Below are 55,732 nucleotides of genomic sequence, written 5' to 3' on the forward strand. Positions count from 1 at the left end.
GTCCCCCTCGTAACTCCCGTGCGGATGAACCCCGCTGAGGACCTTCATCAGGGTCGACTTGCCCGCGCCGTTCTCGCCGCAGATGGCGTGCACCTCGCCCTCGGCGACGGTCAGTGAGACGTCGGAGAGGGCTCGGACGCCGGGAAACGTCTTGACGATCGAGCGCATCTCCAGCACCGGGGTGTGTGTCCCGGCCACCGCTGCGCCGTTCCCGGGCACCGCTGTGCCTGGCCCGGGCACCTGCCTGCCGCCGGTCACTTCAGATCACTCGCCTTGATGTACCCCGAATCCACCAGCTCGGCGCGGTAGTTGGACTTGTCGACGCTCACCGGCTTGAGGAGGTAGGCAGGGACGACCTTCTTCCCGTTGTTGTAGGTGGTGACGTCGTTCACCTGCGGCTTCTTCTTGTTGAGCATGGCGTCGGCCATCTGCACGGCCTGTTTGGCGAGCGCCCTGGTGTTCTTGTAGACGGTCTGGGTCTGCTGGCCCGCGATGATCGACTTCACCGATGCCACCTCGGCGTCCGACCCGGTGACCACCGGGTACGGCTTGGCGGGTGTCCCGTATCCGTCCGACTTCAGCGAGGACAGGACGCCGATGGATATCCCGTCGTACGGCGAGAGGACCGCGTCGACCCGTGCGGACGAGTACGACTTGGTGAGCAGGTCGTCCATCCGCTTCTGGGCGGTGGCACCGTCCCACCGCAGGGTGGTCAGCTGGTCGAGCCTGGTCTGTCCGCTCCGCACGACGAGTTGCTTCTTGTCGATGAACGGCTTGAGGGTCTTCATCGAGCCGTCGAAGAAGTAGCGGGTGTTGTTGTCGTCGGGCGAGCCGGCGAACAGCTCGATGTTGAAGGGGCCCTTCTTGCCGTTCCTGAGGCCCAGTTTGTCGATGAGGTAGTTGGCCTGGAGCACGCCCACCTTCTCGTTGTCGAAGGAGGCGTAGTAGTCGACGTTCGGGGTGCCGAGGATCAGCCGGTCGTAGGAGATCACCCTGATGTGCTGGTCGGCGGCCTGCTGGAGGACGTCGGTGAGCGCCTTGCCGTCGATGGCCGCGATCACCAGCACGTCCGCACCCTTGGTGATCATGTTCTCGATCTGTGACACCTGGTGGTCGACGTCGTCCTCGCCGTACTGGAGATCCGTCTTGTAGCCCAGGGCCTTGAACTGCTTGACCATGTTGCTGCCGTCGGCGATCCAGCGCTCGGACGACTTGGTGGGCATGGCGATACCGATGGTGGAGCCCTTGCCGCCGCTCTTGGTCTCCTTGCTGCCGCCGTCGCTGCTCTGCCCGCAGGCGGTGAGAGCGAGGGCCAGGGATCCGGCGACGAGGGTGAACGCGGCACGGCGGGTGTGGCGCATGGCGGTCATCAGTCCTTCTCGGGGGAGGGATTCGCGGGGGAGGGGTGCTTGGCGGAGGGATTCTCGGGGGCGGGCGCGGCGGCCGGTGGTGACGGGACGGTGAAACGGCTGAGGGGCCCCGGCAGCCGCGAGCCGAGCGGCGACATACCGCCGTCGGCGCCGTGCCTTGCCAGCAGATCGAGGGCGAGCCTGCCGCGCCTGACCCGCTCACGGGCGGTGTTGAGGGTGTGGTCGCGCAGCTGGGCGCCGTACGGGTAGATACCGGGTGACTTCGACAGGCCGAACTTCAGATAGATCGGGGCGCCGCGCCGGATCAGCTCGGCCGCCTCGTACATCCGGACGTAGCCGCCCAGGTCGTCGGGTGCCTCGATGTAGAGGTCCATCGGGGCGGCGCAGACCCGCCGGATCTCGGTGAAGTGGGCCAGGGTGAGGTCGGAGGGGATGTTGACGGAGTCGGCGCCCAGCTGCTCGAACACCGCGTACGAAGCAGGGTTCACCGGGCCGATCAGCGCCGAGACCTTGAAGGTGGTGTCGGCGGGGAGCACGCCCGCGGTACGGAGCCTGTGCAGCGACCAGAGCACCCCCTCGTCGGCGACGAGCAGGCATTTCACGCCCAGTTCGGTGGCGCGCACGGCGTCTTCGAGCGACCCGGCGACGGCGTCGTGGCCCCGGGCCCGGAGCCCGGCGCCGCCCGACTCCGTCCGGGTGGCGGCGCCGATGTCCCAGGTGCCGCGCGGCCCGGTGAACAGACACAGCTCGACGGAGCGCTCCGCGCAGGCGGCCACCATCTCGCCGATCTCGGAGTCCGTGAGCATCCAGACACCGCTGCCCTGGCTGATGCGGTGGACCGGCACGCCCAGCCTGGCGGACTCGTCGAGTACGACACCGAGCGCCTCCGGGCCCTCGACGGACGGGACTTCGGTGCGCCAGGAGCCGCCGTCGGGGAAGCGGCGCGGTGAGGCGTCGGCCGGATCGGCCGCGGGCGCGGCGAGGCCGAGCGCGGTGAGCGCCCGTTCGCCGGGGCGGCGGGGGACAGGGGCTGATACGTCGGTCACAGGCGGGTTCCTCGCATACTGGGGGCCGGGTCCGATGGGGGTGGGCACCGGCAGAGTTCGTTCGATATACCGAACGTCGTTCGGATTGCTGGGCGTGGGAAGACCGGGCAGGGCCCGCTGCCGCGGACCGGCTCGGCTCATGGGCGCAGCAGCACCTTCCCGGTCTCCGGGCCGCCGCCTCCGACGAGTGCGACGGCTTCGGCGTACCGTTCCAGCGGGAATTCATGGGTGATCAGCGGTCCCGGATCGAGGATCCCCGCGGTGAACGCCCGTACGGCGAAGGACCAGGCGGCGGACGGCGCGCCGAAGACGCTCCGCACGGTGAGCTGGCTGACCGCCAGATGCACCGGGTCGATTCCGGTGGCGCCCGGGGCGAACATCCCGGTGAGTACCACCCGGCCGCCGCGCCGTGCGAGGAGACAGGAGTCGGCGGCGGTGGTGGGCGCCCCCGCGGTCTCCACCACCAGGTCGTAACTGCCGCGCACGGACACCGATTCGGCCGGGGTGCACACCTCGCTCGCTCCGAGATCCGCTGCCTGGCGGGCCCGTCCGGTGCGCGGGTCGATGACGGTGAGTACGGCGGGGGAGGCCGCGGCGATGAGCTGTACGGCGAGCAGTCCGAGGGTGCCGGCGCCGACGACGGCGATCCGCTCACCGGGCTCCGGCCGCCCGGCCCGTACCGCAGCGGCCACCACGGCGGCCGGTTCGAGCAGCGCTGCGGCGCGCAGGTCCGCACCGTCCGCGAGCGGATGCAACAGCCGGGCGGGGACGAGGAGATGGTCGGCGAACGCCCCGGGGCAGGTGAAGCCGGTCTCCTCGTACCCGGCGTCGCAGAGCGAGGTCTCGCCGGCCCGGCAGCGTTCGCACGTCCCGCACGCCCGGAAGCCCTCGGCCACCGCGGGGCGCCCGGTGAGGGCGGGGTCCACCCCTTCGCCCACCGCATCGACGGTCCCCGACCACTCATGTCCTGGCGTGACCGGGTAGCGGACGTAGGCCGGGTCGCGCCGGCCGTCGTACACCTCGCGGTCGCTCATGCAGATCCCGGCGGCCGCCACCTGGATCCGGACCTCGCCCGGCCCGGGTTCCGGCCGGTCGCCGCTCACCAGCCGGACCACACCCGGGGCGTCGACCACGACGGCACGGCTGCCGCCGCTCATCCGGCAGCCCCGGGCGAGCGCTTCTCCCAGCCGTCGGCCCACAGGTCGAACCTGGCCTGCTGCTGCGGGAATTCGGCGGCCGCGTCCACATCCAGCTCGACACCCAGGCCGGGCGCGTCCGGCAGTTCGAAGTAGCCGTCCACGACCTGTGGCGCTCCCTTCACGACCGCCTTGATGCCGGCGTCCGCGAAGTCGTTGAAGTGTTCGAGGATCTTGAAGTTCGGTGTGCAGCCCGCAACTTGGAGCGTCGCCGCGGTCAGCACCGAGCCGCCCACGTTGTGCGGGGCGACCAGCACGTAGTGCGTCTCGGCCGTCGCGGCGAGCTTGCGGGTCTCCAGGATCCCGCCGATGTGGCCGACGTCCGGCTGGATGATGTCCGCCGCCTGCGAGGCGAAGAGTTCCCGGAACTCGGTCCGGTCGTGGATGCGTTCGCCGGTCGCTACGGGGATGTCCACCTTCGCCGCGACCTTCTCCAGCGCCCTGAGGTTCTCCGGCGGGACCGGTTCCTCCAGCCACGCGGGCCTGAACGGCGCGAGATCACGGGCGAGCCGGACCGCGGTGGACGGGGAGAACCGTCCGTGCATCTCCAGCATCAGCTCCGTCTCCGGGCCGATCGCGTCCCGCACCGCCTCGATCAGCGACACCGAGTAGTTCGTCTGCGCCTGGTCCAGCTCGTAGTGCCCGGTCCCGAACGGGTCGATCTTCAGCGCGCGGTAGCCCCGCTCCACCACCCCGAGGGCGGCCTCGTGGTAGGCCTCGGGGGTGCGCTCGGTGGTGTACCAGCCGTTCGCGTACGCCTTCACCCGGTCGGTGACCCGGCCGCCGAGCAACTGCCAGACGGGGACGCCCAGCGCCTTGCCCTTGATGTCCCAGCAGGCCATCTCGACGACGGCGATACCGGACATGACGATCTCGCCCGCCCGCCCGTAGTCGCCGTACTTCATCCGCCGGACCAGGTCTTCGAGCGCGAAGGGGTCCGAGCCCTCGATGTGGTTGGCCGCCGCCTCCCGCAGATAGCCGACGAGCGCGTCGGTGCGCCCGAGCATCCTGGTCTCGCCGACACCGGTGAGGCCCTCGTCGGTGTGGACCTGCACATAGGTGAGGTTGCGCCAGGGAGTCCCGACGACATGGGTGCTGATTCCGGTGATGCGCACGGCAGTTGCCCCCGACGTGTTCGATATTTCGTCACTCGTTCGAAATCCTGGCGTGACCGTAATGGTGTGACGCGCGCAACGTCAATGGGCCTGCGCCAACAGGTCGGTTCCGGCCGGCCGGGGCGGGGCCGGGCGCTGGGGGACCCGGCCGCCGCGGCCCCCGATAGGCTGCGGCGCATGGGTGATCTCGGGGCGGGTTTCGGATATCTGGTGAAGGGCCAGCGCTGGGTCGGCGGGCGCGGCAGGCAGTACGGATTCGGGCTGCTGCCGGGGCTGATCACGCTCGTCCTGTATGTGGCGGCGCTGGTCGCGCTCGCGTTCTGGGCGGATGACGCCGTCGCCTGGGCGACACCGTTCGCCGACACCTGGAGCACGCCCTGGCCGGGGCTCCTCCGGGGCTTTCTGACCGTACTGCTCTGGGCGCTGGCCCTGCTGCTCGCCGTCGTCTCGTTCACCGCCGTGACCCTGCTGGTCGGCCAGCCCTTCTACGAGGCGCTCTCCGAGCGGGTCGACGCGTCGGAGGGTGCCGATGTCCCCGGATCCGGCCTCCCGCTCTGGCGCGAACTGTGGATCTCCGCGCGCGACAGCGTCCGGATCCTGGTGCGGGTGGCGTTCTACGGCCTCCTGCTCTTCGCCGCCGGTTTCCTCCCGGTGGTCGGCCAGACCGTCGTCCCGGCGATCGGCTTCTGTGTCTCCGGCTTCTTCCTGGCCGAGGAGCTGACGGCGGTGGCGCTGCAACGCCGCGGTATGGAATTCCGGGAGCGGCTGGCCCTGCTGAAGAGCCGCCGCCTGCTCACCCTCGGCTTCGGGGTCCCGCTGACGCTCTGCTTCCTGGTGCCGCTGGTCGCGGTCTTCCTCATGCCGGGCGCGGTGGCGGGGGCGACGCTGATGGCACGCGATCTGACGGGGGAGACGGCGCCGGAGCCGGATGCCGTACGGGAGCCGGATGCCGTACGGGAGCCCGATGCCGTGCCGGAGCCGGACGCCGGCGGTGCGGTCGGGCCGGGAGGCGCGCCCGGGGGTGCGGTCGGGCCGGGAGGTGCGCCCGCGCCCGCCACGCCCCCGCACGCCCCTTCCCGTACCTGGTAGCGCCGGGCAGCGGCCCGCGCGGCGTCACTCGGCCGCACCACCGCCGAGCAGCGTCGTGAAGGCCCGGAAGGCGGTGGGCATGTCCACCGATTCCGGGTCGAGCAGCCACTGGTACTGCAGGCCGTCCATCACCGCCACCAGCAGCGGTGCCACTTCCTCCGGCGTCAGCCCGCCCGGCAGCCGGTCCCCGAACTCGCCGCGCAGGGTGGCCGCCATCGACCCCCGCACCTGCACATAGCGGCGGGTGAAGAACTCCCGCGCCGGATGCCCGTCCGTGACGCTCTCGCCCAGCAGTGCGGCGAAGGTCTGCACGATCCCCGGCCGCATCGCGTTGTACTCCACCAGCGAGCCGAGCAGTTCGAGCGGCCAAGCCTCGGCGGAGCGCGCCGAAGCGCCCGGATCCCAGCGGTCGCGCGCTTCCAGTACGGCGACGAGCAGCGCGTCCTTGCTCGGGAAGTAGTGCAGCAGCCCCTGCTGGGTGAGGCCCACGCGCTCGGCGACCGCCCCCAGGGTCGTGCCCCGGTAGCCGCGCTCCGCGATGACCTCAAGGGCCGCACGGAGGATCTCCGCCCGGCGCCCCTCGCCTCTGGCGCTCCCCATCCCCGGCTCCTTTCCCCGTACGCGTTCTCCGAGGACCGTACGACATCGCACATCACGAAGAGATAACGAAACCTACCGATCTACCGGTATGAGCGTCAGGATGGACACATCACGCGCCGGCCCGCGGTACTTCAGCACTCCAGCACCTCAGAACTTCAGGGCTCAGCACGGCAGGGCTCCGGCGCTCCAGGGCTTCGGTACTTCACCACTCAACGCGGAGGTACGACGGTGGCAGCCACCCCCATCAACGACGCGGACCAGGTCCGCGAAGCCGCGGTCGAGGCCGCGCTCGGTGCGCTCGATCTCGACACCAAGGCCCGGCTGCTCTCCGGGCAGGACTTCTGGTCCCTCCCGGCGATCCCGGAGATCGGACTGCGGTCCCTCGTCATGTCGGACGGCCCGATCGGGGTCCGCGGTGTGCGCTGGACCGCCGACGACCCGTCCATCGCCCTGCCGTCGCCGACCGCCCTCGCCGCCACCTGGGACCCCGAACTCGCCCGCAGGGCCGGGGTGCTCCTCGCCCAGGAAGCGCGGCGCAAGGGGGTGCACGTCCTGCTCGCGCCGACCGTCAACCTGCACCGTTCGCCGCTCGGCGGGCGGCACTTCGAGTGCTACTCCGAAGACCCGTACCTCACCGGCGAGATCGGCACCGGTTACGTCCGCGGCGTGCAGAGCGGCGGTGTCGGCACCACCGTCAAGCACTTCGTCGGCAACGACGCGGAGACCGACCGCTTCACCGTCGACAACCTCATCGCCCCGCGCCCGCTGCGCGAGCTGTACCTGGCGCCGTTCGAGGCCATCGTCAGGAACGCCCACCCCTGGGGCATCATGACGGCCTACAACAGGGTCAACGGCACGACGATGACCGAGCACCGCTACCTCGTCAACGAAGTCCTGCGCGGTGAATGGCACTTCGACGGGTTCAACGTCTCGGACTGGACGGCCGCGCGTTCCACCGCGGGCGACATCCTCGGCGGCCTCGACGTCGCGATGCCGGGCCCTGTCACCCCGTACGGCGAGCCACTGGCCGCCGCCGTCCGGGCCGGCGAGGTCCCCGCGAGCGCGGTCGACGGCGCGGTACGGAACGTCCTGCGGCTCGCCGCCCGGGTCGGCATCCTCGACGGCGCGCCGCCGGTCGTCACCGAGCTTCCGCCGGAGACCGACGGGCGTGAGCTGTCCCGCGAGATCGCCCGCCGCGCCTTCGTCCTCGTACGGAACGAGCGCGGCGCGCTGCCGGTCGACGCGTCGAAGACCCGCAAGGTCGCGCTCATCGGCGCCGCCGCCCGCGACGCCCGCATCCTCGGCGGGGGCTCGGCCACCGTCTTCCCGACCCGGGTGGTCTCCCCGCTCGACGGGCTGACGGCCGCGCTCCCCGAGGGCGCTGTCAGTTACGCGCTGGGCGCCGACCCGAGCGGTCAACTGGCCGATGCGGGGCAGGGGTTCGCCCTGCACGCGGTCTGCCGCGACAAGACGGGCCGGACCATCGGCACCGCGTCGGTGCCCGGCGGACGCGTCCAGTGGGTGGGCAGTGACCTGCCCGACGGGGTGACCCACGAGACGCTGCACACCATCGAGGTCAAGGGCACGTTCACGCCCAGGGAGAGCGGCGAGCACACCTTCGGGAGCCGGGGGCTCGGCGGCTTCCGGCTCACCGTGGACGAGCGGGTCCTCTTCGACGGGGACGAGCTGCCGGGCGACGACCCCGATCCGTTCGCCGCGGTCTTCGGCGCCCCCGCCGAGCGCGGCACCGCCACCCTCACCGCCGGTGAACCGGTCACGATCAGCTTCGAGTACACCGTCTTCAAGAGCCCCGGAGCCCGGCTCCAGGCCATCGGCTTCTCCCTCATGCAGCGCGACCCGCAGCGCGACCCCGACGAGCTGATCGCCGAGGCCGTGGCCGCCGCACGCGACGCGGACACCGCCGTCGTGGTCGTCGCCACCACCGAACAGGTCGAGTCCGAGGGCTTCGACCGCAAGGACCTCCGGCTCCCCGGCCGCCAGGACGACCTGGTGCACGCCGTGGCGGCCGCCAACCCGAACACGGTCGTGGTCGTCAACGCGGGCTCCCCGGTGGAACTGCCCTGGCGCGAGGACGTGGCGGCGGTGCTGCTCAGCTGGTTCCCTGGCCAGGAGGGCGGCGCGGCGCTCGCCGACGTACTCCTCGGAACGGCGGAGCCGGGCGGGCGCCTGCCCACCACCTGGCCGGCGGCCCTGGAGGACGCCCCGGTCCGCAGGGTCGAACCGGACGGCGGCGAACTCCCCTACGAGGAAGGCGTGTTCATCGGATACCGGGCCTGGGACCGGGCCGGTGTCACGCCCGCCTACCCTTTCGGCCACGGCCTGGGCTACACGGAGTGGAGCTACGAGTCCCTCCAGGCGACCACCGCGACCGCCACCGTCCGGATCCGCAACACCGGCACCCGCACCGGCCGCGAAACGGTCCAGGTCTACGCCGCCCCGGCCGACCCCGGAACGGACCGGGCCGCCCGGCAGCTGGCCGGTTTCGCCACCGTGGAAGCGGCGCCGGGGGAGACGGTGGAGGTGGCCGTCGCGCTCTCCCCGAGGGCCTTCGAGACCTGGGACGAGACGGCCGACGCCTGGGCGCGCCGCCCCGGAACGTACGAGATCCGGACCGGCCGCTCCCTCACGGACACCAGGCTGACCGCCACGGCCACGCACTGACGGACGGACGCGCTCCGCCGCGCCGGGGGAGCGCCGTACGCCTGCCTACCGCACCGAGAACGCGTACGCCGTCTCGGAAACGAACACGTCGTCCGGCCGGAGCACCGCACCGGGGAACTCCGGCCGGTTCGGCGTGTCGGGGAAGCGCTGGGTCTCCAGCGCGATCCCGGCGCCCGGCCCGAACGGCCCGTCGTCGATGTGGTCACCGGTGTAGAGCTGCAGCCCCGGCTCGCTGGTCGTGATCGTCAGCACCCGCCCGGACGCCGGGTCGGACAGCTCGGCCGCCTCCGGCCCGTCCAGCACGTAGTTGTGGTCGTAGCCGGGGCCCACCTTCCGGGCCTGCCGGAAGTCGAAGCGCGTCCCGGCCACCGGCGCCAGCTCGCCGGTCGGGATCAGCTCCGCGTCCACGGGCGTCACCCGCGAGGCCCCGATCCGCAGTTCGTGCCCGGCCGCGCTGCCGGAGCCCGCACCGGCCAGGTTCCAGTACGAGTGGTTGGTCAGGCTCACCACGGTCGGCGCGTCCGTCGTCGCCTCGTACGAGATTCGCAGCGCACCGCTCTCCGCCAGGCGGTACGTCACGGAGACGGCCAGCCGCCCCGGGAAGCCCTCCTCGCCGTCCGGGCTCACCCGGGAGAGCCGCACCCCGTGATCGGTCGCCTCGGCGTCCCACACCCGCTTGTCGAAGCCCCGGTCGCCGCCGTGCAGGCTGTGCGGCGGATTGTTGCGGGGCAGCCGGTACGTCCGACCGTCGAGTTCGAAGACGCCGCCCGCGATGCGGTTCGCGTACCGCCCGACCAGCGCCCCGAAGTACGGCCCGGGGGAGGCCAGATATCCGGCCAGGTCCGGGAAGCCCAGCGCCACACCGGTCACCGCGCCCGCCCGGTCGGGCACCTCGGCGGACTGCACGATCCCGCCGTAGGTGAGCACGCGCACCCGAGTGCCGCCACGCTCCAGGGTCCACCGGTGGACTGAGGTGCCGTCAGGGAGACGGCCGAAGGGCTCCGGCTGCGCGCTGCTCATGCCCGGACCCTACGCCGGGGGCCGCGCGGCCGTGACGTTGCGGTACGCGATCTCCGCCAGCCGCTCCTGCCCGTTCCTGCCGGGGTGGAACCAGTCCCAGGGGCTCAGCTGCGCCCCGGTGAACCGGTATCCGAAGACCGCCCCGCCGTCGTAACGGCAGTGCGTGTCCGTGGCGCACACGTCCTTGAGGACGGTGTTGTACGCGACGACCCGCGCCTGTACGGCGTCGCGCCGCTTCACCGCCGCCGGGCCCATCGCGTCGGCGTCCCGCAGCATCGAGGCGCAGATCCCCAGCTTCCAGATCTGTTTGCCCAGCGGATTGCCGCGCCCCTGCGACCACAGCCGCTTCAGGTCCGGCACGCTCGACACATAGACCTCGCTCTTGGGCAGCGCCTTGCGCAATCGTTTCAGCGACGTCGTGAACGAGGTCCGGAATTCATCCACCGGTGTCATGTGCGAAACCGAGTCCCGGCAAGCGTCATTGGCACCTGCCATGATCGTCACCAGCTCGGGCCGGTGCGCCGCCGCGGCGTCGATCTGGGCCGGCACATCGGCCATCCGGGCCCCGGTCCTGGCGTCGTTCCAGCCCTTCTTCACCCCGAGCCGGGAGACCAGACTGTGCACCCGGGCGTCCGAACCGGTCGCCCAGGAGACCTTGGGACAGTCGGAGAGCACCGAACAGGCGTCGAAGCCACGGGTGATGGAATCGCCCACGGCAGCGACCGAACCGGGCGACCTGTCCCAGGCCGGGGCGGGTGTCGCACCGCGGTGCGCCTGCGCATGTTTCGCGCCACTGTCGGAAGAGTCACAGCCGGCCAGCGCGCCGAGCGGGAGGACGAGCACCGCAGTCAGCGCCGCGACAGCGGTGCGGCCGTGGCGGCTCCGGGCGGATTCCGGCTTCCTCTGCACCCTCTGGACCCTCCAAGTGGCTGACGCACGCGTCCTGCCGAGTGAAAGCTGTGTGTTCAACGGGGCTGGGACCGACCGTACGTCACACGAGGCAGGCCGCCGCGCGGTAGTTTTTCCCCGTCGAACCAGTGGCAACTTCGCCACCCGCGGCTCCGGTAAATTACATCACGTCACATACTGTCCCATTTCAGGAGATTAACTCCCGATGCTGTTTACTGTTGTACCCCGGGGCAGAACGGGCGAGAGGCCGCTGGGGAAGGCGAACCTCGAACCGCACTGGAGGTCCCGGTGACGACACGTGGAGTTCTGTACCTGCACTCCGCACCGCGCGCGCTGTGCCCGCACGTCGAGTGGGCCGTGGCGGGTGTTCTCGGTGCGCGGGTCAACCTCGACTGGATCAGGCAGCCCGCCTCCCCCGGCACCTGGAGATCCGAGTTCTCCTGGAAGGGCGGCACGGGCACCGCGTCGCAACTCGCCTCCGCGCTGCGTGGCTGGAATCTGCTGCGCTTCGAAGTGACGTCGGAGCCCTGCCCGTCGGCCGAGGGAGAGCGCTACAGCGCCACGCCCGAGCTGGGCATCTTCCACGCCGTCACCGGAATCCACGGCGACATCCTGATCCCCGAGGACCGGCTGCGGGCCGCACTGGCCCGTTCGCTGGGCGGCGAGAGCGATCTGGAGGCCGAGATCGCACGACTGCTCGGCAAGCCGTGGGACGACGAACTGGAGCCCTTCAGATACGCGGGCGAGGGCGCGCCGGTGCGCTGGCTGCACCAGGTCGTGTAGCGCCCGCTCCGGACGGAAGGCCCTGATCCGCTTTACGGTGGGGCCATGGCTGACAACACCTCAGTAGCTGTCCTCGGTACGGGGATCATGGGCGCCGCGATGGCCCGCAACCTCTGCCACGCCGGGCTCGACGTCCGCGTCTGGAACCGGACCCGCTCCAAGGCCGAGCCCCTCGCCGACGTGGGCGCCCGCGTCACCGGCACACCGGGTGAGGCCGTCGAGGGCGCGGACGTGATCATCACCATGGTGTACGACGGCCCGGCGGCCCTCGAAGCGATGACCGCGGCCGGACCCTCGCTGAGCGCCGGGGCGGTCTGGTTGCAGTCCACCACCGCCGGCACCGAGGGGCTCCTCCCGCTCGCCGCGCTGGCCAGGCAGCACGGGCTGGTCTTCGTGGACGCTCCGGTACTCGGCACCAAGGCCCCGGCGGAGAGCGGGCAGCTCACGGTCCTGGTGGCCGGCCCCGACTCCGTACGCGACGATGTGGCACCCGTCCTGGACGCCATCGGCTCCCGTACGGTCTGGGTCGGGAACGACGGCACGACGGGAGCGGCCACCCGCCTCAAACTGGTCTGCAACAGCTGGGTGCTGACCCTCACCCACGGCACGGCCGAAGCACTCGCGCTGGCGGCCGGCCTCGGCGTGGACCCCGCCGGTTTCCTGGCCGCGGTCGGCGGCGGCTCGCTCGACTGCGGCTATCTGCACCTCAAGGCACAGACGATCCTCACCGAGGACTACACCCCGAGCTTCTCGGTCACCACCGCGGCGAAGGACGCCCGGCTGATCGTCGAGGCGGGACGTGCGGCGGGTGTGCGGCTGGACGTGGCCGCCGCGGGCGCCGAACGGTTCCGCAGGGCCGGGGCGCTGGGGCACGGCGACGACGACATGGCCGCGTCGTACTTCGCGAGCTTCGAGGCCTGAGGCGGAGCCCGCACCGCGCAAACCCGCACCACACAGGCCCGTCCCTCCCGGACGGGGGAGGGGCGGGCCCGCGTGGTGTGTGCGGAGTGCTGCGCGCCGGTGATCAGACCGAGCGGAACGCCAGCATCACATTGTGACCGCCGAACCCGAACGAGTTGTTGACCGCGGAGATCGGACCCTGCGGCAGCGTCCGCGGCTTGTCCCGCACGATGTCCGCGTCGACCTCCTCGTCGAGGTCGACGATGTTGATGGTCGGCGGAGCGGTGCGGTGGTACAGCGCGAGCACCGTGGCGACGGTCTCGATACCGCCGGCGCCGCCGAGCAGATGCCCGGTCATCGACTTCGTCGCGGAGATCGCGACGTGGTCGAGGTCGTCGCCCAGCACCTGGCGGAGCGCCTTGATCTCGGCGACGTCACCCTGGGGGGTCGACGTGGCGTGCGCGTTGACGTGCACGACCTCCGAGGGCTTCAGGTCGGTGGTCTCCAGCATGTGCCGCAGCGCCGCGGCGATACCGCGGCCCGTCGGCTCCGGCTGCGCGATGTGGTGGGCGTCCGACGACAGGCCCTGGCCCACGAGCTCGCAGTAGACCCTGGCGCCGCGCGCGGCGGCGTGCTCGGCCGACTCCAGGACCACGATGCCTGCGCCCTCGCCGAGTACGAAGCCGTCGCGGCCCTTGTCGTACGGGCGGGAGGCACCCTCGGGGTCGTCGTTGTTCTTGGACATCGCCATCATGTTGGCGAAGGCCGCGATGGGCAGCGGGTGGATGGTCGCCTCGGTGCCACCGGCGACGACGACGTCGGCACGGCCGGAGCGGATCATCTCGGCCGCGTAGCCGACCGCCTCGGCGCCGGACGCGCACGCGCTGACCAGCGCGTGGACACCCGCCTGTGCGCCGAGTTCGAGCCCGACGTTGGCGGACGGGCCGTTCGGCATGAGCATGGGGACGGTGTGCGGGGAGACGCGGCGTACGCCCTTCTCCTTGAGCACGTCGTACTGGTCGAGCAGGGTGGTGATGCCACCGATACCGGAGGCGACGACCGCGCCGAGGCGCTCGGGGCGGATGGCGTCGTCCTCGCCGGCCTTCGCGGTGAAGCCCGCGTCGGACCAGGCCTCACGGGCCGCGATCACCGCGAACTGGGCCGAGCGGTCCAGCTTGCGGGCGAGGGGGCGCGCAAGGACCTCGCTCGGGTCGACAGCCACCGGGGCGGCGATGCGGACCGGGAGCTCGGCGAAGCGCTCGCCGGTGAGCGGCTTGACACCGGAACGGCCTGCGAGCAGACCGTCCCAGGTCGATGCGCTGTCGCCACCCAGCGGTGTGGTTGCGCCGATACCGGTGACGACCACGGTGCGATTGGTCGGGCTCACTGGAATTTCTTCTCCACGTGTAGAGGGATCTGAATCACGGCGCCACCGCCGGGTGGCGTCAGCCGCGGGCCTGGGTCAGGCCTGGTGCTTCGAGATGTAATCGGCAGCGTCGCCGACGGTCTTGAGGTTCTTGACGTCGTCGTCCGGGATCTTCACGTCGAAGCGCTCTTCGGCGGCGACGACGACCTCGACCATGGACAGCGAGTCGACGTCCAGGTCATCGGTGAAGGACTTGTCCAGCTGGACGTCCTCGACCGGGATACCGGCGATCTCGTTGACGATCTCGGCGAGACCGGTGACGATCTCTTCCTGGGTGGCGGCCATGTTGGCGCTCCTTCGATGTGTAGCGGTGTGTGTCGGGGACTGCTCGGGGTGTTCGAACGAACCGGATTCCTCCGGAAAGCCCTAGGGGAGGGTAACGACAGTCGCGGCGTAGACGAGACCCGCCCCGAAGCCGATGACCAGCGCGGTGTCGCCGCTCTTCGCCTGACCGGTCGCCAGGAGCCGCTCCATCGCGAGCGGAATCGAGGCTGCGGAGGTGTTGCCGGTGGTCTCCACGTCACGGGCGACCATGACGTGCTCCGGCAGCTTGAGGGTCTTCACCATCGAGTCGATGATCCGCATGTTGGCCTGGTGCGGGATGAAGACGTCCAGGTCGGCCGCCTCGATACCGGCCGCGTCCAGGGCCTGCTGAGCGACCTTCGCCATCTCGAACACGGCCCAGCGGAAGACCGCCTGGCCCTCCTGCGTGATCGCGGGGAACTTCGCGCGGCCCTTGCCGTCGCGGTAGTCCGACCACGGCACGGTCTGCTTGATCGTCTCGGACTTGTCGCCCTCCGAGCCCCATACCGTGGGGCCTATGTGCGGCTCCTGGGACGGGCCGACCACGACCGCGCCCGCGCCGTCGCCGAAGAGGAAGGCCGTCGCGCGGTCCTCCAGGTCGGTGAGGTCGCTGAGCCGCTCGACGCCGATGACGAGCACGTACTCGGCGGAACCCTCGACGATCATGCCCTTGGCGAGCGTCAGCCCGTAGCCGAAGCCGGCGCAGCCCGCCGAGATGTCGAAGGCGGGCGCCTTGTCGGTGCCGAGCTTGTGGGCGATCTCGGTCGCGATGGCCGGGGTCTGCGAGAAGTGCGAGACCGTCGACACGACCACGGCGCCGATCCGGTCGGCGGTGATCCCGGCGTCGGCGATGGCCTTGCCGGAGGCCTCGATGGACATCGCGGCCACGGTCTCCTCGTCGGACGCCCAGTGGCGGGTCGCGATGCCGGAGCGGGAGCGGATCCACTCGTCGGAGGAGTCGATCGTCTCCAGGATCACCTCGTTGGGCACGACCCGGGTCGGACGGTAGCCGCCGACGCCCATGATCCGTGCGTACGGGGCGCCCTTGCTGGGCTTGATCTTCGCCATGCTCTCTCGGGCTCCTTAGGCCCCCGCCGCGTCAGCGGCAGGTGATTGGGTCTCGGCGATGAGGGCGCGAGCCGCGTCGAGGTCGTCGGGTGTCTTGAGCGCCAGCGTCCGCACGCCGGGCATGGCGCGCTTGGCGATGCCCACCAGCGTGCCGCCGGGGCAGACCTCGATGAGCGCGGTCGCGCCCAGCCTCTGAGCGGTCTCCATGCACAGATCCCAGCGGACCGGGTTCGAGACCTGGTTGACCAGCCGGGCCACGACGTCGGGGCCGGTCGTGACCACCTCGCCGTCGGCGTTCGAGAGGTACGGGACGACCGGGTCGGCGACGACCAGGTCCTGCGCCGCCTTGCCGAGTCCGGCGACCGCCGGAGCCATGTGGTGCGTGTGGAAGGCACCGGCCACCTTGAGCGGCATGACCCTGCGGACCCCGTCGGGCTTGTCGTCGACGAGCGCAGCGATCTGCTCCGCGGTGCCCGCGGCGACGATCTGTCCCGCGCCGTTCACGTTCGCCGGGGTCAGCCCGAGCTTCTCCAGGTGCGGGAGCACGACGTCCGGGTCGCCACCGAGCAGCGCGGCCATGCCGGTCTCCGTGACGGCCGCGGCCTCGGCCATGGCCAGTCCGCGGGTCCGTACGAAACCGAGGGCCGCGGCGTCGTCGAGGACGCCCGCGAAAGCAGCGGCCGTGATCTCGCCGACGCTGTGTCCTGCGACGGCACCGGGCACGAAGTCGCCCAGCGCGGAAGCGGACAGCAGACCGGCCGCGACCAGCAGCGGCTGGGCCACCGCCGTGTCGCGGATGGCGTCGGCGTCGGCCTTCGTGCCGTAGTGGGCAAGGTCGAGCCCGATGGCGTCCGACCACGCGGCGACGCGGTCGGCGGCACCGGGAAGTTCGAGCCAGGGAGTCAGGAAGCCGGGCGTCTGAGCGCCTTGGCCGGGAGCGACGAGTACGAGCACCCTCACACTCTCTCTTGTGGACGGCTCCGGACGCCCGTGGGGACAGGGACGAAGAACCGTCGGGGTAATTGTTGGTGTCCGACAAAAGTCTAGAGCTGCGTATCCCCGTCGGCCAGGCGCCCCAGGATCAGAGCGATGCGCAGAGTGAATGCGGAGCGCACGTCGGAGGGTGACCAGCCGGTGACGTCGGTCACACGTCGGAGCCGGTAACGAACGGTGTTGGGGTGCACGAAGAGCATCCTGGCCGCGCCTTCCAGGCTGCTCGCCTGTTCCAGGTAGACACTCAGCGTTTCGAGGAGGGCCGAACCCGCCTCCTCCAGAGGTCTGTAGATCTCCTCCACCAACTGCTCACGAGCCGAGGGGTCCGACGCGATGGCGCGTTCCGGCAGCAGATCGTCGGCGAGCACCGGGCGCGGCGCGTCCTGCCAGGCGTAACCGGCCTTGAGCCCGGCGGCCGCGGCCTGCGCGGACCGGGTGGCCGCGAGCAGGTCGGGCACGATCGGCCCGGCGACCACGGGACCCGCCGCGTACGGGCCGATCAGGGCCTTGGCGACCTGGAGCGGATTGTCGTTGCCGCCCGCGATGACGACGAGCCGGTTGCCGAGGACACCGGTCAGCACCTGCACCTTGGCGTGGCGCGCGGCGCGGCGGATCGCCTCGACGGTCAGTTCGCTGTCGCCCTCCGGCGCGGTGCCGAGGATCACACAGACATGGTCGGGCGAGTTCCAGCCGAGCGCGGCGGCGCGGGAGACCGCGCCCTCGTCGGCCTCGCCCGACAGCACCGCGTTGACCACCAGGGACTCCAGCCGGGCGTCCCAGGCCCCGCGGGCCTCGGCGGCCTGCGCGTACACCTGGGCGGTCGCGAAGGCGATCTCCCGGGCGTAGACCAGCAGCGCCTCGCGGAGGATCGACTCGTCGCCGGGGGCGGCGACTTCCTCGATCGCGGTCTCCATGACCTCGATCGTGGTGCGCACCATCTCGACCGTCTGCCGCAGCGTGATGGCCCGGGTCAGCTCGCGCGGGGCGGTGCCGAAGACGTCGGTGGAGATCGCCTGGGGGGCCTCGGGGTGCCGGAACCACTCGGTGAACGCCGCGATGCCTGCCTGGGCGACCAGACCGATCCAGGACCGGTTCTCCGGTGGCATCGCCCGGTACCACGGCAACGTCTCGTCCATCCGGGCGATGGCGTTCGCCGAGAGCCGGCCGGAGGCCTGCTCCAGCCGCTTCAGCGTCGCGGCATGAGGATGTGCGGGAGGGGGTCCGGGTTGCGCGGAATCGGGTCGGGGCACGTGGACAAGACTGCCTTATCGGGACCCGGGTGTGGCGTGGCGGGGCTACGGTGGTCGGCGTGATGGATGTACGGCGCTCCGGCGAGCGCTACCGCGGAGGCGACCCGGAGGCCGGTATCGACTCCCACCACGCCTTCTCGTTCGGCACCTTCTACGACCCGGACAACCTGCGTTTCGGGCCGGTTCTGGCCTGCAACGAGGAGCGGCTCGCGCCCGGAGCGGGCTTCGGTGAACACCCGCACAGCCACACCGAGATCGTCACCTGGGTGGTCGACGGCGAGCTCACCCACCGTGACTCGACCGGCGGCGCCACGGTCGTAAGGGCCGGGGACGTCCAGCACCTCTCGTCGGCCGGCGGGGTGCGCCACGAGGAGCGCAACGAGGGCGGGGACCCGCTGGTCTTCGTACAGATGTGGCTGGCACCCCTGGAGCCGGGCGGCGAGCCCTCGTACGAGACCGTGCGCGGCATCGTGGACGCCACGCCCTACGCGGTCCCGGCAGCGGGCGCGCTGCTCTCCGTCCGCAGGCCGTCCCCCGGCGAGCGCGTGGCGGTGCCGGACGCGCCGGGGGTGTACCTGCATGTCGTACGGGGGGAAGTGCGGCTGGGTGATACGGAGTTGGTGCCGGGAGATTCGGTGCGGATCACCGGGGAGCGGGGCCTCGACCTGGTGGCGGACACCGCGGCCGAGGTGCTGCTCTGGGAGCTGGAGACGGTCTGAGGGGTGTCCCGTAACGATCTCCGACTCGTTACGCGGCAGGTTCGGCGATCAGCGCGGTGGCGACGCGCCGGAAGCCCAGGCGGGCATAGAGCCGGGCGACGTCATCGTCGCCTGCCGACAAGAACACGGTCTCCGCTCCTCGCGATCGGGCGTCGGCCACCAGCGCCGCGGTGACCGCGGCTGCGAGACCACGACGGCGCGCGGTGGGCAGTGTCCCGACACCGACGATCTCGCTGACCGATCCGACTGGCTGGTGCTGACCCGCGCACAACGCCGTGCTGCCTTCCACCGCCGCGGCAACCGAAGTCAGACCCGCGTCGATCCGGGTCACCACGCGTTCCACCGACCCGTCACCCGCTCGGGCACGCACGGCCTCCGCCAGCTCGGGGACTCCCGCCGAGCCCAGATCGGTTCCGGGCTCCGCGAAAGCAAGATGCGGCACGGCCAGCGCGCTCGCCAGCGCCGGATCGTCCGGGCCCATGGTCCGCACCCGTATTCCGCCGGACGGCGCGTCCGCAGCGGGCACCGGGGCGCCCGGGTCAAGCACCATCAAGGGGTGCTCGTGAACCACAAGTCCCGAGTCCTCGACCGGGGCCCGCAGCCCGGGTGTGGTCTCGGCGATCCACTCAAGACTCTCCGCGATCCCGAGTTCACGCTGCCGGGCGCGGACCCGATCGACAGCGGCCACGCTCACCGAACTGCCTGCTCGGAGCCGGTGGCATGATCGGCGCGTGATCAGTGAACCTGGCCGACCCGGTGCGATGAGGCATGTCCTGTTCGATGTTGATGGCACCTTGATCGATGCCGTGGACAACCAGCGCCTGGTCTGGCGAACGTGGGCGGAGCGCTACGGGCTGGACCCCGATGAGGTCTACCGGGTGGCGCTGCGGACGAGGCCGATGGAGACCTTCGCGCAGGTCGCTCCTGACCAGGACCCTCGGAACTGCCTGGCCGCTCTGCACGAGTTGGAGGACGAGGACGTCCGCTCCGGCACCTATACAGCCTTCGCCGGCGCCTCGGAGGTGCTGACTGCTCTGGCACCCGGCACCTGGGCGTTGGTGACTTCGAACTATGAGCACCGGGTGCGTGGACGTTTTGCACGGACGGGCTTGCCGGTCCCGGAGGTTGTCGTGGATGCGGCCGCTGTGGAGGAAGGCAAGCCGTCGCCGGTGCCGTATCTCCGGGCCGCCGCGCGACTTGGCGCTCAACCGGAGAACTGTCTGGTCATCGAGGACGCCCCCTCCGGGGTGCAGTCCGGGCTGCGTGCCGGGATGACGGTGTGGGGCGTCAACACCCCCGCGATGGTGGACGGCGTGCACCGTCACTTCGGCAGTCTGCGCGAAGCGGTCCGCGACATCCTCGCCTTCGCGTCCGGTCCTGCCTCCCACGGGCACGGAGGCTGATGCGCCGGCAGATCAGCGTGCGCCGCGAACGCACGTGCCGGGGGCCGCCGGAGGCGTGCGGGTCGAGGTCGCGGACGGATGGCCCCAACTGCCCAGCGCGGCCGTCGGCGATGAACTCGACGAGGGCGGGCGGGGGTTGGTCCTGGTCGACGCCCTCACCGACAGCTGGGGCGTGGAGCCGCGTCGCGACGGGTGTGGCAAGACGGTGTGGTTCGAGTGCCTGACCGCGAAGGCGGCAGATACGCCGGCGCGGGGGATGGCCAGGGCGTGACGTGTTACCGGGCGGAGTTGACCTCGGAACGGATCTCGTATTCGAAACCCCAGTCGTTCGGGTTCTGGAGGCCGTATCCGGCAGCACGCCCTTGAACCCCGGGTCGACCACCGAGGACACGCCGTCCGGCATCAAACGGCTAAGCCGACACCTCGCCGATTGCGCAGGTAAATCGACCGCGGATTTCCCGCTGTCATCCCGCTTCCCGAACAACACCGCAGACATATTCGGTCACCCTGGTTTCTGTGGTGCGCCTTCTGCCCTGCCCATCAATACGTTGAGTTGAATATGACTCCATTCGGCCACCCGGCCGAAAAGTGGTGGCGCTCAAGCTCTGCCCATTGATTCAAGGGGCAGAGGTAATCCGCGGGTCGTGTTTGTCGACCGTGTGCCGGGGAAGATTGCCATAGTCGTCATGAGGTTTGATCTACGTCGCTCCAGGCCGGGCTGGAGACCGAAAACCGTGGCCAGCGCTGCGCCTATCGCCCAATGTTTCCAGGTATTCCGCCAACCCATAACCATGCATGGGTCGAATCCCTGTTTCGAAAAGTGTAAGAAATCGAGGGTGGGTAACTTGATTTCGTGTGGGCGCGGCCAGATTCCACTGATTCCGTTGTCAAGGCGGGAAGGTGAAACCGTGACCGGGTTCAAGCTTAGTAAGCAGCTCCATTTCTCGGCCGTCCACCGTTTCTCCGATCTGCCCGAGGGGCGTCAGTGCGGCCGAATGACCGAGCCGTCAATCTCTCAGTGAGGTTCACTTGCACACACACCACGACACCCGTCCCGATGCGTCCTGCCTGGATGCGTCTCAGGTGATCACCCACCCGTTCTGCGCCCCGGGCGACGGCATGCCGACCGAGTACCGCGGCCCCCACAGCCTCAGCCATCGCGGCTGGCTGGACTTCACCAGGCGGCTGGAGCGGCGCGAGGAGATCGCCGCCGCCTGCGCCGCCGTCGCCGGTAACAAGCGCGTACTCGATGTGGGAGGCGGCACGGGCGATCTCACCCGGGCCGTCGCCCGGCAGCTCGGGCACTGCACGACGGTCGAACCACATCTTCAGCGGGCGGAGACACTGCACGAGCGCACCGGGGCGGACGGCGGCGGGACGATCGAGATCCTGCCCGGAGCCGCCGAGTCCCTCCCGTTCGCCGACGCGTCGTTCGACGCGGTGATCGCCACCTGGGTCCTTCCGTATGTAGAGGATCTTGAACGGTCGGTGCGCGAGATGGCGCGGGTCTGCGACCGTTCCCAACCGGAGGCGAAGATCGTCCTGCTGGGCGGCGCCGCCGACAACGAGCTGGTGAGCATCCTCAACGAGACCTGCGTACCGGTGGCCGGGGAACCGCAGGACCACCAGGGGTACTTGCTGGGCTGTGCCGCCCGGGTACTCAGCAGGCATGGCTTCGGCTGCTTCTCCCTGGGGCGCACGGAGGCGGCCGTCCATTTCCCCGAGCAGCGCGTCGAGGACCGTGTCGAGGCCGCTGCGGAGACTCTGGTCAACTTCTGGTACGAGGACCATCCGAAGGCCGCCGAGATGCGTGAGGCCGTCGCTCCGGCGATCTACCGGCACTTCACGCACCGGCCGCACGCCATCGGGGACCAGGGCCTTGTGCTCATTGCCCGCCCGAAGTGCCGGGCGGACGCCGAATGAACATCGCTTTCGTCCTCCTGACCCACGAGCCCGACGAACCCGCCGGGATCGAACGGGCTCTGGCGTCACTCGCCGATGGGCTCAGAGAACTCGGCCACCGGGTCCTGTTCGTGGCCGCCGGCCCCCCGTCCGTGTCGGACGGCCCCGACCTCGTGCGCCTGAAGACGCTCACGCTGCCGCGGCCCATGCTCGTCGACCAGGTGCTGTCTCTCCTGCCCAGTCCGCTTCCCGTCCGGCGAGAGGTCGAGAGCGTGCTGCGTGAGCAGGACATCGATCTCGTCTGCTGGGCGGACGCGGTCGCGGGCCTCGGCTGCCTCAGCCCCGCTCCGCCAGAGGTCCGTACAGCGCTGATGGTCCATTTCATGCGGACCGACGATTCGATGAAGCAGAGTCTGGGACACAAGCCCGGGGTCGTCCTGCCGGTGAGCGACTACCTCACCCGCGCCTCGGCTCGCGCCGGTGTGGACACCACCGGCTGGCGGGCCCTCCCGAACGCCGTCCCGGCCCGGAGCGACCCGCCGTCTCCTGACGTACGGGAACAGCTTCGCCGTACCGGCCCGGTGCGAACGCTGGCCAGGGCCGACCCGCAGAAAGGCATCGCCCAACTGCTGGACGCCTTCCCGGAGGAGGGGATCGGCCGTCCGGTACAGATCATCCTGGCGACGGCACGGTTCGAGTTCTGGCCGGGCATGCAGGAAGACGTGCTCGATGAGTGCCGACGCCTGGCCGGTCGCCTCCCCGACGTCGAGATCCTTCCTCAGATCCCGTGGCAGGACGTGCAGGGGTTCCTGGCCGAAGCCTCCATCGCGCTGGCGCCGTCCGTCGAGCCGGAGACCTTCGGCAATGTTGCCGCTGAGGCGCTCTCGGTCGGTACGCCGGTCGTGGGATACGCACTGGGCCACCTTCCCGCCCTGGTCGGTGAGGCCGGCCGCATGGTGGACCTGGGCGACGGGCCCGGCCGGTTGTGGGCACAGGTGAGGGACCTGGTCAACGACGCTCCCGCCTACCACGCGCTGTCCCGGCAGGCCGTGTTGCAGGCCGCGGACCTCATGCCCGTTGCCGTCGCAGGAACCTTCCTGGCCCTGACGGCACCGACCGCCCCATGACCGGCCCACAGAGCACTGACACTTCCCCGCACGCCATCGACCTGTCCCGCCGCGGGGCAGAGACACATCGGAGGAACGGACATGAGCCAGACTCCTGCGAGTACCGACCCGTTCACCGCTGTCATCGTCCTGTCGGGAGGCATGGACTCGACGACCCTGACGGCGCATTACGCGGCACTGGGCTACCAGTTGATCGCCGTGACGGCCGACTATGGGCAGCGCCACCGACAGGAGATCGAATCCGCCCGCGCGGTCGCGAACCACTACGGCGCCGACCACCATGTGGTCGATCTGCGCGGCTACGGGGCACTGCTGCACGGGTCGGCTCTCACCGACGCCGACGTGGAAGTGCCTGACGGTCACTACGCCGAGGACTCCATGCGCTCGACGGTGGTGCCCAACCGAAACGCCGTCCTGGCCAACGTCGCCGTAGGAGTGGGTGTGGCCAACAGGGCGGCCACCGTTGCCCTGGGCATGCACGCAGGCGACCACTTCGTCTATCCGGACTGCCGACCGGCCTTCGTCGATGCCTTGCGCAGCCTGGTGGACGTGGCCAACGAAGGGTTCCCGACGCCGCGGGTCGAGGCGCCCTTCCTCACCTGGTCCAAGGCGGACATCGCAACGCACGGGGCCCGCCTGAACGCGCCGCTGGACCTGAGCTGGTCCTGCTACAAAGGCGGTGAAACACACTGCGGTACGTGCGGCACCTGCTACGAGCGGCGTGAAGCATTCCGCGACGCCGGAGTGGAGGACCCGACCGCATATGTGGACAGCGTGACCGAATTCACGGCGCCACGCTCCTGAGCGCAGCCGGGGGCGACCGGTCACCGCCCGGAGTTGACCTCCGCCAGCACCGACTCGGTGAACGGCGGCCACGCCTCGATCGCCCACGGTCCGAAGGCCCGGTCGGTCAGTGCCACGCAGGCGGCCCCCGCCTCCGGGTCCACCCAGAGGAACGTACCCGACTGGCCGAAGTGGCCGAAGGTGCGCGGCGACGACGAACTGCCCGTCCAGTGCGGGGACTTGGCGTCCCGGATCTCGAAGCCGAGGCCCCAGTCGTTCGGGTTCTGCAGGCCGTAGCCGGGCAGCACGCCCTTGAGCCCCGGGTGGACCACCGCGGTGGCTTCGGCGACGGTGCGCGGGTCGAGCAGCCGGGGCGACTGGAGCTCGGCGGCGAACCTGGCCAGGTCGTCGGCGCTGGACACAACGTCCTTCGCGGGGGAGCCGTCCAGCGAGGTGGCCGCCATCCCGAGCGGTTCGAGCACCCCCTCGCGGAGGTAATCGGCGAACGGGATGCCGGTGGCCGCGGCGATGTGGTCGCCCAGCGCCTCGAACCCCGCGTTGGAGTAGATGCGGCGCTCACCGGGGGCCGCCATCACCCGGTTCTCGTCGAAGGCGAGACCGCTGGTGTGGGCGAGCAGATGCCGGACCGTGGACCCGGGAGGACCCGCGGGCTCGTCCAGCTCGACCGCACCCTCCTCGTACGCCATGAGCGCGGCGTACGCGGCGAGCGGCTTGGTGACCGAGGCGAGCGGGAAGCGCCGCGCGGTCGGGCCGACGGTACCGGCGACGCTGCCGTCCGCTCGTACGACGGCGGCGGCCACCGTGGGTACCGGCCAGTTCTCGGTCATCGCCAGGCTCTTCATGAGGGACGAGCTTAGGGCCTTACGTTTGGATCATGCCGGGCTCGCGGGGTCTGGCACGCACATCTGCCGCGTTGTCGTCAATCAACAACTCCCCCAGCCTCCGGCCGGGGGGACCCCCACCGCGTTGCCTCAATCCTCCGCCTTGCAGCTGCGCTCGGCATCCAAAAGATCAATGAGAGAGCCGAGACGGAGTGAGCGAAGCGAACGCAGTGCACCAGACCCCGCTCCCTGATCCGGCCTGATCCAAACGAAAGGCCCTCACTACAGCGTCAGACGCATCGCCGGATCGGGGGTCCTGACGAATCCGAGCGAGGCGTAGAGAGGCTCGCCGTCGGCCGACGCCCGCAGGTCGACCTTGGGCACACCCCGCTCCCGGAACCAGCCGAGCAGCGCCTCCATGCAGGCGCGCGAGTACCCTCGGCGGCGCATGTCCGGATCGGTCGCGACGCTGAAGACGTAACCGCTCGTGCCGTGCGGGTTGCCGGGGCCGCCGAGCCGGTACTCGACCGTGCCGACCACGCAAGCGGCGAGCCCGCCGTCCGGCCGGTCGACGACGAACGCGGTGAGATCGGACTCCGGGTCCTTGAGCTTCCCGCGCAGCGTCTCGACGGCGGCCGGCTGCCAGCTGATGTCCGGGTGCGGTTTCCCGGACATGGAGTCCTGCATCAGCTTGCGCAGGCGTACGAGTTCGACGGCGTCATCGGGAATCGCGCGGCGGGCGGTGCTCATGATCCTGGAGGCTACGGGAGCCGTCTGTGAAGTTCCGCTCGATTTCGCTTGCTTGGAGTGCGCTCCAAGGATCTAGCGTTGGTGCTGTCGCGAGGATGAAGGAGCTGGGACCGCATGACTGTGACCGAGACCGTGCCCGCGTCGGAGACCGTGGACCTCTGCGCTGCACCGCCCACCGCGGGCAGGCTGCCCGACGGACAGGACCAGTACACGATCAGCCAGGTCGTCGCGTTCACCGGTCTCACAGCGCACACTCTGCGCTGGTACGAGAGGATCGGGCTGATGCCGCATGTCGACCGGTCGCACACCGGCCAGCGCCGCTTCTCCAACCGCGACCTGGACTGGCTGGCCTTCGTCGGCAAGCTGCGGCTGACCGGGATGCCGGTGGCCAAGATGGTCCGCTACGCCGAACTCGTACGCGAGGGCGTGGACACCTTCGAGGAACGGCAGGAGCTCCTGGAGGAGACCCGCAGAGATGTGCGGCTGCGTATCGCGGAACTCCACGACACGCTCTCCGTACTCGATTTCAAGATCGGCTTTTACGCGGACGCCCGGCGGGCGTCGGAGAGGTTCTGAACCTGATGAGCATCGAAAAGATCGACAGGGTACGGCTCGGACAGGACGGCCCCGAGGTCGGCGTGCAGGGCTTCGGTGCCATGGGCATCAGCGAGTTCTACGGGGACACCGACGAGGCGGCGGCCAGGGACACCCTGGAGGCCACCGTCGAGGCCGGTGTCACGCTGATCGACACGGCCGACATCTACGGACTGGGCGCCAACGAGAGCTTTCTGGCGCCGTTCGTCGCCGCGCACCGTGACGAGATCACGCTGGCCACCAAGTTCTCCATCGAGCGGCGCGCCGACGACGAGCACTACCGGGGGGTGCGCAACGACGCCCCGTACATCAGGCAGGCCGTCGAGGCGAGCCTGCGCCGGCTGAACGTCGACGTCATCGACCTCTACTACATGCACCGCCGCAACCCCGATGTGCCGCTGGCCGAGTCCGTCGGCGCGATGGGCGAGCTGGTGGCCGCGGGCAAGGTCAAGTACCTGGGGCTGAGCGAGGTGACCGGTGCCGAGCTGCGCGAGGCGCACGGCGTGCACCCGATCACCGCCGTGCAGTCCGAGTGGTCGCTGTTCAGCCGCGATGTGGAGGTGAGCCTGATCGGTGCGGCCGCCGATCTCGGGGTGGGCATCGTGCCGTACTCCCCGCTCGGCCGGGGCTTCCTCACCGGCTCCTTCGCGGACGCGTCCAAGGACCTCGAAGGCGGCGACTTCCGGAAGTTCCAGCCCCGCTTCACCGGCGACAACGCCAAGGCCAACGCGGCGCTCCTCGAACCGGTGCACAAGATCGCGGCGGCGCACGGAGCGACGGCCGCGCAGGTGGCCCTCGCCTGGGTGCAGCAGCGGGCCGAAGTGCACGGGCTCCGCGCGGTCGTGCCGATCCCCGGCACCCGTAAGCGCACCCGCCTGCTGGAGAACACCGGCGCCACGCGGCTGCGGCTGACCAGTGACGAACTGGCGCTCCTCGAACCGATCGCGGGCGAGGTCAAGGGCGACCGCTACCCGGACATGTCGTCGACGTCGGCGGCCCGCGAGTAGCCGCATCCGGGGGGACATCAATGTGACGCCGGAGGGGGTCCGCCACAGTGCGGGCCCCCTCCGGCATGTCTCTCCGTACGGGCCTGCCGTTACAGCTCCGCCAGCAGTTCGGCCTTCTTCGCGCTGAACTCGTCGTCCGTGACCAGCCCGGACGAGTGCAGCTCGCCCAGGTGCCGTATCCGCTCGGCGATGTCCGCCGGGTCGCGCCGGCCGGTGGCGATGGCGGGCACCGGCACCGGCACCGTCCTGGAGTGGCGGGCCGCCCCCAGGACCGCGGCGGCGAAGGGCAGCGACTCGTGCACCGGTCCGTAACCGAGCCCGAAGACGACAGCCGCGGGGTCCTGGTCCGCCTGCGCCGCATCCGGCTCGCCCTGCCGCAGCACCCGCAGATAGCCGTCGTACGCCTCGGGGGAGCGCCAGTCCACACCGGTCAGCTCGGCCACCGGGAAGCTCTGGTCGCCGCACTTCCACTTGGCCGACGACGCACCCGTCCAGGACCACCGGAACGAGACCCTCGACCCGTCGAAGGACGCCTTGCCGTCGTACGCCTTGAAGTGGAGCGGCGCCTCGGGCGCCGCCACCAGGAACCGTTCGGCCGGCTCGGCCGCCTCCGGCACCAGCCGCGCCGTCAGCTCGTCCGCGTAGTACTCGGCGAGCGTCCGCTGCGCGGCCGGAAGCACCAGCCGGTACGGATCGCACCCCTCCTTCAGCTGCCCCGAGGCCGCCTCCATCAGCGGGTCGGCGCCCGCGCGCGGTGCCGCGTGCAGCACCACGGTCCCTCGTCTGCCCTCGGTCACCGTCACCGACCCCAGCGCCTCGTGGGGGATACGCCGCTGACGCAGCGCCTGGAAGAGCTTCGGCGTGCGAATCCCCCGTTCGAAGCGGATGAGCACGGAGTCGGTCGCGAACTCCCAGGTGGCTTGAATTCCGGCCAGCACATCACCCATGTGCCACATCGTAGGCGGCGTGCGCCCGCGCGTCGCCCCTCTGCGGCGGACCCGATGTACGGACATCTACGCGCGTGAACCCCCTGAGACCGCCCGGTATTGGGGTGGGCGGCCCGAATCACCGCAAGATCAGCTGCGGCAGGTGTCCCCGCCGTTCGCACATGTCACCGAATCGAACTCGCCGGTGCCGACCGCCGCGAAGTTGTGCAGGCTCTCGGTGCCGGGCGCGAAATAGCCGGTGTGGCCCTGTGCCGAGCCCGCCGACACGACGCGGGCGCCGAACTGCGGCGAGACCGGGTCGGCGCCGTGGCCGAGGCCCCCGACGTCCAGATGCGGGACGTCCTGGATCCAGTCGCTGCTGTCCCGCATCGCCCACACCCGGGCGCCCGTGTCCAGTTGCGCGGCGTTCTCGACGCGCATCCCCGGGCTGCCCGCGACCGCGATGTCGCTGACCCGGGACGGGAGGTCGCGGGCGGCGACGCCGCAGAGCACCGAGCCGTAGCTGTGGCAGAACAGCGCGACGGGCGCCCTGCCCGGCAGCGCGTCGACGAGTGCGTGCAGCCGGAGCGAACCCTCGGCGGCGAGTCTGCCGATCGCGGCGTCCACGCCGATACCGACGGGCGAGGTGTAGTCGGCCCAGGCGATGACGGCGGTGTGCGACCCGGGGTCCGCGGAGTGCTCGGCGCTGTACAGCGACGTCGCCATGCCCACCGGCGCGGTGTAGTAGGCCTGCCGGGTCTTCTGGAAGGTCAGCAGGTTGGTGTCGACTCCGGGCACCACGATGGAGATGTGCCGGGCCTGTTGCAGATCGCCCATCACCTGGGCGACCCGGCCGGTGCCGGTCGGGTCGAAGGCGAGGATCTGCCGGCCGGGCTGCGCCAGCGCGTTGTAGCGGTCGTAGGTCTGGCGCGCGTCCTGGTGGCCGAGCTTGTTCAGCGTGGGGTCGGTCAGCCGTTCGCGTTCCTGCCCTGCGGCCTGTTCCAGCGCACGCCGGTTGGCCTGGTAACGCAGGGTCACCGGAGCGCCGTTGAGATTGCCGACCACCAGCGGATAGTCGTCGACGAGCCGGGCGCGGTCGGCCGCGGTGAGCTCGGCGAAGAAACTCGACAGCCGGTGCGGCGACGCGTTGGGCGAGGGGAGGTGGTGGCCGGCGATGGAGCCTCTGCCCCAGGCGGCCAGCGCGGCTTGGCGAGGTCCGGCGGTTCTGTGGTGGTGCACGGCGGTCCAGCCGGTGGTGGCCAGCATGACGAACACCACCGCGAGCGCGAGCAGAGTGCGCCAGACGGTGAGGGTGGGGGAGGAGTCGAAGGAAGTCACTGCCCGCCACCCTAGGAGACGGGGAAGCGTGCTTGCGAAGTCCGTGAGACACATCACGTTTCATCGCGGGAATGTATCCGAATGACTACATGCCGTGTGCGCCTGTCGTACGCCAGTTCCCTGCCAGTGCCGGCCCGATCTGGTCCAGGTGGGTCAGGGTGATCGCCCGCATCGAGGCGATGCTCAGGTCCTGGCCCTTGCCCCAGATCCGGCCGGTGGCCCGCATCACGCCGGCGAACGCCGCGACGGCCACGCGCGGCCGCGGATCGGTGTCCACGTCGAGCCCCTCGCGTGTGGCGATCAGCTGGGCGATCCGGTCCTCCAGCTCGGCCGAGCGGCGCAGATGGATCGCGAGCAGGGCGGGGGAGGACTCGATGATCTGGCAGGTCCGCATGTACAGGTCGACCGGGATCAGGTCCTCGATGGTCAGGCTGATGCTGTCCCAGGAGGCGAGCACGGCGTTACGCATCGCCTCGAACGGGGTCTCCTGCGGCGGGCGGGCTTCCAGCGCGGTGAAGAACTGCGACTCCACCAGGTCGTGCACCGCGAAGGCGGCCTCCTCCTTGCTGGCGAAGTACCGGAAGAAGGTGCGCTGGGAGACCTCGACGGCGTCGGCGATCTCGTCCACGGTCGTCTGCTCGTACCCCTTTGTCGTGAAGAGTTCGAGTGCGATGCGCAGCAGGGCCTCGCGGGTGCGCTGCTTCTTGCGCTCCCGCAGTCCGGTCGGCGCGTCCGGCGTCGACGGCTCGGTCTGCTCCATCGTCACGTTCTGGTCCTCTTTCGGTGTGGGGGGCGTGGGGGGCGTTGGGGGGGTGTGCGGTGCGCGGTCCGGCTTCGGTTCCGGCCCCGGGGCTGAACTTCTCCCGGTTTCGGGTGCTTTGTCGTTCCAGCGTACCTGTGAGCTATGTGACAGCTACCGACTTGTGGATTGGTTTGTCAAATGTCAGAGGCTGACACTAGTCTGACTCGTATGACTAGTCAGACCACTGTCGACCCGGCGCCGCAGGATATTGCGGCACCGCCGGTCAAGGGGCTCCGCGGCCACCCTTGGCTGACGCTCTTCTCCGTGGCCATCGGCGTGATGATGGTCGCGCTCGACGGCACGATCGTCGCGATCGCCAACCCGGCCATCCAGAAGGATCTCGGGGCCACCTTCGCCCAGATCCAGTGGATCACCAATGGCTACTTCCTCGCCCTCGCCGTGGCGCTGATCACCGCGGGCAAGCTCGGTGACCGATTCGGCCACCGCCAGACCTTCCTCATCGGCGTGGTCGGCTTCGCCGCCGCGTCCGGCGCCATCGGCTTCTCCAACAGCGTCAGCCTGGTCGTGACCTTCCGGGTCCTCCAGGGGCTGTTCGGTGCGCTGCTGATGCCCGCCGCGCTCGGCCTGCTGCGCGCCACCTTCCCGGCCGAGAAGCTCAACATGGCCATCGGCCTCTGGGGCATGGTCATCGGCGCCTCCACCGCGGGCGGCCCGATCATCGGCGGCCTGCTCGTCCAGCACGTCAGCTGGCAGTCGGTCTTCTTCATCAATGTGCCGGTCGGTGTGATCGCGCTCGTCGTGGGTGTGGTGATCCTCAAGGACCACCGGGCCGCGAACGCCCCGAAGTCCTTCGACATCCTGGGCATCCTGCTGCTCTCGGCGGCCATGTTCTGCCTGGTCTGGGCGCTCATCAAGGCCCCGGCGTGGGGCTGGGGCGACGGCAAGGTCTGGATCTTCCTGGCCGTCTCGCTGGTCTGTTTCGCGGCCTTCGCGTTCTGGGAGACGAAGGTCAGGGAGCCGCTCATCCCGATGGCGCTCTTCCGCTCGGTGCCGCTCTCCGCGGGCGTCGTGCTGATGGTGCTCATGGCCATCGCCTTCATGGGCGGCCTCTTCTTCGTCACCTTCTATCTCCAGAACGTGCACGGTATGAGCCCGGTCGACGCCGGACTTCATCTGCTGCCGCTCACCGGCATGATGATCGTCGCCTCCCCGCTCGCGGGCGCGGTGATCACCAAGCTCGGCCCGCGCATCCCGCTCGCCGGCGGCATGGTCTGCACGGCCGTCGCGATGTACGGCATGTCCACGCTGGGGACCGACACCGGCAGCCTCAACATGTCGATCTGGTTCGCGCTGCTCGGCCTGGGGCTCGCCCCGGTCATGGTCGGCGCCACCGAGGTCATCGTCGGCAACGCCCCGATGGAGCTCTCCGGTGTCGCCGGTGGTCTCCAGCAGGCCGCCATGCAGATCGGTGGCAGCCTCGGTACGGCGGTGCTCGGCGCGGTCATGGCCTCCAAGGTCGACAGCACCCTGCCGGTCAAGTGGGCGGACGCCAAACTTCCTCCGTTCGGGTTCGGTCAGCTGGACCAGGCGTCGCAGGCCGTCCAGGTCGGCATGGCCCCGGTGCCGCCGCACGCGCCGGCCGGACTCGCCGCGAAGATCACCGGCGTCGCGCACGACACCTTCATGTCGGGCATGAGCCTGGCCTGCCTGGTCGCCACCGGCGTCGCGGTCGTCGCTGTCTTCGTGGCCCTGCTCACCAAGCGCGGTGACAACCCCGAGGCGGCTTCGGGCGCCGCCCACATCTGACGCCCCCTTCCGACCCACCGGCGTCAACTCCGCGCATACGACAGCCCCGCCGGACCCCTCCGGCGGGGCTGTCGCCTATCAGGGTGGTACGGGCGGTGCGCTCTTCCGGCGGTACGTGATCACGGGCCAAGCTGCGGTCCGGAAGATCCATACGTACGACGCACCACACGGGGGACCACGATGAACACCGCACTCACCCGGCGCACCGCACCCGCCGCCGACACCGGCCCCGCGGCCGGCATCCGTAGGACCCTGCTCCGCAAGGCCCTGCTCCGTACGACCGTCACGGCCGGGATCGTCACGGCCACCGTGTTCGCCGCGCCCCAGGCACTCGCCCCGCACACCGCGCTGGCCGCATCGCAGCCCCGGATGGGGGAGTGCGCGACCGGCGAACTCTGCCTCTGGGAGAAGGGCGCCTTCAAGGGCGCCCGCCCACCTACGACCTCTCCGGTGCCGGCATCGACAGCTGTACGCCGCTCCCCGCGGGCGCCACCGCCCAGTCCGTCGCCAACCGCACCGGGCGCCCGGTCACCACGTACCAGTCCGCCGAGTGCGCGGAGACGGGCGAGTTCGATACGTACCCGGGAGGCGGCACCTGGCTGCCGAACTCCCCTTACCAGGTACGGGCGTTCAAGATCCGGGAGAGCTGAGCGCCCGCCGGCCCGCGCCCCGTACGCGGAAGGGCGGCGGGACCACTGTGGTCCCGCCGCCCTCATGCGTGCTCAGTGACGCCTACGCGTCGCCGCCCGCAGCGCCCGGATCGGCCGACGACACGTCCAGGAGCTGGTAGCGGTCGATGGCCTGCTTCAGGGCCGAACGGTCCACCTTGCCCTGCTTCGCCAGCTCGGTGAGGACCGAGACGACGATCGACTGCGCGTCGATGTGGAAGAAGCGGCGCGCCGCGCCCCGGGTGTCCGCGAAGCCGAACCCGTCAGCGCCCAGCGACTGGTAAGGCCCCGGCACCCAGCGTGCGATCTGGTCCGGCACCGAGCGCATCCAGTCCGAAACGGCCACGAACGGGCCTTCGGAGTCGGAGAGTTTCCGCGTCACATACGGGACGCGCTGCTCCTCCTCGGGGTGGAGCAGATTGTGCCGCTCCACCTCCACGGCCTCGCGGCGCAGCTCGTTCCAGGAGGTCGCGGACCAGACATCGGCCTTCACGTCCCACTCGTCGGCGAGGATCTGCTGGGCCTCGACGGCCCACGGGACGGCCACGCCGGACGCCATGATCTGCGCCGGGATCCGGCCCTGCTCGCCCGGCTTGAAGCGGTGGATGCCCTGGAGGATGCCCTCGACGTCGACATCCTCGGGCTCCGCCGGATGCTGGATCGGCTCGTTGTAGACGGTGAGGTAGTAGAAGACGTCCTCGCCCGCCCTGCCGTCCGCCGTCTCGCCGTACATCCGGCGCAGACCGTCCTGGACGATGTACGCGATCTCGAAACCGAACGCCGGGTCGTAGGCGACACAGGCCGGGTTGGTCGACGCGAGCAGCTGCGAGTGGCCGTCCGCGTGCTGGAGCCCCTCACCCGTCAGCGTGGTCCGCCCGGCGGTCGCGCCGAGCACGAAGCCGCGCGCCAGCTGGTCGCCCATCTGCCAGAACTGGTCGCCGGTGCGCTGGAATCCGAACATCGAGTAGAAGACGTACACCGGGATCATCGGCTCGCCGTGCGTGGCGTACGCCGAACCGGCCGCGATCAGCGACGCCGTGCAGCCGGCCTCGGAGATGCCGTCGTGCAGCATCTGCCCGGTCGGCGACTCCTTGTACGCGAGCAGCAGTTCGCGGTCCACCGACTCGTACTGCTGGCCGAGCGGGTTGTAGATCTTCGCGCTCGGGAAGAACGCGTCCATACCGAAGGTGCGGTACTCGTCGGGGGCGATCAGCACGAAGCGCTTGCCGATCTCCTTGTCCCGCATGAGGTCCTTCAGGACCCGGACGAACGCCATGGTGGTGGCGATCGACTGGTGGCCCGAACCCTTCTTCGCGATGGCGTACGTCTTGTCCGGGGGCAGCGGCAGCGGCTTGGCGCGGACCACCCTGGTCGGTACGTAACCGCCGCAGGACTTGCGGTGGTCGTGCATGTACTGGATCTCTTCGGAGTCCCGGCCCGGGTGGTAGTACGGCGGGTTGCCGTCCTCCAGGTCCTTGTCCGCGATCGGCAGGTGCAGCCGGTCCCGGAAGCGCTTGAGGTCGTCCGCGGTCAGCTTCTTCATCTGGTGGGTCGCGTTGCGGCCCTCGAAGTTCGGGCCCAGCGTCCAGCCCTTGATGGTCTGGGCGAGGATCACCGTCGGCTGGCCCTTGTGCTCCTTGGCCGCCGTGTAGGCCGCGAAGACCTTCCGGTGGTCGTGCCCGCCGCGCCCGAGGTGCAGGATCTGCTCGTCGGACATGTCCTCGACCATCTTGCGCAGCCGCTGGTCGGTGCCGAAGAAGTGCTCACGGATGTAAGCGCCGCTCTCGGTGGCGTACGTCTGGAACTGGCCGTCCGGCGTGGTGTTCATCTTGTTGACCAGGGTGCCGTCGCGGTCCTGGGCCAGCAGCGGGTCCCAGCTCCGGTCCCAGACCAGCTTGATGACGTTCCAGCCGGCGCCGCGGAACTGCGACTCCAGCTCCTGGATGATCTTGCCGTTGCCGCGTACCGGGCCGTCGAGGCGCTGGAGGTTGCAGTTGACGACGAAGGTCAGGTTGTCCAGGCCCTCACGGGCGGCGATGGAGAGCTGGCCGAGCGACTCGGGCTCGTCCATCTCGCCGTCGCCGAGGTAGGCCCAGACATGCGACTTGGAGGTGTCCGCGATCCCGCGCGCCTCCATGTAGCGGTTCATCCGCGCCTGGTAGATCGCGCCGAGCGGGCCGAGGCCCATCGAGACGGTCGGGAACTCCCAGAAGTCCGGCATCAGCCGCGGGTGCGGGTAGCTGGACAGCCCGTAGGGAGCCTTCGACTTCTCCTGGCGGAACCCGTCGAGCTGCTGCTCGGAGAGCCGGTCGAGCAGGAAGGCGCGGGCGTAGATGCCGGGGGACGCGTGCCCCTGGAAGAAGACCTGGTCGCCGCCGAGACCGTCGTCCTTGCCGCGGAAGAAGTGGTTGAAGCCCACGTCGTACAGCGAAGCGGAGGAGGCGAAGGTGGCGATGTGGCCGCCGACCCCGATACCGGGGCGCTGGGCGCGCGAGACCATCACGGCCGCGTTCCAGCGGGTGGCGTTCAGGACCTTGCGCTCGATCTCCTCGTTGCCCGGGAAGAACGGCTCGTCCTTGGTGGCGATCGTGTTCACGTAGTCCGTGCTGCGCATCTCGGGCACGGCCACGCGCTTCTCGCGCGCGCGCTCGATGAGGCGGAGCATCAGATAACGCGCACGCTCACGGCCGCGCTCGTCGACGGCGGCATCGAGGGAGGCGAGCCATTCCTGGGTCTCTTCAGGATCGAAGTCCGGGACCTGGCTCGGAAGGCCGCCAATGATGATCGGGTTGCGATCGGATCCGGAAACCACGCTGTTCCTTCGCTGTTCGGTGGTGCGGTATCGGGGCGTACGCCGCCACCATCGTGTACCGCCAGGACGCTGACGTCATCTCTACCGTGGGGTAGGTAACCGTCACGCGGTGAGACATCCCGTCCGGAGGCCGCTGCTGGGTCCGGCGAAATCGCAACCTTACGCCCGACCCGCTCAGACATTCCCAAAGGGATCCGGGGCACAATTGACGTATCCGGATGGAGGGGAACCCTCGCAAATACGGATGAACAGTGTGGGATGGATCACCAGAGATCGTCAGGACCTGCCTGAGGTTGGGGTGAGGTGCCAGGAAACGTCACCGTTTCGGCTGTCTCGACCGCTGGGTACTTGCGCGATCGGTCCCGCCCGTGTGGACTACGGCCAACGCCCCGCGCACGCGCGTGGCTGGTGCATTTCCAAAAACGATCAGGAGGCAAACCGTGAGCGCGACCGCGGACCACGCGGAGGAGCGGACCAATCAGGCAGCACGCCTGGGGTTCGAGCCCGGACAAGTGGTCCAGGAGATCGGCTACGACGACGACGTCGAGCAGGAACTCCGTGAGGGTATTGAGAGCGTCATCGGCCAGGAACTCGTCGACGAGGACTACGACGACGTGGCTGACGCTGTCGTGTTGTGGTTCCGCGACGAGGACGGCGACCTTACGGACGCGCTGGTGGACGCCATCGGTCTGGTCGACGACGGCGGCGCGGTCTGGCTGCTGACCCCCAAGACCGGCCGTGACGGTTACGTCGAGCCGAGCGACATCAACGAGGCATCTCAGACAGCCGGTCTGGCCCAGACCAAGAGCATCAATGCCGGCAAGGACTGGACGGGGAGCCGTCTGGTCACACCGAAGGTGGCAAGGTCCGGCAAGCGCTGAGTCGCCATAAGCCCCGAGAAGCCCCCGCCGGCCGTCCTGCCGGCGGGGGCTTCCCCCTGTTCCGGGGCTCCGCTTCCCCCTGTCCCGATGCGGGGCCGCCCGCCCCCGGTGGGGCCGGCAGCGAGGCCATAGGGTGGGCATCATTCGAATGGCCCCACCGAAGGGAAGCGTTTTCATGGCGATCGAGGTCGGCACCGAGGCCCCGGATTTCGAGCTGAAGGACAACCACGGCCGGACCGTCCGCCTCTCGGACTTCCGCGGCGAGAAGAACGTGGTGCTGCTCTTCTACCCCTTCGCTTTCACCGGCGTGTGCACCGGCGAGCTCTGCGCCCTCCGCGACGAGCTGCCGAAGTTCGTCAACGACGACGTGCAGCTGCTCGCCGTCTCCAACGACTCCATCCACACGCTGCGCGTCTTCGCGGAGCAGGAGGGCCTCGAATACCCGCTGCTCTCCGACTTCTGGCCGCACGGCGAGGCCTCGCGGGCGTACGGCGTCTTCGACGAGGAGAAGGGGTGCGCGGTGCGCGGGACCTTCATCATCGACAAGGAGGGCGTCGTCCGCTGGACCGTCGTCAACGGTCTGCCGGACGCTCGTGACCTGAACGAGTACGCCAAGGCGCTCGACACCCTCTGACCCGGCCGGTGAAGAGCCTGCCGTGTCCGGGAACCGGTCACTAGGATCGGTTCGTTGATCCGATGCCACGTAAAAACGGGGGCAAGGGCCCTCCTCGGCCCCTCGAAACCAATTGGGAGGACTCGTGGGAGTCAGCCTCAGCAAGGGCGGCAACGTCTCGCTGACCAAGGCCGCACCCAATCTGACCGCGGTCATCGTCGGTCTCGGATGGGATGCACGCACCACCACAGGTGGTGACTTCGACCTCGACGCCAGCGCTCTGCTGACGAACGAAGAGGGCAAGGTCGCCAACGACTCGAACTTCGTCTTCTTCAACAACCTCAAGAGCCCCGACGGCTCGGTCGAGCACACCGGTGACAACCTCACCGGTGAGGGCGAGGGCGACGACGAGGTCATCAAGGTGAATCTCGCCGGTGTGCCCGCCGATGTCTCGAAGATCGTGTTCCCGGTCTCGATCTACGAGGCCGAGAGCCGCCAGCAGAGCTTCGGCCAGGTCCGCAACGCGTACATCCGCGTGGTGAACGAGGCGGACAACTCCGAGCTGGCGCGGTACGACCTCAGTGAGGACGCGTCGACGGAGACCGCCATGGTCTTCGGCGAGCTCTACCGCAACGGCGCGGAGTGGAAGTTCCGCGCCATCGGCCAGGGGTACGCCTCCGGGCTGCGCGGTATCGCGCAGGACTTCGGCGTCAACGTCTGAGTTCCGCGTCAACGTCTGAGCAGGATTCACTCCGTCCGGCGCCGCACCTCAGTGCGGCGCCGGACGTGCTAGTCAACCGTTCCACACCTCGGGGAGGATCAGCGATCATGGGCGTTACGCTCGCCAAGGGAGGCAATGTCTCCCTCTCGAAGGCCGCACCCAACCTCACGCAAGTTCTGGTCGGGCTCGGCTGGGACGCACGCTCCACCACCGGAGCGGACTTCGACCTCGACGCCAGCGCGCTGCTGTGCCAGTCGGGCCGGGTGCTCGGCGACGAGTACTTCATCTTCTACAACCAGCTGACCAGCCCGGACGGTTCTGTGGAGCACACCGGTGACAACCTCACCGGTGAGGGCGAGGGCGACGACGAGTCGATCATCGTCGACCTCTCCAAGGTGCCCGCCCACTGCGACAAGATCGTCTTCCCGGTCTCGATCCACGAGGCGGACAGCCGCGGCCAGACCTTCGGCCAGGTCGCCAACGCCTTCATCCGCGTGGTGAACCAGGCCGACGGCCAGGAGCTGGCGCGGTACGACCTGAGCGAGGACGCCTCGACGGAGACCGCGATGATCTTCGGCGAGCTGTACCGGTACGGCGGCGAATGGAAGTTCCGGGCCGTGGGGCAGGGGTACGCGTCAGGGCTGCGGGGCATCGCTCTAGACTTCGGGGTCAATGTTTCCTAAAGCATTCTTCCGGCGTGGTTCAAGTCCGGGAGATCTCCCGGGTTCCGTGCCGGGGGTCCAGGGTTCGCACCCCGGGAGAATGCAGGACTGGGACAACACCTGGGCCGCGCACGGCGCGGGGGAACCCGTACACACACGATGGGGTAGCCAGTGCTTCTGAAAACCTTCGGGTGGTCATTCGTGATCACCGTGGTCGGTCTTGCCGCGGCGGTGATCTACGACGGATGGACCGCCCTGGGCGTTGTGGCGATCCTGGGCGTCCTGGAGATCTCTCTGTCGTTCGACAACGCGGTGATCAACGCCGGAATCCTGAAGAAGATGAGTGCCTTCTGGCAGAAGATCTTCCTCACGGTCGGTGTGCTCATCGCCGTCTTCGGTATGCGACTGGTCTTCCCCGTCGTGATCGTCGCCATCAGCGCCAAGATCAATCCGATCGAAGCGGTGAAGCTGGCAGTCAACGAGAAGGACCACTACCAGCAGCTGGTCACCGACGCCCACCCGTCGATCGCTGCCTTCGGTGGCATGTTCCTGATGATGATCTTCCTCGACTTCATCTTCGAGGACCGTGACATCCAGTGGCTCCGCTGGATCGAGCGCCCGCTGGCCAAGCTCGGCAAGGTCGACATGCTCTCGGTCTGCATCGCGCTCGTGGTGCTGCTGATCTCCTCCTTCACCGTTGCCACCCACGCCCACCAGCACGGCGGCGTGCACGCGGACAAGGCGCAGACGGTCCTCATCTCCGGTATCGCCGGGCTCATCGCCTATCTCGTGGTGGGCGGACTCTCCGGGTACTTCGAGAACCGGCTGGAAGAGGACGAGGAGCGTGAGCAGGAGGCCGAGGAGGAAGCCAGGAAGTCCGGCTCGGCTGTACCTGCGGTCATGATGGCCGGCAAGGCCGCGTTCTTCATGTTCCTCTACCTGGAAGTCCTCGACGCCTCCTTCTCGTTCGACGGGGTCATCGGCGCCTTCGCCATCACCAACGACATCGTGCTGATGACGCTCGGCCTCGGTATCGGCGCCATGTACGTCAGGTCGCTCACCGTCTACCTGGTCCGCCAGGGCACCCTGGACGACTACGTCTTCCTGGAGCACGGCGCCCACTACGCGATCGGCGCGCTCTCGGTGATCCTGCTCGTCACCATCCAGTACGACATCAACGAGATCATCACCGGCCTCGTCGGAGTCGTGCTGATCGGCTTGTCCTTCTGGTCGTCGGTCCGCAGGAACAAGCGGATCGCGGCGGAGGGCGGGGGCGGCTCCGGAGACCGGACAGAAGTGCCGTCCGGGGTGTGACCCGTACCGGATTGCGGAACGCTCTGAACGGGGCGGTCAGGACGCGGAAGCCTCCTGACCGCCCCGTGTGCGTGCCCGTGTGCGCGCATGTGCGTGTCCGTGTGCGTGGGGGAAGAAGTCCGGGGAAGAACCGGGGAAGAGTCACCGAGCAAGCTGGGGGTGGGACATGGCCTTCTGGGACAGTCTTCGACGGGACAAGCCGCCGCACTTCGATTCGGGGAGCTCGGCGTCCAACTCGATCGAGCTGACCAAGCGGCACCCGGCCGTCTCACTGACCAAACAGGGCGCGACCACCGGAAACCTGCGGGTGAACCTGTCCTGGCGGATGCGTTCGTCGGACTTCGGCGGCAGCTCCCGGCAGCGCGGGAGTCTGCTGCGCCATCCGTCCCGGATGTTCCAGCCGGACGTCGTCCAGGCACACACCCAGGGCGTCGTGAACGTCGACCTCGACCTGGGCTGCCTCTACGAGCTGGAGGACGGCACCAAGGGCGTGGTGCAGCCCCTGGGGAACTTCCTCGGCGCGCTCAACGAATCGCCGTTTGTACAGCTCAGCGGTGACGACCGGTTCGGATCGCCGTCCGGCGAGACGCTCTACGTCAACCTCGACCACCGGGACGAGATCAAACGGCTGCTGGTCTTCGTCTACATCTACGACCAGACGCCCGCCTTCGACCGTACGCACGCCGTGGTGACGCTCTACCCCAGCAACGGCCCGCGCATCGAGATCCAGCTGGACGAGCGCCATCCGCAGGCCCGCTCGTGCGCGGTCTTCGCCGTCGAGAAGGTCAAGGGCGACATGGTGGTGCGCCGCGAGGTGAAGTTCGTCTACGGCTTCCAGGCCGAGCTGGACCGGCTGTACGGCTGGGGGCTCCAGTGGGGCCGGGGCTACAAGACCAAGATCTGAACCCGGCAGCTCACCGGCTCACCGGCCCGCTGCGACTACTCCCGCCCCGCTCACCTGGGCAGGAACTGCGGTCCCATCGGGGGCAGCCGGAAGTACGGATCGGGCGCGGGAGCAGCCGCCGCGGCCGGCTGAGGATACCCGCTCCGCTGCGCTCCGCCTCGGCTCCCTTCGCTGTTTCCGGATGCCGAGCGTGCGGGCTGTGCCACCGGCCGGGTCGGGACGGCCTGCGGGTAGCCGTAGCCGGGCGGCGGTGACTGCGGGGGCGGCGGGAAGCCGGCGGGCGCCGGGACCGTGGGGCCCGTCGCGCCGATGGGGCCGCGCTGGGCGGGCGGTGCGGACCGGCCGGGCTCCGCCGCCGCGTCTGCCGAGGTCCCGTCCGCTCCGGCCGCTTCGGCGTTCTCGTCGACCGAGATGCCGTACGCCGTGGCAAGACCGACCAGACCGGTCGGGTAGCCCTGCCCCACCGCCCGGAACTTCCAGCGGTCCTCGCGGCGGTACAGCTCGCCGCAGATCATCGCCGTCTCCTCGCCGGTCTCCGGCTGTACGTCGAAGACGGCGAGGGCCGGAGTGCCGTCCCCGGCCGGCGCCGCCGCGTCGTACAGCAGGATCCGCAGGTCCCGTACGGTGCGGAAGGACGCATCGTCGGACGACGCGGCCAGCACCACCTGCTCCACCGAGGGGTCCAGGGCGGCCAGGTCGGCCTCGACGGTGTCGGTGAGTCCCTCGGCGTCGCGTTTCTTCGGCAGCCGCCGTACCAGGCCCGACGGATGGCGCGGCTGGTTGTAGAAGACGAAGTCCTCGTCGGAGCGCACACGCCCGCCGTGGCCGAGCAGCAGGGCCGAAGCGTCGATGTCGGGGACGTCGGGGCCCGGGGTCCAGCGCAGGACGGCCCGTACCGCCAAGGCGTCCAGCGGGACGTTCGAACCCTTCATCATCGCGTGCGTCATGCCGGTCATCCTGCCTTCCCGGCGTGGCCCCGGACAATGTGGGGGCGCTTTGGGGCGAGTCCGGTACATCCCGGCGGGACGGGTGGGGCGACTGTTGCAGGACGGTCCGAATTCCCTCCCTGTTGGAACTAGCGCCATGCGCCCATACGTACTATTACCGGCCGCGCGTCATCGGGACGGCATGGCACTACGAGGGGACCTTATGCATCATTTCGGGCATATCTCGCCCCTTGTCCGGTCGGATCTCTTCCATCAGGAGCCGGCCGAATTCACCTCCGGGTCTCCGGCACCCGTACTCGCGGCCGCTCTCGGCGCCACGCTCTACAGCCCGGCCACCCGGCCGCAGCTCGCCGATGACGTGCTGAAACAGGCCGCGCGCGGGGTGGTCTCCATGGTGCTCTGCCTGGAGGACTCCATCGACGACGCCGATGTCGCCGACGGCGAGGCCAATCTGGTCCGCCAGTTCGCCGAGCTGGACGACAGATGCGGCGGGCCCTCCGGGAACGCGGACGGCGTGCCGCTGCTCTTCGTCCGGGTCCGCGAGCCGGAGCAGATACCCGACCTGGTCCACCGGCTGGGCCCGTCGGCGCGGCTGCTGTCCGGATTCGTACTGCCGAAGTTCACCGAGGAGCGCGGCACCGCCTTCCTGGAGGCGCTCACCCGGGCGGAGGCCGCGGGCGGCCGGCGGCTGTTCGCCATGCCTGTCCTCGAATCGCCCGAGCTGCTGCACCTGGAGACCCGTGCGGACTCCCTCGCCGGGATAGCCCGCACGGTCGACAAGTACCGTGACCGGATCCTCGCGCTCCGGCTGGGTGTCACCGACTTCTGCTCGGCGTACGGGCTGCGCAGGACGCCCGACATGACCGCGTACGACGTCCAGATCGTCGCCTCGATCATCGGCGACGTGGTGAACGTCCTGGGCCGCTCGGACGGTACGGGCTTCACGATCACCGGCCCGGTCTGGGAGTACTTCCGCGTCCAGGAGCGGATGTTCAAGCCACAGCTGCGCCGCAGCCCCTTCATGGAGGGCCGCGCCGACCAGCTCCGTACCACCCTGATCGAGCACGATCTGGACGGACTGCTGCGCGAGATCGGGCTCGACCGCGCCAACGGACTGCTCGGGAAGACCTGTATCCACCCCTCACACGTGATGCCGGTGCACGCCCTCTCGGTGGTCAGCCACGAGGAGTTCAGCGACGCCCGCGACATCGTCAGGCCCGACCGGGACGGCGGTGGGGTGCTGCGCTCCGCCTACACGAACAAGATGAACGAGGTGAAGCCGCACCGGGCCTGGGCCGAGCGGACCCTCCTGCGGGCCGAGGTCTTCGGTGTGGCCAGAGAAGACATCGGCTTCGTCGAACTGCTCACGGCCGGGCTCTCCGGCTGATGCGAACCGGAAGAGAAGAGACGGGCGAAGTGGTCTGGTCGGGAACATGGGTCGCGGACCGGCTCGGTGTGCGGCTCGCGGGGGACGACGGCCTCCGCGAACTGCTGGGCCTCGCGCTGCGGCGCAATCCGAAACGCGCCCATCTGCTGGTGTCGAACGTGCTGGGCAAACATGTGCCGCAGCGCCCCTCGACGGTGTACGGCCACGGCCACGGGCTCGGCCGCGCGGTACGGCGGCTGCTCGGCGACGAGGCCGCGAGGAGGGCGGTCGTTCTCGGCTACGCGGAGACCGCGACGGGTCTGGGTCACTCGGTCGCGGACGGGCTGGTCCTCGCGCCGTATCTGCACTCCACCCGGCGCGAGGTCGCCGGGGTGGCGCGGGCGGGCGGCTTCGAGGAGTCGCACTCGCACGCGACCTCGCATCTGCTGCTGCCCGAGGACCCGCAGCTGCTGGCGGGCGACGGTCCGCTCGTCCTCGTCGACGACGAGTTCTCCACCGGCAACACGGTGCTCAACACCATCCGTGATCTGCACGAGCGGTATCCGCGCCAGTGGTACGTGGTCGTCGCGCTGGTCGACATGCGGTCGGCCGCCGACCGGGACCGGCTGGCGGACTTCGGCCGGGAAATCGGCGCCCGGGTCGACCTGCTGACGTCGGTGCGCGGCGAGGTGGAACTGCCCGACGGCGTACTGGAGAAGGGGCGCCGCCTGGTCGAGGAGCACGAGGGGCGGAAGCCCCACCTCGCTGTCCCTCGGGGCGCAGGTCCGGCCGTCCGGGTGGACCTGCGCTGGCCGGCCGGGCTGCCGGACGGCGGGCGGCACGGCTTCACCCCCGGCCACCGCACCACCCTGGAGGCCGCGCTGCCGGGGATGGCGGCCCGGCTCGCGGAGGCGCTGGCACGGGGCGCACGGGACGCTCCGGGTGCGCCCGGCTCTGATCTTCCCGGCTCGGTCGGTCCTGCCTCAGGTGTGCCCGGCTCGGGTGTGCCTGGTCCGGATGCACATGATGCGGTCCCGCTCCCCGTCGACGCGCCCGTTACGCGCACCCCGCATGTCCTCGTGCTCGGATTCGAGGAGCTGATGTACGCCCCGCTCCGCCTCGGTCTCGCGCTGGAGCAGGCCGGGCACGATGTGCGCTCATCGACCACCACCCGCTCGCCCGTACTCGCCCTGGACGATCCCGGTTACGCGATACGGACCGGACTGGTCTTCCCCGCGCACGACAGCCCCGCCGACGGGCCGGGCGACCGCTACGCGTACAACGTGGCGGGCGGTGGTTTCGACGCGGTGGTCCTCGTCGTCGACTCGGCCGCCGACACCCCCGAACTGCACGCCCCCGACGGCCTTCTGGCCCAACTCGCCGCGCACGTCCCGCAGGTGCTGCTGGCGGTCGTCCCCTCGTACGTCCCCCAACGGCCGTACACCCCCGCACAGTCGTACGTCGTCCCACCGCCGTACGTTCCGGAACAGCAGGAAGCAGCCGCCCCCATGCCCGAGCCGTTGCGCGGCCCCGCCTTCTCCTCCTATGCCGCCGAAGACGTCGGCTGGCTGCTCCAGGATCTCTCCGGCGTGGAGCTGGAGGCGCCCACCGAGGAGCGCGAGGAGGCGATACAGGCGGGCGGCGCCCACTACGCCGAGTCGCTGCCCGTCGAGTACCAGCCCAGCGAGCAGTACCAGGAGCTGTTCAGGGCAGCCCTGGAGACCTCGGCGCCGCGGATCGCGCAGGCCGTCGGCACGGTCACCGAGACCGTGCTCGCCGAGCGGTCCGCACGGCCGGTCCTGGTCTCGCTCGCGCGTGCCGGTACGCCCGTCGGCGTACTGATGCGCCGCTGGGCCCAGCACCGCCACGGCCTGGACCTGCCGCACTACGCGGTGTCCATCGTGCGCGGCCGTGGCATCGACGCCAACGCACTGCGCTGGCTGGCCGCACACCACGACCCGGCCGATGTCGTCTTCGTCGACGGCTGGACCGGCAAGGGCGCCATCACCCGCGAACTGGCCGATGCGCTCGCGGAGTTCCCCGGCTTCGACCCGGAGATCGCGGTCCTCGCCGACCTCGGCGGCTGCGTCCGTACGTACGGCACCCGGGAGGACTTCCTCATCCCGTCCGCCTGCCTCAACTCCACGGTGTCCGGACTGATTTCGCGTACGGTCCTCCGCGCCGACCTGGTCGGGCCCGGGGACTTCCACGGCGGGAAGTTCTACCGCGAGCTGGCGGACTCCGACGTATCGGCCGACTTCATCGACGCCGTCGCCGCCCGCTTCGACGAGGTGTCCGGTGCGGTGGACGCCGCGGTGAAGGAGCAGCTGGCGGCGGACCGCGCGCCGACCTGGGAGGGGTGGGCGGCCGTCGAGCGGATCAGCGAGGAGTACGGCATCCATGACGTCAACCTCGTCAAGCCGGGGGTCGGCGAGACCACCCGGGTCCTGCTGCGCCGCGTCCCCTGGAAGATCCTCGCCAGGAGCGGTGCGGGCGCCGATCTCGACCACGTTCGGCTCCTCGCGGAGCAGCGCGGCGTCCCGGTCGAGGAGGTGGACGGCCTGCCGTACAGCTGCGTCGGCCTGATCCACCCGCGCTTCACCCGTGGCGCGACCGGCGCCGACGGCACCGCGGCGGTGACCGCGTGAACCCGGCAGCGCCCGTACTCGTCGCCAGCGACCTGGACCGCACCCTCATCTACTCGGCGCCCGCGCTCGACCTGACCATGCCGGACGCCGAAGCGCCGAGGCTGCTGTGCGTGGAGGTGTACGAGAGCAGGCCGCTCTCGTACGTGACGGAGACCGCGGCCGGGCTGCTCGGCGCGCTCGCCGCGGAGACCCTCTTCGTACCGACGACCACGAGGACGCGAGAGCAGTACCACCGGATCCGGCTGCCCTGCCCGCCGCCGCGGTTCGCGATCTGCGCCAACGGGGGCCATCTGCTGGTCGACGGGGTGTCCGACCCGGGCTGGCAGTCCGATGTGGCCCGGCGGCTGGCCGCCGAGTGCGCCACCCTGGCCGAGGTACGCGCCCACCTGGTGTCCGCGGCCGATCCGGCCTGGCTGCTCAAGGAACGGGTGGCCGAGGACCTGTTCGCCTATCTGGTCGTCGAACGGGCTCTGCTGCCCGAGGGCTGGGTGGACGAGCTGTCCGCGTGGGCCGGTCCGCGCGGCTGGACGGTCTCGCTCCAGGGCCGCAAGCTCTACGCGGTGCCGGAGCCGCTCACCAAGAGCGCGGCGGTACGCGAAGTGGTCCGCCGCACCGGAGCCGAACTCACCCTGGCAGCAGGCGATTCACTCCTGGACGCGGACCTGCTGCTGGCCGCCGACCGGGGCTGGCGCCCCGCGCACGGCGAGCTGGCGGACGCGGGGTGGAGCGCGCCGCATGTGGAGGTGACCGCCGGGCGCGGGGTCGCGGCCGGCGAGGAGATCCTGCGGGAGTTCACCCGCGCCGCGCGGGGGTGCTGAGCCGAGGCCGGGCCCCTGCGGGAGCTCACCCGCGTCGCGCAGGGGCGCTGAGCCGAGACAGCGCGGCGCGCCCCGGCTGTGACTTACCCGCAGCAGCCTCCGCCGCAGCACCCGCCCCCGGCGCCTCCGCCGCTCCCGCCGGACGGAGCCCCGGCGGCGGACCCGCCGACGGCGACCGCGGACAGCAGCTTGACCGTGTCCTCATGGCCCTCGGGGCAGGTGGCGGGCGCCGATGACTCGGCCATCGGACGGCTGATCTCGAATGTGTCGCCGCAGGAGCGGCAGCGGTACTCGTAACGGGGCATGAGGCCCAGATTAGAGGTGCGGGGGGCCGCTGCGCACCACCTCAGCGCACCACTGTTCCCGGCGCAGCTCCGAGGAGGCCCAGCTCGGTGCGGGTCGGAGCGCCCTCCCAGTCGCCGGCCGTGGCCACCGCGAACGCTCCCGTGGTCACCGCACGGTCCAGCCGCCCCGCCGTGTCCGAGCCGTCGAGCAGCGCCGAGAGATACCCGGCGACGAACGCGTCGCCCGCACCGACCGGGTCCACGACCGGCACCGTACGGGAAGGTGCGTGCAGTTCGCCCTGCAAGGTGTACGCCGTGGCGCCCGCCGCACCGAGCTTGACCACGACCTCGCCCGCCCCGGCCTCCAGCAGCGCTTCCGCCTGCCGGGCGGGATCATCCGGGGAGCCCGCGGGCAGGCAGAGCGGCAACTCGTCGTCGGATGCGATCAGTACGTCGGCGCGCGGCGCCCAGTCCCGCATCACCGCCGACGCCTCATCCGTACTCCACAGCCGGGAGCGGAAGTTGACGTCGAGGCTGATCAACACGTCGTGCTCGGCGGCCAGTTCCATGGCGCGCTCGGCGGCGGAGCGGGCTGTGGGGGAGAGGGCGGGGGTGATGCCCGTCAGATGCAGCACGCGGGCGGCGCTGTCCGTGCGGGTGCCAGTGCCAGTGCCAGTGCCGGTGCCGGTGCCGGTGTGGGCATCCCCGCTCGTGGCTGTCCCAGCTCCCGCTCCGGCTTCCAGGAACGCGGCGAAGGCCCGCTCCACGTCGTCGGCCGCGATCCTCGAACCGGCCGACCCCGCGCGGTAGTAGTGCACCCGGGTCACGCCGGGCAGCCGCGGCTCGAAGAGGAGCAGCCCGGTGGGCGCGGCCCCGTCCCGCGTGGTACCCGTGACGCCGACCCCCTCGGCGCGCAGCGTCCGCAGCACCAGTTCACCGGCCTCGTCGGCGCCGACCGCGCCCACCCAGTGCACGGGGTGCCCCAGCCGGGCCAGGCCGATGGCCACGTTCGACTCGGCACCGGCGACCGAGACGGCCATGGTGCCGCCCAGCTTCAGCTGCCCGTCGCCGCGCAGGGCGACCATCGTCTCGCCGAAGGTGAACACGCTCATGACCGGACCGCCGTGGCCGCTGCGCCGGTGGCCCGCGCTGTCTCCACGACGTTCAGGAACGCGGCGGCCCGCTTCCGCAGCGCGTCCTGGTCCCCGCCGTCCGCCGCGTCCCCGATCAGGGGCGACCCGACGCCCACGGCGACCGCACCCAGCGCGAGGTACTCCGCGGCGGCCGCCGCGTCCACCCCGCCCACCGGTACGAACGGAACATCCGGGAAGGGGGCCCGCAGCGCCTTCAGATAGGCGGGGCCGCCCACCGAGGCGGGGAAGAGCTTCAGCGCGGTGGCGCCGGCCGCGACACCGGCGATGACCTCGGTGGGGGTGACGACTCCGGACAGTACGGGAAGCCCCAGCCGTACCGACTCGTCCACGCCCGCACCGAGCCCCGGCGTCACGATGAGACCGGCCCCGGCGTCCGCGGCCCGCCGGGCGTCGTCGGCGGTGAGCACGGTGCCCGCGCCCAGCCATGCGCCGTCCCCGAGTGCGGCCCGCGCCCGGCGTATGACCCCGAGCGCGTCCGTGCCGCTGAGCGACACCTCGACCAGGGGTATCCCGCTCTCGACGAGCGTCATGACCGACCTGAAGGACGCCTCGGGGTCCGAGCCGCGGACGATGGCGACCAGCCGCTCATTTCGGAGAGTCGCGGTGAAGTCCGTGCGGTCCATGCTGTTCTCTTCCCGTTTCTTCCTGTGCTCTGGTGATTCGGTGCCGGTGTGCAAAGGCACCGCGAGCCCTGCCGACGGCTCGGTGTGCACAGGCCCACGAGCCCTGACAACGGGCCCAAGCTCCGACCGTCTCAATCCACCGCAGCCCGGGTCAATCCAGTTCAATCCGTCCAGTTCGACGGGTTCGGCGGGTTCGACCAGTTCAACCCGGTCAATCCGGTCCCAGCGGCTCAGTGACCGGTGCCGCGTTCCTCGCGGATCTGCTCGACCACGCGCGTGGCGGTCTTCCGTACTTCCTCGGTCTCCGTGAGGAAGTGCCAGTAGTCGGGGTGCCGGCCCTCCAGCCCCGCGACTGCCCGGTCCAGCCGCTCCACTGCCTGGTCCAGCGGACGGGCGTGCCGGGGGTCGGGGGTGTTCCGGCCCGCCATCGCCAGCCGCTGGGCGTCCCGGATCGTGAACCTGGTCCGCTCGATCTCCTGCTGCGGATCCTTCGCCACAGCGTTGAGCCGTTCGAGCCGCGCACCGGCAGCCGAGACCGCCTCGTCGGTGCTGTTGAGCAGCGACCTGACCGTCGTGAGCAGGGACGTCGCGTCGGGCCAGCGCTGCTCCTCGCGCGCCCGGGTCGCTTCCTTGAGCTTCTCCTCCGCCTGCCGCACGGACACGGCGGCCTGCTCGGGCACATGCTGGAGGTCCTGCCAGCACGGCGCGGTGAAGCGCCGACGCAGCTCGCTGAGGACCGGGGCGACCGTACCGGCCCGGGTGGTGAGGGCCTGGGCGCGGGTACGGAGCGACACCAGGCGGCGGTCGATCTCGGAGGCCCGCTCCGGCAGCCGGGCGGCCTCGGCCCGTACGGCTTCGGCGTCACGCATCACCTTGTCCGCGCGGTCCAGCGTGCCCTGCACACCGTGCTGGCCGGCGCCCTGGTTGAGCTTTGTCAGCTCGGGCCCGAGCTGCGCGAGACGGGTGGCGAGGTCGTCGGCCTTCAGCCCGGATTCCCGTACCGCGTCGAGAGCATTGCTCGCGGAGAGGAGCGCCTGCCGCGCCCGCTCCACGGCGGGCGCGAGCCGGGCGAGCTGCGTCTCGGCCTTGCCGAGCAGCGGCCCCAGCCCCTGCCCGAACCGGTCGAGCTCGCCCTTCACGCGTACGAGATCGTCCTTGGCCCGGGTCAGCTCCGTACGCGCCTGGGACAGGGCGGAGCCCTCCAGACCGTCCCGGTCCAGGTCATGGGCGTCGACCGCGGTGATGTACGAAGTGCTGACCTCGTCGATCCGCTGCCCCAGCGAGGCGAAATCGGAGAGGGCCTTACGGGCCTCCGGCGAGTTGTCCACAGCGGAGATCGTCTCGATCGAGATCCGCAGATCGCGCTGAGCGGTGTCGAGGTCGTAGAAAGCCGCGGCCGCGGCGTCCTTCGCGGCCTGCGCGTCGGCCCGCTGGCTCTCACCCCGCCCGCCGAACCAGCGCCGCGTGCCCCCACCTGCGAAGGCACCGGCCAGACCGGCGAGCAACGGCACCGGGAGGGCCATCAGCGTCAGGACATCCCGGACGGCACTCGATCGCGCATACGGCTGCCCGTGTCTTGCCGTCACATCCCTCTCCCGTGCTGGTCCGCCCTGCCCTGGCCATTCTCCCACCAGGTAGGGACGAACACACGGGCCGGTCAGTTCGCGCTTCGAACAACGATCCTTCCGTTGTCGCTGCGCGCAGCGATGGAGTGGCGGCTGGCGTCGTCCGTGGGCACCCCGACCTGGGTGCTCCCGTTGCTGCTCCGGGTCTCGACCTTGTACGCCAGCCCCGGCTTCTTGGGCAGTGTGATCTCGACCGCCCCGTTGTTGCTGAAGCTCTCCACCCGGTCGGGAACCGCGGTGAGCGACAGCCGTACCGCACCGTTGCTGGAGTCCGCTGTGACCTGCCTGGACGAGACGCCGTCGGCGTTGATGGCCCCGTTGTCGCTGCTCAGGTCGAGGGCTCCGCTGGAGTCCCGGACGGTGACCTTGCCGTTGTTCGAGCGGAGCTTCAGCGAGGTGTCGAAACCGGCGGCGGTCACGGACCCGTTGTTGTCCTTGAGGATCACGGAGACCCCGCGCGGCACCTTGATCTGGTGCCGCGACGCACAGCTGCTGACGAGGGCGCTGCACTTCACCTTCAGACTGAGCGTGCCGTCCCGCATGGACCAGGAGGCGTCGGGCCCGTTGCCCAGGAAGACCCACCCGTCGACGTGCCGGGTGACCTGCACGGACTTCACATCGGCGGGTACCAGGTCGATGGTGGAGTTGTTGGTGTCGATGGTCAGCGTCTTCCCGCTGAACGCGAAAGCCTTGTGCTCGGCAGGCGCGTCCGAGGGATCCGAGCCGCACCCGGTGAGGGCGACGGCGACAAGAACGGCCCCTCCGGCCGCGACAAGCGTACGAGGACGGAGTGCCACGTAGATCATTCCCCCAGATCGAACCGAACCTGCCGAAGAGCCCCAACGGTACGGACCGCCCCCATCCCCACACGATCCAGCGGCCCACCGGACCGGGGGTGGGGTTATCCCCCGGTCGTACGGGCTGGTGGGCCGCTCCGGGGCTTCTGCCCGGGGGCGTTCTTTGGCTCCTGCAACAGGTTTGCGAACGGGGGCCCGGGGCCATGTACCCTGTTGCTTCATCCACGGGTGCGTAGCTCAGGGGTAGAGCGCTGCTCTTACAAAGCAGATGTCGGCAGTTCGAAACTGCCCGCGCCCACCAGTACCGAAGACCCCCAGCCGATCATGGCCGGGGGTCTTCGGCATCCAGTTCTGACATCACCGGGTGTGGTCTCCATTTTCTGGCGCCCGCCTCTTCAGCACCCGGAGCCCGGCGGACTTCGCAACGAGGGTGAACGACCGGTAGAGGTTCATGGGCTCAATCGGCCGCCCGTTCCTTTTTCGGTGAACGCAGGAAAAGCCTGGTCAGTGCAGGGCTTCGATGGCCTTCACGATGAGAGACCGCGCGGCCGCGCCATACACAGCCATCCCCCGCAGTTCTTCGAACGCCTTCAGGTACAAGGCGACTTCGCTTGGCTGGGTGAGATTCACCTGTGCTGACAGCAGCTCGACGGACACGAATGTGTCGTCGTAGACGTGGAACGTCTCAAGCGGCCAGTGCGACCGTCTGGGCGTAGCCGCAGGGATAATGCCGAGGGAGACTGCTGGCAGGGCACCCGCCGTGAGTAGCTGCCCGAGCTGGGCCGCCATCGCCTCGGCTTCGCCCAGTTGGTAGTACAGGGCCGCCTCCTCGACCAGGAGCACGAATCTGTGCCCCGGTTCGTGGATGACCTTTGATCGCTCCACGCGTGCCGTGGCGGCTGCCTCACCGTCGTCGGGGATCTCGCGGAAGTCCGCGATCAGACTGAGCAGCGCGGACGCGTAGCCCTCCGCCTGGAGCAGGCCAGGGATGAGGGTGGCTGAGTAGACCCTGAAGAGTTGTGTCTCGTGGAAGAAGTGGACCCAACTGTCTTGCAGCTGCTTGAGCCCGCTGCGGACCTGGTGGCGCCACTCGGAGTACATCGACTCCGCATTGAGGGACTGCGCGATGAGCCCGGCCGCCTGGTCGACGGCATCGCAGGCGCCACACCACAGGTGTATGTCCTTGGCCGAGGGCGCGGTACGGGCGTTCTCGACTCGGGATGTCTTTGCGTGGTGCCAGCCGCATCGGTCGGCCAGCTCGGTGACCGTAAGCCCGGCGCTTTTGCGGATGTCGCGCAGACGCCCTGCGACGGTTTCGCGGGCCGCCTGAGCGGACGAGGACGGGGATATGGGCATGAGCTGGCCTGTCCGTGCTTCCTGCTAGCGGATCTTGTACTGGTCGTGTGGGATCGCTCGGGACCAGACCGTTTCGAACGCGGACGCGCACAACTTCGCCACGGCCGGCTCGTCGGTGATCTCCTCGCCCAGCGACGACCCGTCCCCGGCAAAGTGATTCCAGTGGACCCACTGGTCATCGAAGAGCCAGAAGTCATTGCCAGGGAGGGCGATGTCGGATGCCTGCCGTCGGGGCAGCCAGCGCACTTGCTCTCCGGCGGCGACGTTGGTGAAGGCCCCGGAGTGCTCGTACCGGATGTACTCACTGACCGGTTCGGAAACGATACGAGCCCGGCGCACGGCCACCCCGCGCTCAACTGTCTCGGCCATCAGGTCGAGCCACGGGCGCCACCAGGAAGCCCTGTCAGCGGGATCGTGACGGAACCCCGCACGCCAGTCGGCGAACGGCCCCTCCTCGTAGTCCACGGCGTATGAGTCCCGCATCTCCAGGTGGACAGCGGAACGCTTGCAGCCCTGGATCAGCTCATCGAACGTGGGCACGCTCGGCGGCATCGCAAGCCTCCCTGATCATTTGGGCCATCCTGAACGGAACGCGCACGACAGCCTCACCCTCGGGGATACCGACCGCGTGCCCGGGCACCTCCGTGGCAGCGCACTTGGCTTCCAACTCGGGCCCCGGTTTCCACCCTTGGAATACGAACTCCTCGGCGCTGCTGTCCACCCAGACCGTCGGGCTCTGCTTATCACCCGTGTTGGGGTCGATTCCGATGAACTGTAATGACATGTCAGGCTCCCGGATCGGCGTGTGCAGTTGTGTGCAACACCGTCCCGCCCGCGAGATATCTCGTCAAGGGGGCGAAGTGGCCATATACCAAGTCAGGGGAATGGTCCGCACACATCTGCACATCGCTGGTGCGCACGCACGGGCACTCCTAGCGTCGTAAGCAGCGATGGCAGCCCTGGCCTTCGGCGTCTTGGGCGACCCAGCGGCGCGGCGTACCGAGGGGAGGACTCATGAGCGACCTGGAAGCCCGGTCGGCCTCACGGCAGTGGATCGATACGGGGTCGGGCCCCGGCCGTATGCAGCCCGTGATCGACCCGAAGGCGGCACGCGCGGACACCGCCTACCGGGAGTTCCTCGACCACTCCCAGAACTGCCCCGGCTCGTGCCGCATCGGCGTGAACTGTGCGACGGCCACCAAACTGCAGCACGTGTGGCGCGACGCGAAGAACGAAGCGATCTCGTGATCTGCGACCGGCCGGTCCTGCCCGGCGAGCCGTCACAGGAGTACGAGATCAGCGGCGGTATCGGCGTGGTCGCGGCGATGCGCCTGCACGTCGTGTGCCCGATCCGCGTCCCGCCGGTGCGCCGCTACTGCCAATGAACTCCCGCCCCGGCCAGATCTCTTGGCGGAGCCACCGGCCAGGGCGGGGCAATCCCCCACCGGACACACCAGAGGAGATCACCGTGAGCGTACCGCCGGCCCCCGGCCCCGATCCGACCCCGATCCCCGTCATTGCCCGCGCGCTCATCACTGACGCACAGTTCACCAGCTGTCGCCAGACCATCCTGGACGCCAACCCCGACATGTCTCAGGACATGGCCGGGCGCATCCTCGAAGAGGCCCTGAAGTTCGTAGCCGTGTGCTCCCGGCGCCCCGGCGTCGGCCTGGCGCCATCGCGGATCGTGGATGAGGGATGGCACGCCCTGGTTCTGCACACCGCCCTGTACGCAGACCTGTGCGCATCCCTCGGCGGCGCATACGTCCATCACTACCCGGGGTACGACCCGACGAACTACGACTCCCGCATCCTGGAGCGCACCCGCGAGGCCATTGCCGGCCTCGGGTACACGGCGGACTCGGAACTCTGGAGCCCGCCTACTGATGAGCTGCTGGTGTCCGTCGCGGCGAAGTGCCAGCACTCACCGGACTGCACGATCGTTGTGCAGCCCAAGCCGAAGGGCTGATCAGTACTCTGCGGGGAGAAGGGAGGCCACATGGAATGGACCGACCCCCGGTACGCGGAGCTGGTGGCAGCGTGGGAAGCCACGCAGACGCCTGACTCGCGAGACCTGGAGCCCCGGCCCGCGCGGGTGTTCATCGCCCCGCCCGGCCCGGACGCCACGCAGGACTGAGCATCGAGCCCCGGCCACTGGCCGGGGCTCTTTCATATCCCTGGGTAGGTCATTGCTCTGTGCGGGAGGGCGCGGGACAGCGGTAAAGCACCTGTTCAGGCACCAAATGCGCTGAGACGATTGCGTGAGCGGACTTCCCGGAGCGTCTCGGATCAGCTGGAGCGAGCTGGAATGGGAGACCGGATCACCCCCAGCTCAATGGGGGCGGCTGGAGTGACCCGGAGTGAGCCAGAGCAACCCGTCTCGTCTTACAAAGCAGATGTCGGCGGTTCGAAACCGTCCGCGCCCACCAGTGCAGAGGCCCCCAGCCGATCATGGCTGGGGGCCTCCGGCATTGAGCGCCTTGCGTTTCTGCCATCCACGGATGGTGGCTGAGATGTTGCTGCCCCGATTGCCCGGAGCAAGGCTGAGCCCGACGTCACCGAGTCACAGGGAGTGCGGACGGGACCGCGCCGGCCACGGTGGACGGGAGGAGCGGTGCTGTGAGGGTCATGTTGAGGGCGCGTATGGACACCCAGATCACGAACGAAGCCGTCAAGAACGGCACGCTGCAGAAGATCATGCAGTCGATGACGGAACGGCTCAAGCCGGAGGCGGCCTACTTCGGACCCATCAAGGGCGGACGGGCCTGCACCTTTGTCTTCGACATGCAGGACAGCTCACTGCTGCCCTCCATCGCGGAGCCGCTCTTCCAGGGGCTCGGCGCGGAGATCGAGATCCAGCCGGTGATGAACACCGACGACATGCTGAAGGGCATGGCCGCGGCGCAGAAGAGCTGACCTCGTCGGCCGCCTGCGGGGGCGGGGTCGGTCCGAGCCGGGGGCTCCGGACGTAATTCCGCACCGGTGGGCCCTGCGCCGAACCCGTCGCGCTGGGCACGCCCGTGCGTCCGGTGCGCGCGAACCAGTCACCCTCGCCACCGTGTGGAGCCCCGAGGACGGCGTAAGGGCCTTCGACCCGGAGCTCCAGGGACGGCCCGGCGTGCCGGTCTACTCGGCTTCCTCGTCCATCCCGTTCCGGCCCGGGCCTGCCGGGCTGAGGCCCGCTGTCCACTTCTCCTCGATGCGGCCGAACTTCCATATCGCCATCGCCACCAGCCAGGTCACGAAGAACAGTCCGACGATCACGAAGCCGACGATGTTCAGATCCAGCCCGCCGACCCAGTCCCAGAAGGCGCCGTGCAGGCCGAGCTTCTGGGTGAGCAGGCCGAGCAGTTCGACCGTGCCGATGATGAACGCCACCGCCACCGAGAGGCCGGTGATCGTGAGGTTGTAGTAGACCTTGCGCACGGGCTTCGAGAACGCCCAGCCGTACGCGAAGTTCATGAACGAGCCGTCGATGGTGTCCAACAGGCACATGCCGGCTGCGAACAGCACCGGCAGGCAGAGGATCGCGTACCAGGGCAGCCCGGAGGCGGCGCCGGAGCCCGCCAGGACGAGCAGGGCGATCTCCGTGGCGGTGTCGAAGCCGAGGCCGAAGAGCAGGCCGAGCGGGTACATCTGCCAGGGCTTGGTGATCGACTTCATCACACGCCCCAGAAGCCGGTTCATCAGGCCCCGATTGTTGAGGTGCTCCTCCAGCGCGGCCTCGTCGAAGTCGCCCGAGCGCATCTTCCGGAAGACCTTCCAGATCCCCACCAGGATGAGGACGTTGATGCCCGCGATCAGATAGAGGAAGAACCCGGAGACGGTC

56 protein-coding genes, 1 tRNA gene and 3 pseudogenes (2 of these 60 running past the window's edge) are annotated in these 55,732 nt (G+C 69.9%); 29 read left to right on the top strand and 31 right to left on the bottom strand.

Annotation, left to right across the window (positions count from 1 at the left end):
* The 5 genes from mmsA to OG385_RS23550 form a co-directional block, all read right to left on the bottom strand.
* On the bottom strand, positions 1–198 hold the beginning of the coding sequence (mmsA, locus tag OG385_RS23530; protein ID WP_266857381.1) for a multiple monosaccharide ABC transporter ATP-binding protein. 1,353 nt of this gene lie to the left of the window's left edge; 198 of the gene's 1,551 nt are visible here — the first part of the coding sequence; its start codon is at positions 196–198; its stop codon lies beyond the left edge, outside the window.
* 56 nt (positions 199–254) lie between these two features.
* Positions 255–1,361, bottom strand: coding sequence for a multiple monosaccharide ABC transporter substrate-binding protein (gene chvE / locus OG385_RS23535; protein WP_266861106.1), 1,107 nt, complete (start codon positions 1,359–1,361; stop codon positions 255–257).
* Between the two features lie 8 nt (positions 1,362–1,369).
* The gene (locus OG385_RS23540; RefSeq protein ID WP_266857382.1) at positions 1,370–2,416 is read right to left on the bottom strand and encodes a hypothetical protein; all 1,047 of its coding nucleotides are present in this window, start codon (positions 2,414–2,416) and stop codon (positions 1,370–1,372) included.
* Positions 2,417–2,553: 137 nt separating this feature from the next.
* The gene (locus OG385_RS23545) at positions 2,554–3,573 is read right to left on the bottom strand and encodes a zinc-binding dehydrogenase (RefSeq protein ID WP_266857384.1); all 1,020 of its coding nucleotides are present in this window, start codon (positions 3,571–3,573) and stop codon (positions 2,554–2,556) included.
* The gene (locus OG385_RS23550) at positions 3,570–4,727 is read right to left on the bottom strand and encodes a mandelate racemase/muconate lactonizing enzyme family protein (RefSeq protein WP_266857385.1); all 1,158 of its coding nucleotides are present in this window, start codon (positions 4,725–4,727) and stop codon (positions 3,570–3,572) included. Before OG385_RS23550 ends, OG385_RS23545 begins: the two co-directional genes overlap by 4 nt.
* A 177-nt stretch (positions 4,728–4,904) precedes the next feature.
* On the opposite strand from OG385_RS23550, the gene OG385_RS23555 reads away from it, so the two are divergent.
* The gene (locus OG385_RS23555) at positions 4,905–5,816 is read left to right on the top strand and encodes an EI24 domain-containing protein (RefSeq protein ID WP_266857387.1); all 912 of its coding nucleotides are present in this window, start codon (positions 4,905–4,907) and stop codon (positions 5,814–5,816) included.
* Between the two features lie 24 nt (positions 5,817–5,840).
* Here the strand turns inward: OG385_RS23555 and OG385_RS23560 are convergent, their stop codons facing one another.
* The gene (locus OG385_RS23560; protein ID WP_266857389.1) at positions 5,841–6,416 is read right to left on the bottom strand and encodes a TetR/AcrR family transcriptional regulator; all 576 of its coding nucleotides are present in this window, start codon (positions 6,414–6,416) and stop codon (positions 5,841–5,843) included.
* A gap of 228 nt (positions 6,417–6,644) precedes the next feature.
* Between OG385_RS23560 and OG385_RS23565 the strand changes: the two genes are divergently transcribed.
* On the top strand, positions 6,645–9,098 hold the full coding sequence (locus OG385_RS23565) for a glycoside hydrolase family 3 protein (protein WP_266857391.1): 2,454 nt from the start codon (positions 6,645–6,647) through the stop codon (positions 9,096–9,098).
* A 45-nt stretch (positions 9,099–9,143) separates the two neighbouring features.
* Here the strand turns inward: OG385_RS23565 and OG385_RS23570 are convergent, their stop codons facing one another.
* Together OG385_RS23570 and OG385_RS23575 are read right to left on the bottom strand one after the other, a co-directional pair.
* Positions 9,144–10,118 (bottom strand): aldose epimerase family protein, encoded by a 975-nt coding sequence (locus OG385_RS23570; protein ID WP_266857393.1) that lies wholly within the window; start codon positions 10,116–10,118, stop codon positions 9,144–9,146.
* Between the two features lie 9 nt (positions 10,119–10,127).
* Entirely contained in the window at positions 10,128–11,027 is a 900-nt protein-coding gene (locus OG385_RS23575) for an SGNH/GDSL hydrolase family protein (protein WP_266857394.1), read from the bottom strand.
* A gap of 288 nt (positions 11,028–11,315) precedes the next feature.
* On the opposite strand from OG385_RS23575, the gene OG385_RS23580 reads away from it, so the two are divergent.
* Together OG385_RS23580 and OG385_RS23585 are read left to right on the top strand one after the other, a co-directional pair.
* Positions 11,316–11,810 carry a DUF3145 domain-containing protein gene (locus tag OG385_RS23580; protein ID WP_164260465.1) on the top strand — a complete coding sequence of 165 codons (495 nt, stop codon included), beginning with the start codon at positions 11,316–11,318 and terminating at the stop codon, positions 11,808–11,810.
* 45 nt (positions 11,811–11,855) lie between these two features.
* Positions 11,856–12,731: an NAD(P)-dependent oxidoreductase gene (locus OG385_RS23585; protein WP_266857399.1), complete on the top strand. Its 876-nt coding sequence runs from the start codon at positions 11,856–11,858 to the stop codon at positions 12,729–12,731.
* Between the two features lie 103 nt (positions 12,732–12,834).
* On the opposite strand, the gene fabF is transcribed toward OG385_RS23585, so the two are convergent.
* From fabF to OG385_RS23610, 5 genes are all read right to left on the bottom strand, one after another.
* Positions 12,835–14,097, bottom strand: a complete 1,263-nt coding sequence (fabF, locus tag OG385_RS23590; protein WP_266857400.1) for a beta-ketoacyl-ACP synthase II — start codon at positions 14,095–14,097, stop codon at positions 12,835–12,837.
* Between the two features lie 75 nt (positions 14,098–14,172).
* Positions 14,173–14,421, bottom strand: a complete 249-nt coding sequence (locus OG385_RS23595; RefSeq protein WP_266857402.1) for an acyl carrier protein — start codon at positions 14,419–14,421, stop codon at positions 14,173–14,175.
* 81 nt (positions 14,422–14,502) lie between these two features.
* Positions 14,503–15,507 carry a ketoacyl-ACP synthase III gene (locus OG385_RS23600; RefSeq protein WP_266857404.1) on the bottom strand — a complete coding sequence of 335 codons (1,005 nt, stop codon included), beginning with the start codon at positions 15,505–15,507 and terminating at the stop codon, positions 14,503–14,505.
* Between the two features lie 15 nt (positions 15,508–15,522).
* Positions 15,523–16,461, bottom strand: coding sequence for an ACP S-malonyltransferase (locus tag OG385_RS23605; protein ID WP_266857406.1), 939 nt, complete (start codon positions 16,459–16,461; stop codon positions 15,523–15,525).
* An 89-nt stretch (positions 16,462–16,550) separates the two neighbouring features.
* Entirely contained in the window at positions 16,551–17,750 is a 1,200-nt protein-coding gene (locus OG385_RS23610; RefSeq protein WP_266857408.1) for a CdaR family transcriptional regulator, read from the bottom strand.
* A gap of 59 nt (positions 17,751–17,809) precedes the next feature.
* On the opposite strand from OG385_RS23610, the gene OG385_RS23615 reads away from it, so the two are divergent.
* Positions 17,810–18,469: a pirin family protein gene (locus OG385_RS23615; RefSeq protein ID WP_266857410.1), complete on the top strand. Its 660-nt coding sequence runs from the start codon at positions 17,810–17,812 to the stop codon at positions 18,467–18,469.
* 28 nt (positions 18,470–18,497) lie between these two features.
* On the opposite strand, the gene OG385_RS23620 is transcribed toward OG385_RS23615, so the two are convergent.
* On the bottom strand, positions 18,498–19,157 hold the full coding sequence (locus OG385_RS23620) for a GNAT family N-acetyltransferase (protein WP_266857412.1): 660 nt from the start codon (positions 19,155–19,157) through the stop codon (positions 18,498–18,500).
* A gap of 43 nt (positions 19,158–19,200) precedes the next feature.
* On the opposite strand from OG385_RS23620, the gene OG385_RS23625 reads away from it, so the two are divergent.
* The gene (locus tag OG385_RS23625) at positions 19,201–19,872 is read left to right on the top strand and encodes an HAD family phosphatase (RefSeq protein WP_266857414.1); all 672 of its coding nucleotides are present in this window, start codon (positions 19,201–19,203) and stop codon (positions 19,870–19,872) included.
* A gap of 49 nt (positions 19,873–19,921) precedes the next feature.
* A pseudogene (locus tag OG385_RS23630) lies at positions 19,922–20,143 on the top strand (ATP-binding protein); the annotation flags it as partial.
* Between the two features lie 28 nt (positions 20,144–20,171).
* On the opposite strand, the pseudogene OG385_RS23635 reads toward OG385_RS23630, so the two are convergent.
* Positions 20,172–20,260 (bottom strand): annotated as a pseudogene (locus OG385_RS23635) (serine hydrolase); the annotation flags it as partial.
* Positions 20,261–20,955: 695 nt separating this feature from the next.
* Between OG385_RS23635 and OG385_RS23640 the strand changes: the two are divergent.
* From OG385_RS23640 to queC, 3 genes are all read left to right on the top strand, one after another.
* Positions 20,956–21,795: a class I SAM-dependent methyltransferase gene (locus OG385_RS23640; protein ID WP_266857416.1), complete on the top strand. Its 840-nt coding sequence runs from the start codon at positions 20,956–20,958 to the stop codon at positions 21,793–21,795.
* The gene (locus tag OG385_RS23645) at positions 21,792–22,901 is read left to right on the top strand and encodes a glycosyltransferase family 4 protein (protein ID WP_266857418.1); all 1,110 of its coding nucleotides are present in this window, start codon (positions 21,792–21,794) and stop codon (positions 22,899–22,901) included. The genes OG385_RS23640 and OG385_RS23645 overlap by 4 nt, the downstream gene beginning before the upstream one ends.
* An 81-nt stretch (positions 22,902–22,982) precedes the next feature.
* Positions 22,983–23,705: a 7-cyano-7-deazaguanine synthase QueC gene (queC, locus tag OG385_RS23650; RefSeq protein WP_266857420.1), complete on the top strand. Its 723-nt coding sequence runs from the start codon at positions 22,983–22,985 to the stop codon at positions 23,703–23,705.
* A 20-nt stretch (positions 23,706–23,725) separates the two neighbouring features.
* Here queC and OG385_RS23655 read toward each other — a convergent pair whose 3' ends face one another.
* Both OG385_RS23655 and OG385_RS23660 read right to left on the bottom strand, forming a co-directional pair.
* Positions 23,726–24,547, bottom strand: a complete 822-nt coding sequence (locus tag OG385_RS23655) for a serine hydrolase (RefSeq protein ID WP_266857422.1) — start codon at positions 24,545–24,547, stop codon at positions 23,726–23,728.
* A 261-nt stretch (positions 24,548–24,808) separates the two neighbouring features.
* The gene (locus OG385_RS23660) at positions 24,809–25,276 is read right to left on the bottom strand and encodes a GNAT family N-acetyltransferase (RefSeq protein ID WP_266857424.1); all 468 of its coding nucleotides are present in this window, start codon (positions 25,274–25,276) and stop codon (positions 24,809–24,811) included.
* Positions 25,277–25,390: 114 nt separating this feature from the next.
* On the opposite strand from OG385_RS23660, the gene OG385_RS23665 reads away from it, so the two are divergent.
* Complete coding sequence (locus OG385_RS23665) at positions 25,391–25,852, top strand: MerR family transcriptional regulator (protein ID WP_266857426.1); 462 nt, start codon at positions 25,391–25,393, stop codon at positions 25,850–25,852.
* Between the two features lie 5 nt (positions 25,853–25,857).
* The gene (locus OG385_RS23670) at positions 25,858–26,877 is read left to right on the top strand and encodes an aldo/keto reductase (RefSeq protein WP_266857428.1); all 1,020 of its coding nucleotides are present in this window, start codon (positions 25,858–25,860) and stop codon (positions 26,875–26,877) included.
* A gap of 89 nt (positions 26,878–26,966) precedes the next feature.
* On the opposite strand, the gene OG385_RS23675 is transcribed toward OG385_RS23670, so the two are convergent.
* The 3 genes from OG385_RS23675 to OG385_RS23685 all read right to left on the bottom strand — a co-directional run bounded on the left by OG385_RS23675 (position 26,967) and on the right by OG385_RS23685 (position 29,901).
* On the bottom strand, positions 26,967–27,824 hold the full coding sequence (locus OG385_RS23675) for a DUF4429 domain-containing protein (protein ID WP_266857430.1): 858 nt from the start codon (positions 27,822–27,824) through the stop codon (positions 26,967–26,969).
* Positions 27,825–27,953: 129 nt separating this feature from the next.
* Positions 27,954–29,141: an alpha/beta hydrolase gene (locus tag OG385_RS23680; protein ID WP_266857431.1), complete on the bottom strand. Its 1,188-nt coding sequence runs from the start codon at positions 29,139–29,141 to the stop codon at positions 27,954–27,956.
* A gap of 85 nt (positions 29,142–29,226) precedes the next feature.
* Positions 29,227–29,901 carry a TetR/AcrR family transcriptional regulator gene (locus tag OG385_RS23685; protein WP_266861107.1) on the bottom strand — a complete coding sequence of 225 codons (675 nt, stop codon included), beginning with the start codon at positions 29,899–29,901 and terminating at the stop codon, positions 29,227–29,229.
* Between the two features lie 210 nt (positions 29,902–30,111).
* Here OG385_RS23685 and OG385_RS23690 point away from each other — a divergent pair, with 210 nt between their 5' ends.
* Positions 30,112–31,710 (top strand): MFS transporter, encoded by a 1,599-nt coding sequence (locus OG385_RS23690; RefSeq protein ID WP_266857432.1) that lies wholly within the window; start codon positions 30,112–30,114, stop codon positions 31,708–31,710.
* Positions 31,711–32,019: 309 nt separating this feature from the next.
* Positions 32,020–32,360, top strand: a pseudogene (locus tag OG385_RS23695) (peptidase inhibitor family I36 protein).
* Positions 32,361–32,442: 82 nt separating this feature from the next.
* Here OG385_RS23695 and aceE read toward each other — a convergent pair.
* Positions 32,443–35,190, bottom strand: a complete 2,748-nt coding sequence (gene aceE, locus OG385_RS23700; protein ID WP_266857434.1) for a pyruvate dehydrogenase (acetyl-transferring), homodimeric type — start codon at positions 35,188–35,190, stop codon at positions 32,443–32,445.
* Between the two features lie 440 nt (positions 35,191–35,630).
* On the opposite strand from aceE, the gene OG385_RS23705 reads away from it, so the two are divergent.
* From OG385_RS23705 to OG385_RS23730, 6 genes are all read left to right on the top strand, one after another.
* Positions 35,631–36,071 (top strand): DUF3052 domain-containing protein, encoded by a 441-nt coding sequence (locus tag OG385_RS23705; protein WP_164260513.1) that lies wholly within the window; start codon positions 35,631–35,633, stop codon positions 36,069–36,071.
* Between the two features lie 175 nt (positions 36,072–36,246).
* Complete coding sequence (locus OG385_RS23710) at positions 36,247–36,705, top strand: peroxiredoxin (RefSeq protein ID WP_266857437.1); 459 nt, start codon at positions 36,247–36,249, stop codon at positions 36,703–36,705.
* Positions 36,706–36,829: 124 nt separating this feature from the next.
* On the top strand, positions 36,830–37,405 hold the full coding sequence (locus OG385_RS23715) for a TerD family protein (RefSeq protein ID WP_266857439.1): 576 nt from the start codon (positions 36,830–36,832) through the stop codon (positions 37,403–37,405).
* Positions 37,406–37,512: 107 nt separating this feature from the next.
* Positions 37,513–38,088: a TerD family protein gene (locus tag OG385_RS23720; protein ID WP_266857441.1), complete on the top strand. Its 576-nt coding sequence runs from the start codon at positions 37,513–37,515 to the stop codon at positions 38,086–38,088.
* A gap of 150 nt (positions 38,089–38,238) precedes the next feature.
* Positions 38,239–39,381 (top strand): DUF475 domain-containing protein, encoded by a 1,143-nt coding sequence (locus OG385_RS23725; protein WP_266857443.1) that lies wholly within the window; start codon positions 38,239–38,241, stop codon positions 39,379–39,381.
* Between the two features lie 166 nt (positions 39,382–39,547).
* The gene (locus tag OG385_RS23730; protein WP_266857445.1) at positions 39,548–40,285 is read left to right on the top strand and encodes a Tellurium resistance; all 738 of its coding nucleotides are present in this window, start codon (positions 39,548–39,550) and stop codon (positions 40,283–40,285) included.
* Between the two features lie 50 nt (positions 40,286–40,335).
* Here OG385_RS23730 and OG385_RS23735 read toward each other — a convergent pair whose 3' ends face one another.
* Positions 40,336–41,241, bottom strand: a complete 906-nt coding sequence (locus OG385_RS23735; protein ID WP_266857447.1) for a TerD family protein — start codon at positions 41,239–41,241, stop codon at positions 40,336–40,338.
* A gap of 193 nt (positions 41,242–41,434) precedes the next feature.
* Here OG385_RS23735 and OG385_RS23740 point away from each other — a divergent pair, with 193 nt between their 5' ends.
* Genes OG385_RS23740 through OG385_RS23750 form a run of 3 tightly spaced genes read left to right on the top strand, consistent with a single transcriptional unit; the run spans position 41,435 to position 46,064 of the window.
* Complete coding sequence (locus OG385_RS23740; RefSeq protein WP_266857449.1) at positions 41,435–42,619, top strand: HpcH/HpaI aldolase/citrate lyase family protein; 1,185 nt, start codon at positions 41,435–41,437, stop codon at positions 42,617–42,619.
* Positions 42,619–45,246 carry a phosphoribosyltransferase gene (locus OG385_RS23745; RefSeq protein WP_266857451.1) on the top strand — a complete coding sequence of 876 codons (2,628 nt, stop codon included), beginning with the start codon at positions 42,619–42,621 and terminating at the stop codon, positions 45,244–45,246. Before OG385_RS23740 ends, OG385_RS23745 begins: the two co-directional genes overlap by 1 nt.
* Complete coding sequence (locus OG385_RS23750) at positions 45,243–46,064, top strand: HAD family hydrolase (protein ID WP_266857453.1); 822 nt, start codon at positions 45,243–45,245, stop codon at positions 46,062–46,064. Before OG385_RS23745 ends, OG385_RS23750 begins: the two co-directional genes overlap by 4 nt.
* An 83-nt stretch (positions 46,065–46,147) precedes the next feature.
* On the opposite strand, the gene OG385_RS23755 is transcribed toward OG385_RS23750, so the two are convergent.
* From OG385_RS23755 to OG385_RS23775, 5 genes are all read right to left on the bottom strand, one after another.
* The gene (locus OG385_RS23755; protein ID WP_266857455.1) at positions 46,148–46,369 is read right to left on the bottom strand and encodes a zinc ribbon domain-containing protein; all 222 of its coding nucleotides are present in this window, start codon (positions 46,367–46,369) and stop codon (positions 46,148–46,150) included.
* A 41-nt stretch (positions 46,370–46,410) separates the two neighbouring features.
* Positions 46,411–47,460, bottom strand: a complete 1,050-nt coding sequence (locus OG385_RS23760) for a sugar kinase (RefSeq protein WP_266857457.1) — start codon at positions 47,458–47,460, stop codon at positions 46,411–46,413.
* The gene (locus OG385_RS23765) at positions 47,457–48,125 is read right to left on the bottom strand and encodes a bifunctional 4-hydroxy-2-oxoglutarate aldolase/2-dehydro-3-deoxy-phosphogluconate aldolase (RefSeq protein WP_266857458.1); all 669 of its coding nucleotides are present in this window, start codon (positions 48,123–48,125) and stop codon (positions 47,457–47,459) included. The genes OG385_RS23760 and OG385_RS23765 overlap by 4 nt, the downstream gene beginning before the upstream one ends.
* Positions 48,126–48,355: 230 nt before the next feature.
* The gene (locus OG385_RS23770; protein WP_266857460.1) at positions 48,356–49,711 is read right to left on the bottom strand and encodes a hypothetical protein; all 1,356 of its coding nucleotides are present in this window, start codon (positions 49,709–49,711) and stop codon (positions 48,356–48,358) included.
* 71 nt (positions 49,712–49,782) lie between these two features.
* Positions 49,783–50,556: a DUF4097 family beta strand repeat-containing protein gene (locus OG385_RS23775; RefSeq protein WP_266857462.1), complete on the bottom strand. Its 774-nt coding sequence runs from the start codon at positions 50,554–50,556 to the stop codon at positions 49,783–49,785.
* Between the two features lie 217 nt (positions 50,557–50,773).
* Between OG385_RS23775 and OG385_RS23780 the strand changes: the two genes are divergently transcribed.
* Positions 50,774–50,848 (top strand) — tRNA-Val (locus OG385_RS23780).
* A gap of 203 nt (positions 50,849–51,051) precedes the next feature.
* Here the strand turns inward: OG385_RS23780 and OG385_RS23785 are convergent.
* Genes OG385_RS23785 through OG385_RS23795 form a run of 3 tightly spaced genes read right to left on the bottom strand, consistent with a single transcriptional unit; the run spans position 51,052 to position 52,687 of the window.
* Entirely contained in the window at positions 51,052–51,903 is an 852-nt protein-coding gene (locus OG385_RS23785) for a helix-turn-helix transcriptional regulator (RefSeq protein WP_266857464.1), read from the bottom strand.
* Between the two features lie 24 nt (positions 51,904–51,927).
* On the bottom strand, positions 51,928–52,455 hold the full coding sequence (locus OG385_RS23790) for a DUF6879 family protein (protein WP_266857466.1): 528 nt from the start codon (positions 52,453–52,455) through the stop codon (positions 51,928–51,930).
* Positions 52,427–52,687 carry a hypothetical protein gene (locus tag OG385_RS23795; RefSeq protein ID WP_266857468.1) on the bottom strand — a complete coding sequence of 87 codons (261 nt, stop codon included), beginning with the start codon at positions 52,685–52,687 and terminating at the stop codon, positions 52,427–52,429. Before OG385_RS23795 ends, OG385_RS23790 begins: the two co-directional genes overlap by 29 nt.
* Before the next feature lie 230 nt (positions 52,688–52,917).
* On the opposite strand from OG385_RS23795, the gene OG385_RS23800 reads away from it, so the two are divergent.
* From OG385_RS23800 to OG385_RS23820, 5 genes are all read left to right on the top strand, one after another.
* The gene (locus OG385_RS23800) at positions 52,918–53,151 is read left to right on the top strand and encodes a hypothetical protein (RefSeq protein WP_266857469.1); all 234 of its coding nucleotides are present in this window, start codon (positions 52,918–52,920) and stop codon (positions 53,149–53,151) included.
* Positions 53,148–53,288 (top strand): hypothetical protein, encoded by a 141-nt coding sequence (locus tag OG385_RS23805; protein WP_266857470.1) that lies wholly within the window; start codon positions 53,148–53,150, stop codon positions 53,286–53,288. The genes OG385_RS23800 and OG385_RS23805 overlap by 4 nt, the downstream gene beginning before the upstream one ends.
* An 83-nt stretch (positions 53,289–53,371) precedes the next feature.
* The gene (locus OG385_RS23810) at positions 53,372–53,872 is read left to right on the top strand and encodes a hypothetical protein (protein ID WP_266857471.1); all 501 of its coding nucleotides are present in this window, start codon (positions 53,372–53,374) and stop codon (positions 53,870–53,872) included.
* A 30-nt stretch (positions 53,873–53,902) separates the two neighbouring features.
* The gene (locus OG385_RS23815; RefSeq protein WP_266857473.1) at positions 53,903–54,040 is read left to right on the top strand and encodes a hypothetical protein; all 138 of its coding nucleotides are present in this window, start codon (positions 53,903–53,905) and stop codon (positions 54,038–54,040) included.
* Between the two features lie 506 nt (positions 54,041–54,546).
* The gene (locus tag OG385_RS23820) at positions 54,547–54,819 is read left to right on the top strand and encodes a DUF3303 family protein (RefSeq protein ID WP_266857474.1); all 273 of its coding nucleotides are present in this window, start codon (positions 54,547–54,549) and stop codon (positions 54,817–54,819) included.
* 210 nt (positions 54,820–55,029) lie between these two features.
* Here OG385_RS23820 and OG385_RS23825 read toward each other — a convergent pair whose 3' ends face one another.
* On the bottom strand, positions 55,030–55,732 hold the 3' portion of the coding sequence (locus OG385_RS23825) for a HoxN/HupN/NixA family nickel/cobalt transporter (RefSeq protein WP_266857476.1). It continues 455 nt past the right edge of the window; only the last 703 of its 1,158 coding nucleotides appear in the window; its start codon lies off the right edge, out of view; the stop codon is at positions 55,030–55,032.

It is taken from the genome of Streptomyces sp. NBC_01306 (assembly GCF_026340465.1).
Lineage (GTDB): Bacteria > Actinomycetota > Actinomycetes > Streptomycetales > Streptomycetaceae > Streptomyces.

Bases quoted from the DNA above. Each gene is read 5' to 3' on its own strand.
- chvE (WP_266861106.1), bottom strand. From the start codon at position 1,361: ATGCGCCACACCCGCCGTGCCGCGTTCACCCTCGTCGCCGGATCCCTG.
- OG385_RS23545 (WP_266857384.1), bottom strand. From the start codon at position 3,573: ATGAGCGGCGGCAGCCGTGCCGTCGTGGTCGACGCCCCGGGTGTGGTC.
- OG385_RS23555 (WP_266857387.1), top strand. From the start codon at position 4,905: ATGGGTGATCTCGGGGCGGGTTTCGGATATCTGGTGAAGGGCCAGCGC.
- OG385_RS23560 (WP_266857389.1), bottom strand. From the start codon at position 6,416: ATGGGGAGCGCCAGAGGCGAGGGGCGCCGGGCGGAGATCCTCCGTGCG.
- OG385_RS23570 (WP_266857393.1), bottom strand. From the start codon at position 10,118: ATGAGCAGCGCGCAGCCGGAGCCCTTCGGCCGTCTCCCTGACGGCACC.
- OG385_RS23585 (WP_266857399.1), top strand. From the start codon at position 11,856: ATGGCTGACAACACCTCAGTAGCTGTCCTCGGTACGGGGATCATGGGC.
- OG385_RS23595 (WP_266857402.1), bottom strand. From the start codon at position 14,421: ATGGCCGCCACCCAGGAAGAGATCGTCACCGGTCTCGCCGAGATCGTC.
- OG385_RS23600 (WP_266857404.1), bottom strand. From the start codon at position 15,507: ATGGCGAAGATCAAGCCCAGCAAGGGCGCCCCGTACGCACGGATCATG.
- OG385_RS23645 (WP_266857418.1), top strand. From the start codon at position 21,792: ATGAACATCGCTTTCGTCCTCCTGACCCACGAGCCCGACGAACCCGCC.
- queC (WP_266857420.1), top strand. From the start codon at position 22,983: ATGAGCCAGACTCCTGCGAGTACCGACCCGTTCACCGCTGTCATCGTC.
- OG385_RS23655 (WP_266857422.1), bottom strand. From the start codon at position 24,547: ATGAAGAGCCTGGCGATGACCGAGAACTGGCCGGTACCCACGGTGGCC.
- OG385_RS23660 (WP_266857424.1), bottom strand. From the start codon at position 25,276: ATGAGCACCGCCCGCCGCGCGATTCCCGATGACGCCGTCGAACTCGTA.
- OG385_RS23665 (WP_266857426.1), top strand. From the start codon at position 25,391: ATGACTGTGACCGAGACCGTGCCCGCGTCGGAGACCGTGGACCTCTGC.
- OG385_RS23670 (WP_266857428.1), top strand. From the start codon at position 25,858: ATGAGCATCGAAAAGATCGACAGGGTACGGCTCGGACAGGACGGCCCC.
- OG385_RS23675 (WP_266857430.1), bottom strand. From the start codon at position 27,824: ATGGGTGATGTGCTGGCCGGAATTCAAGCCACCTGGGAGTTCGCGACC.
- OG385_RS23685 (WP_266861107.1), bottom strand. From the start codon at position 29,901: ATGGAGCAGACCGAGCCGTCGACGCCGGACGCGCCGACCGGACTGCGG.
- OG385_RS23690 (WP_266857432.1), top strand. From the start codon at position 30,112: ATGACTAGTCAGACCACTGTCGACCCGGCGCCGCAGGATATTGCGGCA.
- OG385_RS23710 (WP_266857437.1), top strand. From the start codon at position 36,247: ATGGCGATCGAGGTCGGCACCGAGGCCCCGGATTTCGAGCTGAAGGAC.
- OG385_RS23720 (WP_266857441.1), top strand. From the start codon at position 37,513: ATGGGCGTTACGCTCGCCAAGGGAGGCAATGTCTCCCTCTCGAAGGCC.
- OG385_RS23730 (WP_266857445.1), top strand. From the start codon at position 39,548: ATGGCCTTCTGGGACAGTCTTCGACGGGACAAGCCGCCGCACTTCGAT.
- OG385_RS23735 (WP_266857447.1), bottom strand. From the start codon at position 41,241: ATGACCGGCATGACGCACGCGATGATGAAGGGTTCGAACGTCCCGCTG.
- OG385_RS23740 (WP_266857449.1), top strand. From the start codon at position 41,435: ATGCATCATTTCGGGCATATCTCGCCCCTTGTCCGGTCGGATCTCTTC.
- OG385_RS23745 (WP_266857451.1), top strand. From the start codon at position 42,619: ATGCGAACCGGAAGAGAAGAGACGGGCGAAGTGGTCTGGTCGGGAACA.
- OG385_RS23755 (WP_266857455.1), bottom strand. From the start codon at position 46,369: ATGCCCCGTTACGAGTACCGCTGCCGCTCCTGCGGCGACACATTCGAG.
- OG385_RS23760 (WP_266857457.1), bottom strand. From the start codon at position 47,460: ATGAGCGTGTTCACCTTCGGCGAGACGATGGTCGCCCTGCGCGGCGAC.
- OG385_RS23765 (WP_266857458.1), bottom strand. From the start codon at position 48,125: ATGGACCGCACGGACTTCACCGCGACTCTCCGAAATGAGCGGCTGGTC.
- OG385_RS23775 (WP_266857462.1), bottom strand. From the start codon at position 50,556: ATGATCTACGTGGCACTCCGTCCTCGTACGCTTGTCGCGGCCGGAGGG.
- OG385_RS23785 (WP_266857464.1), bottom strand. From the start codon at position 51,903: ATGCCCATATCCCCGTCCTCGTCCGCTCAGGCGGCCCGCGAAACCGTC.
- OG385_RS23790 (WP_266857466.1), bottom strand. From the start codon at position 52,455: ATGCCGCCGAGCGTGCCCACGTTCGATGAGCTGATCCAGGGCTGCAAG.
- OG385_RS23795 (WP_266857468.1), bottom strand. From the start codon at position 52,687: ATGTCATTACAGTTCATCGGAATCGACCCCAACACGGGTGATAAGCAG.
- OG385_RS23800 (WP_266857469.1), top strand. From the start codon at position 52,918: ATGAGCGACCTGGAAGCCCGGTCGGCCTCACGGCAGTGGATCGATACG.
- OG385_RS23815 (WP_266857473.1), top strand. From the start codon at position 53,903: ATGGAATGGACCGACCCCCGGTACGCGGAGCTGGTGGCAGCGTGGGAA.
- OG385_RS23820 (WP_266857474.1), top strand. From the start codon at position 54,547: ATGGACACCCAGATCACGAACGAAGCCGTCAAGAACGGCACGCTGCAG.